37 protein-coding genes, 3 tRNA genes and 1 pseudogene are annotated in these 45,516 nt (G+C 70.4%); 27 read left to right on the top strand and 14 right to left on the bottom strand.

Annotation, left to right across the window (positions count from 1 at the left end; all coding sequences use genetic code 11):
- Positions 1 to 143, top strand: a pseudogene (locus VEC03_RS14295) (adenylate kinase); the annotation flags it as partial.
- Between the two features lie 3 nt (positions 144 to 146).
- On the opposite strand, the gene VEC03_RS14290 reads toward VEC03_RS14295, so the two are convergent.
- A complete protein-coding gene (locus VEC03_RS14290) occupies positions 147 to 1,073 on the bottom strand; it encodes an asparaginase (RefSeq protein WP_324916294.1) in 927 nt (308 codons plus the stop codon).
- Positions 1,074 to 1,150: 77 nt separating this feature from the next.
- Between VEC03_RS14290 and lexA the strand changes: the two genes are divergently transcribed.
- The 9 genes from lexA to VEC03_RS14245 all read left to right on the top strand — a co-directional run bounded on the left by lexA (position 1,151) and on the right by VEC03_RS14245 (position 10,124).
- Complete coding sequence (gene lexA, locus VEC03_RS14285) at positions 1,151 to 1,825, top strand: transcriptional repressor LexA (RefSeq protein ID WP_324916291.1); 675 nt, start codon at positions 1,151 to 1,153, stop codon at positions 1,823 to 1,825.
- Positions 1,826 to 1,899: 74 nt separating this feature from the next.
- On the top strand, positions 1,900 to 2,283 hold the full coding sequence (locus tag VEC03_RS14280) for a hypothetical protein (RefSeq protein WP_324916288.1): 384 nt from the start codon (positions 1,900 to 1,902) through the stop codon (positions 2,281 to 2,283).
- 99 nt (positions 2,284 to 2,382) lie between these two features.
- Positions 2,383 to 3,390: a D-2-hydroxyacid dehydrogenase family protein gene (locus VEC03_RS14275; RefSeq protein ID WP_324916285.1), complete on the top strand. Its 1,008-nt coding sequence runs from the start codon at positions 2,383 to 2,385 to the stop codon at positions 3,388 to 3,390.
- Positions 3,391 to 3,403: 13 nt separating this feature from the next.
- On the top strand, positions 3,404 to 4,594 hold the full coding sequence (locus VEC03_RS14270; RefSeq protein WP_324916282.1) for an MFS transporter: 1,191 nt from the start codon (positions 3,404 to 3,406) through the stop codon (positions 4,592 to 4,594).
- 9 nt (positions 4,595 to 4,603) lie between these two features.
- Positions 4,604 to 6,127 carry a 3-hydroxyacyl-CoA dehydrogenase gene (locus VEC03_RS14265; RefSeq protein ID WP_324916280.1) on the top strand — a complete coding sequence of 508 codons (1,524 nt, stop codon included), beginning with the start codon at positions 4,604 to 4,606 and terminating at the stop codon, positions 6,125 to 6,127.
- 3 nt (positions 6,128 to 6,130) lie between these two features.
- Positions 6,131 to 6,910 (top strand): oxepin-CoA hydrolase, alternative type, encoded by a 780-nt coding sequence (locus tag VEC03_RS14260; RefSeq protein WP_324916277.1) that lies wholly within the window; start codon positions 6,131 to 6,133, stop codon positions 6,908 to 6,910.
- Positions 6,911 to 6,998: 88 nt separating this feature from the next.
- Positions 6,999 to 7,718 (top strand): Crp/Fnr family transcriptional regulator, encoded by a 720-nt coding sequence (locus tag VEC03_RS14255; protein WP_324916274.1) that lies wholly within the window; start codon positions 6,999 to 7,001, stop codon positions 7,716 to 7,718.
- Positions 7,718 to 8,821 carry a phosphotransferase gene (locus VEC03_RS14250; protein ID WP_324916271.1) on the top strand — a complete coding sequence of 368 codons (1,104 nt, stop codon included), beginning with the start codon at positions 7,718 to 7,720 and terminating at the stop codon, positions 8,819 to 8,821. Before VEC03_RS14255 ends, VEC03_RS14250 begins: the two co-directional genes overlap by 1 nt.
- Positions 8,822 to 8,849: 28 nt before the next feature.
- Complete coding sequence (locus VEC03_RS14245; protein ID WP_324916268.1) at positions 8,850 to 10,124, top strand: acyl-CoA dehydrogenase family protein; 1,275 nt, start codon at positions 8,850 to 8,852, stop codon at positions 10,122 to 10,124.
- Positions 10,125 to 10,133: 9 nt separating this feature from the next.
- Here the strand turns inward: VEC03_RS14245 and VEC03_RS14240 are convergent, their stop codons facing one another.
- On the bottom strand, positions 10,134 to 10,817 hold the full coding sequence (locus VEC03_RS14240) for a hypothetical protein (RefSeq protein ID WP_324916265.1): 684 nt from the start codon (positions 10,815 to 10,817) through the stop codon (positions 10,134 to 10,136).
- Positions 10,818 to 10,879: 62 nt separating this feature from the next.
- On the opposite strand from VEC03_RS14240, the gene VEC03_RS14235 reads away from it, so the two are divergent.
- On the top strand, positions 10,880 to 11,572 hold the full coding sequence (locus VEC03_RS14235) for a glutathione S-transferase C-terminal domain-containing protein (RefSeq protein WP_324916262.1): 693 nt from the start codon (positions 10,880 to 10,882) through the stop codon (positions 11,570 to 11,572).
- Between the two features lie 15 nt (positions 11,573 to 11,587).
- Positions 11,588 to 12,097 (top strand): hypothetical protein, encoded by a 510-nt coding sequence (locus VEC03_RS14230; protein WP_324916259.1) that lies wholly within the window; start codon positions 11,588 to 11,590, stop codon positions 12,095 to 12,097.
- A gap of 6 nt (positions 12,098 to 12,103) precedes the next feature.
- Here VEC03_RS14230 and VEC03_RS14225 read toward each other — a convergent pair whose 3' ends face one another.
- From VEC03_RS14225 to VEC03_RS14200, 6 genes are all read right to left on the bottom strand, one after another.
- Positions 12,104 to 12,514, bottom strand: a complete 411-nt coding sequence (locus tag VEC03_RS14225) for a hypothetical protein (protein WP_324916256.1) — start codon at positions 12,512 to 12,514, stop codon at positions 12,104 to 12,106.
- A 339-nt stretch (positions 12,515 to 12,853) separates the two neighbouring features.
- Positions 12,854 to 12,929 (bottom strand) — tRNA-Lys (locus VEC03_RS14220).
- Positions 12,930 to 12,993: 64 nt separating this feature from the next.
- Entirely contained in the window at positions 12,994 to 13,644 is a 651-nt protein-coding gene (locus VEC03_RS14215; protein ID WP_324916255.1) for a phosphoribosyltransferase, read from the bottom strand.
- Positions 13,641 to 14,393: a response regulator transcription factor gene (locus VEC03_RS14210; protein WP_324916252.1), complete on the bottom strand. Its 753-nt coding sequence runs from the start codon at positions 14,391 to 14,393 to the stop codon at positions 13,641 to 13,643. The genes VEC03_RS14215 and VEC03_RS14210 overlap by 4 nt, the downstream gene beginning before the upstream one ends.
- Positions 14,394 to 14,449: 56 nt before the next feature.
- Positions 14,450 to 17,818 (bottom strand): PAS domain S-box protein, encoded by a 3,369-nt coding sequence (locus VEC03_RS14205; protein ID WP_324916250.1) that lies wholly within the window; start codon positions 17,816 to 17,818, stop codon positions 14,450 to 14,452.
- A 142-nt stretch (positions 17,819 to 17,960) separates the two neighbouring features.
- Positions 17,961 to 18,461 carry a hypothetical protein gene (locus VEC03_RS14200; protein ID WP_324916247.1) on the bottom strand — a complete coding sequence of 167 codons (501 nt, stop codon included), beginning with the start codon at positions 18,459 to 18,461 and terminating at the stop codon, positions 17,961 to 17,963.
- A 211-nt stretch (positions 18,462 to 18,672) separates the two neighbouring features.
- Between VEC03_RS14200 and VEC03_RS14195 the strand changes: the two genes are divergently transcribed.
- Complete coding sequence (locus tag VEC03_RS14195) at positions 18,673 to 18,981, top strand: GNAT family N-acetyltransferase (RefSeq protein ID WP_324916244.1); 309 nt, start codon at positions 18,673 to 18,675, stop codon at positions 18,979 to 18,981.
- 41 nt (positions 18,982 to 19,022) lie between these two features.
- On the opposite strand, the gene VEC03_RS14190 is transcribed toward VEC03_RS14195, so the two are convergent.
- Together VEC03_RS14190 and VEC03_RS14185 are read right to left on the bottom strand one after the other, a co-directional pair.
- A tRNA-Arg gene (locus VEC03_RS14190) sits at positions 19,023 to 19,099 on the bottom strand.
- A 21-nt stretch (positions 19,100 to 19,120) separates the two neighbouring features.
- Positions 19,121 to 19,197, bottom strand: a tRNA-Pro gene (locus VEC03_RS14185).
- A 44-nt stretch (positions 19,198 to 19,241) separates the two neighbouring features.
- Between VEC03_RS14185 and VEC03_RS14180 the strand changes: the two genes are divergently transcribed.
- Positions 19,242 to 19,631, top strand: a complete 390-nt coding sequence (locus VEC03_RS14180; protein WP_324916241.1) for a DUF488 domain-containing protein — start codon at positions 19,242 to 19,244, stop codon at positions 19,629 to 19,631.
- Between the two features lie 43 nt (positions 19,632 to 19,674).
- Here the strand turns inward: VEC03_RS14180 and VEC03_RS14175 are convergent, their stop codons facing one another.
- From VEC03_RS14175 to VEC03_RS14160, 4 genes are all read right to left on the bottom strand, one after another.
- Positions 19,675 to 20,241 (bottom strand): hypothetical protein, encoded by a 567-nt coding sequence (locus tag VEC03_RS14175; RefSeq protein ID WP_324916238.1) that lies wholly within the window; start codon positions 20,239 to 20,241, stop codon positions 19,675 to 19,677.
- Positions 20,242 to 20,485: 244 nt separating this feature from the next.
- Positions 20,486 to 21,910 carry a benzoyl-CoA 2,3-epoxidase subunit BoxB gene (gene boxB, locus VEC03_RS14170; protein ID WP_324916236.1) on the bottom strand — a complete coding sequence of 475 codons (1,425 nt, stop codon included), beginning with the start codon at positions 21,908 to 21,910 and terminating at the stop codon, positions 20,486 to 20,488.
- 64 nt (positions 21,911 to 21,974) lie between these two features.
- Entirely contained in the window at positions 21,975 to 23,666 is a 1,692-nt protein-coding gene (gene boxC, locus VEC03_RS14165) for a 2,3-epoxybenzoyl-CoA dihydrolase (protein ID WP_414708500.1), read from the bottom strand.
- The gene (locus tag VEC03_RS14160) at positions 23,663 to 24,637 is read right to left on the bottom strand and encodes a helix-turn-helix transcriptional regulator (RefSeq protein WP_324916233.1); all 975 of its coding nucleotides are present in this window, start codon (positions 24,635 to 24,637) and stop codon (positions 23,663 to 23,665) included. Before VEC03_RS14160 ends, boxC begins: the two co-directional genes overlap by 4 nt.
- 96 nt (positions 24,638 to 24,733) lie before the next feature.
- Between VEC03_RS14160 and VEC03_RS14155 the strand changes: the two genes are divergently transcribed.
- From VEC03_RS14155 to glgA, 13 genes are all read left to right on the top strand, one after another.
- Positions 24,734 to 25,204 (top strand): flavodoxin domain-containing protein, encoded by a 471-nt coding sequence (locus VEC03_RS14155; protein ID WP_324916230.1) that lies wholly within the window; start codon positions 24,734 to 24,736, stop codon positions 25,202 to 25,204.
- 102 nt (positions 25,205 to 25,306) lie between these two features.
- Positions 25,307 to 26,878 carry a benzoate-CoA ligase family protein gene (locus VEC03_RS14150; protein ID WP_324916227.1) on the top strand — a complete coding sequence of 524 codons (1,572 nt, stop codon included), beginning with the start codon at positions 25,307 to 25,309 and terminating at the stop codon, positions 26,876 to 26,878.
- 117 nt (positions 26,879 to 26,995) lie between these two features.
- Positions 26,996 to 28,189, top strand: a complete 1,194-nt coding sequence (locus VEC03_RS14145; protein ID WP_324916224.1) for an ABC transporter substrate-binding protein — start codon at positions 26,996 to 26,998, stop codon at positions 28,187 to 28,189.
- Positions 28,190 to 28,377: 188 nt separating this feature from the next.
- A complete protein-coding gene (locus tag VEC03_RS14140; RefSeq protein WP_324916221.1) occupies positions 28,378 to 29,241 on the top strand; it encodes a branched-chain amino acid ABC transporter permease in 864 nt (287 codons plus the stop codon).
- Positions 29,238 to 30,266 (top strand): branched-chain amino acid ABC transporter permease, encoded by a 1,029-nt coding sequence (locus VEC03_RS14135; protein ID WP_324916218.1) that lies wholly within the window; start codon positions 29,238 to 29,240, stop codon positions 30,264 to 30,266. The genes VEC03_RS14140 and VEC03_RS14135 overlap by 4 nt, the downstream gene beginning before the upstream one ends.
- Positions 30,259 to 31,011 carry an ABC transporter ATP-binding protein gene (locus VEC03_RS14130; RefSeq protein ID WP_324916215.1) on the top strand — a complete coding sequence of 251 codons (753 nt, stop codon included), beginning with the start codon at positions 30,259 to 30,261 and terminating at the stop codon, positions 31,009 to 31,011. The genes VEC03_RS14135 and VEC03_RS14130 overlap by 8 nt, the downstream gene beginning before the upstream one ends.
- An 85-nt stretch (positions 31,012 to 31,096) precedes the next feature.
- Positions 31,097 to 31,810: an ABC transporter ATP-binding protein gene (locus VEC03_RS14125; RefSeq protein ID WP_324916212.1), complete on the top strand. Its 714-nt coding sequence runs from the start codon at positions 31,097 to 31,099 to the stop codon at positions 31,808 to 31,810.
- A 182-nt stretch (positions 31,811 to 31,992) separates the two neighbouring features.
- Positions 31,993 to 33,933 carry a 1,4-alpha-glucan branching protein GlgB gene (glgB, locus tag VEC03_RS14120; protein WP_324916209.1) on the top strand — a complete coding sequence of 647 codons (1,941 nt, stop codon included), beginning with the start codon at positions 31,993 to 31,995 and terminating at the stop codon, positions 33,931 to 33,933.
- Complete coding sequence (locus VEC03_RS14115) at positions 33,930 to 35,213, top strand: glucose-1-phosphate adenylyltransferase (RefSeq protein ID WP_324916206.1); 1,284 nt, start codon at positions 33,930 to 33,932, stop codon at positions 35,211 to 35,213. The genes glgB and VEC03_RS14115 overlap by 4 nt, the downstream gene beginning before the upstream one ends.
- Positions 35,210 to 37,366, top strand: a complete 2,157-nt coding sequence (gene glgX, locus VEC03_RS14110; RefSeq protein WP_324916203.1) for a glycogen debranching protein GlgX — start codon at positions 35,210 to 35,212, stop codon at positions 37,364 to 37,366. The genes VEC03_RS14115 and glgX overlap by 4 nt, the downstream gene beginning before the upstream one ends.
- Positions 37,363 to 39,219, top strand: coding sequence for a malto-oligosyltrehalose trehalohydrolase (gene treZ / locus VEC03_RS14105; RefSeq protein ID WP_324916200.1), 1,857 nt, complete (start codon positions 37,363 to 37,365; stop codon positions 39,217 to 39,219). Before glgX ends, treZ begins: the two co-directional genes overlap by 4 nt.
- Positions 39,216 to 44,255, top strand: a complete 5,040-nt coding sequence (locus VEC03_RS14100; RefSeq protein WP_324916197.1) for a malto-oligosyltrehalose synthase — start codon at positions 39,216 to 39,218, stop codon at positions 44,253 to 44,255. The genes treZ and VEC03_RS14100 overlap by 4 nt, the downstream gene beginning before the upstream one ends.
- A partial coding sequence (gene glgA, locus VEC03_RS14095) for a glycogen synthase GlgA (protein ID WP_324916194.1) occupies positions 44,252 to 45,516 on the top strand: 1,265 nt, incomplete at its 3' end. The genes VEC03_RS14100 and glgA, both read left to right, overlap by 4 nt.

Raw genomic sequence — 45,516 nt, 5'->3', positions numbered from 1 at the left:
CCTCGCAGACGCGGCCGCTGGTCGACTACTACGCCAACTGGGCCAAGGACGACCCGGCCAACGCGCCGCGCTACCGGGCGATCAGCGGGATCGGCACGGTGGAAGAGATCACCGCCCGCGCGCTCGCCGCGCTGGAAAGCTGACCCTCAGGCGAGCAATTCCAGCAACAGGTCGACCCGCGCTTTCACCGGGGCCAGCGGGTGCGCCGGGAGGGCGTCACCGGCCTGCACGATCACTTCGCCATCCAGGCAGCGCGTCGAGCGCACGACTCGCAGGCCCTGCCCCATGGCGCGCAGCAGCGCCTGCTCCATGGCGGCATTGAGGCTGCCGTTGCCGGTGCCGGCCACGACGAGCCCGTGTACGCCGGCCGCCACCAGCGCGTCGACGGTGCGCGCGCCGGCCCCGGCGTGGTTGGTCACGATCTCCACCCAGGGCCACTCGCGGGCCCGCGCCACCGCGTCCGACAGTGCCGGATCGGCCACGCTGCGCGGCCACTCGCGCAGTTGTCGCACCCGGCCCGCTTCGACGTAGCCGATCGGCCCCGCATCGCCTGAACCGAAGGCATCCAGCCGGTAGGTGTGCACCTTGCGAACCTCGGCCGCGCCGTGCACCACGCCGGCGCAGACGGCCAGCACGCCGCGGGCGCCGGGGTGCCGGGCAGCCGTGAACGCATCGACCAGGTTCTGCGGTCCGTCCGGGACGAGCGCCGTTGCCGGCCGCATCGCGCAGGTGATCACCACCGGCTTGGCCGGCGCCAGCACGCGCTGCAGGAACCAGGCGGTTTCCTCCAGCGTGTCGGTGCCGTGGGTGACGACGATGCCGGTGACGTCGGGCTGGGCGAGCCAGTGGGCGCAGCGCGCGGCCAGCGACTGCCAGACATCGAAGCGCATGTCCTTGCTGTCGATCTGCGCGACCTGCTCGCAGGCGACCGGCACCCCGGCCAATTCCGGCACGCCGGACAGCAGGTCCTCGACCCCGATCTGGCCGGCCACGTAGCCCAGGTCGGTTCCCGGTTGGCCACGGCCCGCGATGGTGCCGCCGGTGCCCAGCACCACGATGCGATCTGCACTCACTTGCACTCTTTCACGAAACTGGTTAAAAATACAGGTACTGGATGGGCAGACAGGACCTGCCCCAAGAGGAGCCCCGCATGACCGAGTCGCCCAAGCTCACCGCGCGCCAGCAACAGATTCTGGACCTGATCCAGTCCGCGGTCGCCCGCACGGGGGCGCCGCCCACCCGCGCGGAGATCGCCGCCGAGCTGGGCTTCAAGTCGCCCAATGCCGCCGAGGAGCACCTGCAGGCCCTGGCCCGCAAGGGGGTGATCGAGCTGGTCAGCGGCACCTCGCGCGGCATCCGCCTGCGCGACGAGACGCTGCGCTCCATCAACGAATCGCGCGTCAAGCAGTTCGCGCTGTCGCTGCAGGGCATGGCCCAGATCCCGCTGCCGCTGGTGGGCCGGGTGGCGGCCGGCTCGCCCATCCTGGCGCAGGAGCACATCGACCAGACCTACTACGTCGAGAGCACGCTGTTCCAGCGCCGCCCCGACTACCTGCTCAAGGTGCGCGGCATGTCCATGCGCGACGCCGGCATCATGGACGGCGACCTGCTCGCCGTCATGGCCACCAAGGAAGCCAAGAACGGCCAGATCGTGGTGGCCCGCCTCGGCGACGAGGTCACCGTCAAGCGCTTCCGCCGCAACAAGCAGGTGATCGAGCTGCAGGCCGAGAACCCCGACTACCCCACCATCGTGGTCAACCCCGGCGAGCCGTTCGAGATCGAGGGGCTGGCCGTCGGCCTGATCCGCAACACCATGCTCATGTGAGCGGCCGCCGGGCGGCAGCAGGTGGCGGGCGTATGGCGCGCAAGGCGCCATCACCCTGCGCCTCCCGGCATCTCGTGACCAATCTCGCCTGTGTTTCGAACCTGAAGTTCAAGGACATCGACATGGGACTCACCATCTGTACCTTCGCCGGCGCCTTCCGCGTGGCACGCCATTGGTTCACGCGCCGCGCGGCGCCGGCTGCGCACCCGTCCTCCGCGGCCGGTACGCACCCGCGCTCCCTCGCGGGCGGCCTGCACACGGGCGCCTGCCGAGCGCACGTCTCCTGGCCCCAGCACGGCCGTTCGCCGGCCAGGCAGCGGCCGCTGCGCGTGCTGCGCGTGGTCGATGCCACGCAGGGTCCCAGCACGGCCGGCCGCATGGTGATCTCGGGCCGCATGGCCGACGTCTGCGCCGAACTCGACCGGCTGGTCGCACTCGAGGCCATGGCCGCGGCCTGACCGCTGGCTTGGCGCCGCCACGCGAGCGGGCGCCGCCCTTCCGGCATCGGTAACCGCCTGGTCCAGACCGTGCAGCGGTTCCGATGTGACAATCCCGGCATGAACATCGTGATCCTCGACGATTACCAGGATGCCGTTCGCAAGCTGCACTGCGCGGCCAAGCTCGAGGCCTACCCCGCCAAGGTCTATACCAACACCGTCAAGGGCATCGGCCAGTTGTCGGTGCGCCTGCGCGATGCCGACGTGATCGTGCTGATCCGCGAGCGCACCCACATCTCGCGCCAGCTGCTCGAGAAGCTCCCGCGGCTGAAGCTGATCTCCCAAACCGGCCGCGCCGGCCCGCACATCGACATCGCGGCCTGCACCGAACGCGGCGTGGCGGTCACCGAGGGCGTCAGCTCCCCTGTCGCTCCGGCCGAGCTGACCTGGGCGCTGATCATGGCCGCGATGCGCCGCGTGCCGCAGTACGTCTCCACCCTCAAGCACGGTGCCTGGCAGCAGTCGGGCATGAAGTCCGCCTCCATGCCGACCAACTTCGGCCTGGGCTCGGTGCTGCGCGGCAAGACCCTGGGCATCTGGGGCTACGGCAAGATCGGCCAGCTGGTGGCCGGCTACGGCCGCGCCTTCGGCATGCAGGTCGTGGTGTGGGGCCGCGAGGGCTCGCGCTCGCGCGCCGAGGCCGACGGCCACATCGCCGCGGAGAGCCGCGAACAGCTGTTCACCTACAGCGACGTCCTCAGCCTGCACCTGCGGCTGAACCCGGAGACCGAAGGCATCGTGCGGCTGGAGGATTTCTCGCGCATGAAGCCCACCTCGCTGTTCGTCAACACCTCCCGCGCCGAGCTGATCGAGCCCGATGCACTGATCGCCGCCCTCAACCGCGGCCGGCCGGGCCTGGCGGCGGTGGACGTGTTCGAGAGCGAACCCATCCTGCAGGGCCATGCGCTGCTGCGGCTGGAGAACTGCATCTGCACGCCGCACATCGGCTACGTGGAGCAGGAGAACTACGAGCTGCTGTTCGGCTCGGCGTTCGACAACGTGGTCAATTTCATCCGGGGCGAACCGACCAACGTCGTCAACCCGGACGCCCTGCTGGTGCGCCGCTGAACGGAGCCGCCGCATGAGCGCACCGGGCGCCATCGGCGCTCCCGACGTGCGAAGCCGCGCCGGCTTGCCGCCGGTGCTCTGGTCGCTGCTGTTCGGCAACTTCGTGATCGGCGCCGGCGTGATGGTGGTGGCCGGCACGCTGAACGAGATCAGCGAGTCCCTGCAGGTGTCCGTGGCCACCGCCGGCCAGCTGATCACGGTGGGCGGCGTGGTGATGTGCCTGGGCGCGCCCCTGCTGGCGGCAGTGGTCGCGGGTTGGGACCGCCGGCGGCTGCTGGCCCTGGTGATGGTCTGGTACGCGCTGCTGCACCTGGCCTGCGCCGCGGCGCCGGGCTTTGCCGCCCTGCTGCCGCTGCGAGCGCTGACGCTCGTCTCCCCCGCCATCTTCACGCCGCAGGCCGCCGCCTGCGTGGGCCTGCTGGTGCCGGCCCACGAGCGCGGCCGGGCCATCACCTTCGTGTTCCTCGGCTGGTCGGTGGCCTCCGTGCTGGGCATGCCGATGGGCGCCTGGATCGGCGGCGTGCTCGGCTGGCGCGCGGCCTTCGGCGCGGTAGCCATGCTGGCCCTGGCCAGCGCCGCCTGGGTGTGGCGCGCCATGCCCGACGGCGTACGTCCACCGGCGCTGTCCGGCCGGGCGTGGGGCCGCACGCTGGGCTCGCGCCCGCTGATGCTGTGCATCGCGGTGACGGTGCTCTACGCCGCCGGCCAGTTCGTGCTGTTCTCCTACTTCGCGCCCTACTTCCGCCAGACGCTGGGCACCGGGCCGACGGCGCTGAGCCTGCTGTTCATGTGGTTCGGGCTGTTCGGCTTCATCGGCAACGTGCTGATGTCGCGCCACATCGACCGGATCGGCGCCGATCGCGCGGTGCTGCTCGGGGTCGGGCTGATGGCCGTGAGCCTGGCGGCCTGGCCGCTGGGCACCAGCGTGGTGGCCGCCGCGCTGGTGCTGGTGCCGTGGGCCCTGGGCTGCTTCTCTTCCAACTCGGCCCAGCAGGCGCGACTGGTCGGCATGGCGCCGGAACTGGCGGCGGCCTCGATCGCGCTCAACTCCTCGGCCATGTACGCAGGGCAGGCGATCGGCGCCGCGGGCGGCGGCTGGCTGATGGTGCACAGCGGCTTCGGCCTGCTGCACTGGGCGGGGTTGGCGGCGCTGCTGGCAGCCATGACTTTGAGCATGCTGGCGAGCCGGGTTGCACGCGGATAATCCGCCCCCATGCAATCTCCCCTTTTCACGACGATGGCCGTGGTGGGCGCCGGCGCCATGGGCCGCGGCATCGCCCAGATCGCTGCACAGGCCGGCAGCCAGGTTCGCCTGTTCGACGCGCAGGCCGGCGCGGTCGACAAGGCCGTGCGCGAGATCGGCGCCCAGTGGGACCGCCTGCTGGAGAAAGGCCGCATGGATGCGGCAGCAGTCGAAGCCTGCAAGGGCCGCCTGCTGCCGGCGGCCGACATCGCCGAGCTCGCCGACTGCCAGCTGGTGGTCGAGGCGGTGGTCGAGCGGCTGGACGTGAAGAAGGAGCTGTTCGCGCGCCTCGAATCCATCGTGGGTCCCGAGGCGGTGCTGGCCACCAACACGTCCTCGCTGTCGGTGACGGCGATCGCCGCCGGCCTGCAGCGCCCGAGGCGCCTGGCCGGCTACCACTTCTTCAACCCGGTTCCGCTGATGAAGGTGGTGGAGGTGATCGCGGGGCTGCGCACCGAGCCGTCCGCGTGCGAGCAGCTCGCGACCTACGCGCGCCAGATGGGCCACACGCCGGTTCAGGCGCAGGACACACCCGGCTTCATCGTCAACCACGCCGGCCGCGGCTACGGCACCGAGGCCCTGCGCATCGCGTCCGAAGGCGTTGCCGACGTCGCCACCATCGACCGCATCCTGCGCGACCAGGCCGGCTTCAAGCTCGGCCCGTTCGAGCTGCTGGACCTGACCGCGCTGGACGTCTCGCACCCGGTGATGGAGTCGATCTACCGCCAGTACTACGACGAGCCGCGCTACCGCCCCAGCGTGATCACCGCGCAGCGGCTGGCCGGCGGCCTGCTCGGGCGCAAGTCCGGCGAGGGCTTCTACCGCTACGTGGACGGCAAGGCGCAGGTGGCCGCCGAGCCGCCCGTGCCGCAGGTCGACGAGATGCCCCCGGTCTGGGTCTCCACCCGCGCGGCACGCCGGCAGGAGTTGTTCCAGCTGCTCAAGGACCTGGGCGCGAAGATCGAGACCGGGCAGTCGCCCTCGCTGAACGCCCTGACCCTGGTCGCGCCGCTAGGCTTCGACGTGACCACTGTCGCGGTGGTCGAGCGGCTGGACCCGGCCCGCACGGTCGGCATCGACATGCTGGTGGACGACGCCGCCACCCGGCGCCGCGTGCTGGCCACCAACCCGGCCACGCGCGCCGACATGCGCGACGCCGCGCACGCCCTGTTCGCACGCGACGGCAAGCCGGTCAGCGTGATCCGCGATTCCGGCGGTTTCGTCACCCAGCGCGTGCTGGCCACCATCGTCAACATCGCGTCCGACATCTGCCAGCAGCGCGTCTGCACGCCCAAGGACCTGGAGACCGCCGTCACGCTGGGCCTGGGCTACCCCATGGGCCCGCTCGCCATGGGCGACCGCTGGGGGCCGGCCAACATCCTGGAAGTGCTGTTCAACATGCAGACGGTGTACGGCGATCCGCGTTACCGCCCCAGCCCCTGGCTGCGGCGGCGCGGCGCGATCGGCCTTTCGCTGCTGCAAGAGGAGTCCTGATCCGTGGCGGCCGAACTGCGCAGCACCAGCGAAGGCGCCACCATGGTGCTGACCATCCGCAACCCGGAGCAGCGCAACGCGCTCGGCCCGGAGATCTATGCCGCCGGGGTGGAGGCGCTGAACGTCGCCGAGACGCACCCCGACGTGCGCAGCGTGGTGATCACCGGCGAGGGCGGCACCTTCTGCGCCGGGGGCAACCTGCAGCGGCTACAGGCGAACCGGCAACAGCCGCCCGAGGTGCAGGCGCGCAGCGTCGAAGGGCTGCACGACTGGATCGAGACCATCCGCAGCTTCCCCAAGCCGGTGATCGCGGCGGTCGAGGGTCCGGCCGCGGGCGCCGGCTTCTCGCTGGCACTGGCCTGCGACTTCATCGTGGCGGCCGCCGATGCGGTGTTCGTGATGGCCTACAGCAACGTCGCGCTGTCGCCCGATGGCGGCGCGAGCTGGTCGCTGGCCCGCGCGCTGCCGCGCCAGCTCGCCAGCGAGCTGTTGCTGGGCGGCGAGCGCATAGGCGCCGAGCGGCTGCACGCATTGGGCATCGTCAACCGGGTCGTTGCGCAGGGCGGCGCGCTCGCCGAAGCGCTGGAACTGGCCGGGCGGCTCAACGCCAAGGCGCCCAATGCGCTCGCCAGCATCAAGGAGCTGCTCAACGAAGCGCAAGGCGCCAGCCTGCACGAGCAGCTGGCCGCCGAGCGCGACCACTTCGTGCGCAACCTGCACCACCCCAACGGCGGCATCGGCATCGCGGCCTTCCTCGCACGGGAAAAGCCGCGCTACGGCTGAGCCTCTGCGCAAGCAGGCATCCCCGCATGGGGCCTCGCGGTCCCGCGCGCGACAATGGCCGCGCTGCCAGTCACTGACAAGACAGACCATGGACGAGCCCATTCTTACCATCGAGGAACGCGAGGCCATCAACGCTGGCCGCTGGTTCTCCTCGCTCTCCCCTTCACTCCGCCACGACATCCTCCGATGCACCTACGTCAGACGCTACCGGGACGGCGAGCTGATCGCCGCACGCGGCGATCCGCCGGAGGAGTGGATCGCCTGTGCCAAGGGCGCGGTGCGGGTGAGCTCCACCTCGATCTCGGGCAAGCAGATCACGCTGACCTACGTGGAGCCGGGCATCTGGTTCGGCGACGTGGCGATCTTCGACGGCGACCGGCGCACGCACGATGCCTATGCGCATGGCGACACCACCATCGTGTGCGTCGCCAAGGCCGACCTGCGCAAGATCCTGGCATCGCATGTCGAGCTGTACGAGGCGATGCTGCGGCTGCATGCGCGCCGCATCCGTCAGCTCTTCGGCCTGGTGGAGGACCTCAACACCCTGCCGCTGCGCGCGCGACTGGCCAAGCAGCTGATGCACCTGGTGCGCAGCTACGGCGTGCCGCAGCTGGCGGACGGCAGCGAGATGCGCATCGGACTGCACCTGGCGCAGGAAGAGCTCGCCCAGTTGCTGGGCGCGTCGCGCCAGCGGGTCAACCAGGAACTCAAGGCCATGGAACGCGAGGAAGCGATCCGCATCGAACCGGGCGGCCTGGTCGTGCGCAACCGCGAAGCCCTGATGCGGATCGTCGAGACCGATAAGTGATGAGCGAATTCGACCATTTCATCGGCACCCGCCCCATCTCCGGGCAGCACGCGTTCGACATCGACGCCCTCACCCGCTGGCTGCAGGCCAACCTGCCCGGCTTCGAGGGGCCGTTGTCGGTGGAGCTGTTCAAGGGCGGCCAGTCCAATCCCACCTACAAGCTGGTCACGCCGGCGCGCAGCTACGTGATGCGCGCCAAGCCGGGGCCAGTGGCCAAGCTGCTGCCCTCGGCCCATGCCATCGAACGCGAGTTCGCCGTCATGACCGGGCTGGCCGGCACCGACGTGCCGGTGCCGCATATGCACTGCCTGTGCGAGGACGAGTCCGTGATCGGGCGCGCCTTCTACATCATGGAGTTCATGCAGGGCCGGGTGCTGTGGGACCAGGCGCTGCCCGGCATGGCGCCCGCGGAGCGCGGCGCCATCTACGACGAGATGAACCGCGTGATCGCGGCGCTGCACACGGTCGACTTCGCCGCGCGCGGACTGGCCGGCTACGGCAAGCCCGGCAACTATTTCGAGCGCCAGATCGGCCGCTGGAGCAAGCAGTACAAGGCTTCGGCCGACGGCGCAGGCCCCATGAGCCAGCCCATCCCCGAGATGGAAAGGCTGGTCGAGTGGCTGCCGGCGCACATCCCCGCGGCCGCGCGCGATGAAGGCAAGGTTTCCATCGTCCATGGCGACTTCCGCCTGGACAACCTGATGTTCCACCCGGACGAGCCGCGCGTGATCGCCGTGCTCGACTGGGAGCTGTCCACCCTCGGCCATCCGCTGGCGGACTTCAGCTACCACTGCATGTCCTGGCACATCCCGCACGGGGCGTTCCGCGGCATCGGCGGGCTGGACCTGGCGGCGCTGGGCATCCCGGCCGAGGACGACTACATGCGCCGCTATTGCGAGCGCACCGGCCTGTCCACCGTGGCCGATCTCAAGGCCGACTGGAACTTCTACATGGCCTACAACATGTTCCGCATCGCCGCCATCCTGCAAGGCATCGCCAAGCGGGTCGAGGCCGGCACCGCATCGAGCGCGCAGGCCGTCGCCTCCGGCAAGAGCGCCCGGCCGATGGCCGAGCTGGCCTGGCAATTCGCCCAGCGCGCCTGACACCCACCCCTTCCGCGAAAGGCACTCCATGGACTTCGAGTACTCCCCCAAGACACGCGAACTGCAGGCCCGGCTCCTGAAGTTCATGGACGAACACATCTACCCCAACGAGCGCGCCTGTCACGACGAGCTGCAGGCCAACACCGCCGCCGGCAAGCGCTGGACCCCGCTGAAGACGATCGAGGGCCTCAAGCCCAAGGCGCAGGCGGCCGGCCTGTGGAACCTGTTCCTGCCGCAGGACACGGCCGAGGCCTCCGGCTACCACGGCGCCGGCCTGACCAACCAGGAGTACGCGCCACTGGCCGAGATCATGGGACGCGTGCCCTGGGCCAGCGAGGTGTTCAACTGCTCCGCGCCCGACACCGGCAACATGGAGACCATCGCCCGCTACGGCTCCGAGGAGAACAAGGCGCGCTGGCTCAAGCCCCTGCTGGAAGGCAAGATCCGCTCGGCCTTCGCCATGACCGAGCCGGAGGTCGCCTCCTCCGACGCCACCAACATCTGCACCCGAATCGAGCGCCAGGGCGACGAGTACGTGATCAACGGCCACAAGTGGTGGACGTCCGGCGCGAACGACCCGCGCTGCAAGGTCTTCATCACCATGGGCAAGACCGACCCGGATGCGCCCAGGCACTCGCAGCAGAGCATGATCCTGGTGCCGGCCGACACGGCAGGCATCCGCATCGTGCGGCCGCTCAGCGTGTTCGGCTACGACGACGCGCCGCACGGCCACGCCGAGGTGTTCTTCGAGAACGTGCGCGTGCCCGCTTCCAACATCCTGCTGGGCGAGGGCCGCGGCTTCGAGATCGCCCAGGGCCGCCTGGGCCCGGGCCGCATCCACCACTGCATGCGCCTGGTCGGCCTGGCCGAGCGCGCGCTGGAACTGATGTGCCGCCGCTCGCTCAGCCGGACCGCCTTCGGCAAGACGATCGCGCAGCAGACGGTGACGCAGGAGCGCATCGCCGAAGCGCGCTGCAAGATCGACATGGCGCGCCTGCTAACGCTCAAGGCCGCCTGGATGATGGACGTGGCCGGCAACAAGGTCGCCAAGACCGAGATCGCGATGATCAAGGTGGTGGCGCCCAGCATGGCCTGCCAGGTGATCGACTGGGCAATCCAGGCGCACGGCGGCGGCGGCGTCAGCGACGACTTCCCGCTCGCCGCGGCGTACGCGGGGGCGCGCACCCTGCGCTTCGCCGACGGCCCGGACGAGGTGCACCGCAATGCGATCGCCAAGTGGGAACTGGGCAAGTACGGCAGCTACGGCAAGGACGCCACGCCCGCGGTGACGCGCGGGGCCTGAACGACCGGGTCAGAACGCCCGCAGGGCGTTCTCGCAGGCGCGGGCGAACACCCGGGTGGCGTGCTGCAGGACCGGCAACGCGCCTGCGTCCTGCTGCATGCGCAGGTAGGCCTTGCCGCGCAGCAGCATCAGCATGACCGGTACCTGTGCCGACGGCGCGGGCTCGGGCCAGTCCATCAGCAGGCGCGACAACTCCCCATCCATCCAGGCCTGGGCATGGTTGCGCTCGTCGCCCACGATGGCGTAGCGGGCCCAGAACACGCGCGGCATGCTGTCCCAGCCCACCTCCTCGTGCATGGCCAGCAGGCGCATCTCCTCGGGCAGGTTGGGGTCCACGCTGGTCTGCAGCGAATCGGTGTAGAGCGCGTAGGCCTGCTTCTCCAGCGACTCCTTCAGCGACCGGTTCATCACCACGACCAGCACGTCGGGGTCGATGTCCAGTTCGGCCCGGCCGCGCAGCTCCTCGCCCTGGATGTACTTGCGGCTGGGGCGCCCCAGCTCCACGCGCCAGTCCTTGCCGGCCAGCTCGCCCTCGAAGGCCAGGGGCGTGGCGCCCGAGGACGTGGCGACGGAAAACCCCTGCGCCGTGGCCCACTGGGCCGCCGGCTCCGCCAGCGGCGACACGGCGGCCTGCGGCTGCCCGGATTCGGAAGCCTGCCTGCCGGCGAATGCCTTGCGGATGCGATCGAACATGGCGCGCGCGATTGACCTACAGTCGCCGATTATCGAAGCAATCCCAGCAGGACACCGCACCCATGATCGAAGTCTTCACCTGGCCGACGCCCAACGGCCACAAGGTCCACATCATGCTCGAGGAGTGCGGGCTGCCCTGGCGGGCGACCGCGATCGACATCGGTGCGGGCGACCAGTTCCGGCCCGACTTCCTGGCCATCAGCCCGAACAACAAGATCCCGGCGATCACCGACCCCGACGGCCCGGACGGCAAGCCCATCTCGCTGTTCGAGTCGGGCGCGATCCTGGTCTATCTCGCGGGCAAGACCGGCCGCTTCCTGCCGCGCAGCGAGCGTGGCAAGTACGAAGTGCTGCAGTGGCTGATGTTCCAGATGGGCAGCGTGGGCCCGATGCTCGGCCAGAACCACCACTTCCGGCAGTACGCGCCCGAGAAGATCGCCTACGCCATCGACCGCTACACCAACGAGGCCCGGCGCCTGTACGGCGTAGTCGAGCGCCGGCTGGCGAAAAGCCGCTGGCTGGGTGGCGACGAGTACTCCATCGCCGACATCGCCACCTGGCCCTGGCTGCGCAACTGGAAGAACCAGGGCATCTCGCTGTCGGACTACCCACACCTGGAACTCTGGTTCCATGCGATCGAGCACCGGCCGGCGGTGCAGCGGGGGGTGGCGGTGCTGGCCGAACGCCGCAAGCCGATCACCGACGATCGCGCACGCGAAGTCCTGTTCGGGGGCACCCAGTACCAGCGGCGCTGAACCCGCCTTGCCGCCATGCCGTCCGCACTCCAGCTCGCTGCGGGCAACCCGGCCCTCGAGGAGCGGGTGCGGGCCTGCCGCAAGTTGCTTTCGCGACGGGCCTTGATGGGCGCCGCCGCCAGCGCGGTGCCCGTTCCGGGCCTCGACTGGGTGACTGACGCCGCCCTGCTCACGCGCCTGCTGCCCGAGATCAATTCGGCCTTCGGCCTGACCCCGGACCAGCTCGCCCGCCTGCCCCACCACCAGCGCGATCGGGTGCAGAAGGCCGTGTCCACTGTCGGCTCGGTCGTGATCGGCCGCATGGTCACGCGCGACGTGGTGATCCGGCTGGGTCGCACGGTGGGCATCCGCATGACCAGCAAGCAGGCGGCGAAGTACGTTCCGTTGGCCGGGCAGGCCGTGGCCGCGCTCATGGGTTACGCCGCCCTGCGCTACCTGGGCGAGGAACACATCAAGGATTGCGTGCGGGTGGTCCGCGAGGCGCGGCTGGCGTTGCCCGCGCCCGAGCCCAAGCTCCTGCGCTGACGCGGGTCAGTGGTTGAGCAGCTGCGCCGACAGTTCGCGCAACACCTGCTCCTGGTCCAGCAGGCGCGCCGCCAGGCGGGCCCCGTGGCGCAGCCAGCGCAGGTCGCGCTCGGCCGTGGCCTCGTCGGCGCTGGTGCAGCAGAGCATGCCGTGCACGCTGCCGTCGCGTCGCAGCACGGGCGCCTCGAGCAGCCGGCCGGCCTCGGCCGCAACCCCGGTGGCGATGGCCGCGGCCCGACCATGGTGCAGGGCCTCGACCACGCGGAACCGGCGCGAACCTTCGGTGTAATGCCCGACGAACACGACGTCCATCCCGTGTTCCCTCAGCATGGCCAGGACTTCGCGGATGACGTCCTGCCGGCTCATGATGGCAGGACCCTGGGACTCGTTGGCGGCGGCGCGGCGGGCGGGATGCATGGTGCGGCTGGGGTGAATGGGAATCCTACCCATGCGCCCCAGCAGCTTTGTGGCGCCGCGTAACAGCCCAGCCTCGTCCTGCAACGGCACCGTCGCGTTGATTTCACGAGGCTGGAAAACCCCGCCGAGGCTGCATGCCGCCGCGCCACGGCAGGGCGAGCCGCTGCGAATGGATGAGCTCTGTTACCTTTGCACGGTGCCTTGTGGCAGTTTTCGCACGCGTGGTGGCGCACACGATGGGCGCTGGGCAGCGGAGCACGAGCGCTGGTTTCGACCCATCGCGAAGGCCAAAGCAAAAAAAGGTCTGCAGCCATCTTCATGGCTGCAGACCTGCGTGACTGGTAGGACGTGCAGGATTCGAACCTGCGACCAACGGATTAAAAGTCCGCTGCTCTACCAACTGAGCTAACGTCCCACGGAAAAGCCCGCGATTATAGCCAGAGCCAGGCCCATGGATGAGCCAGCCCTGGCTCTTTCTTTCACGCGGGAGGGCTGCCGTGGGCCAGCAGCTCGCGCACCTCCTTGTCGCTGGTCTGCGGGAAGTCGCGATACCAGAGGCTGACGGCCCGGAACGGAATGGGGATGGCCGGGCAGACCAGTTCGTCGACCAGTTCGCGCAAGGCGTCGCAGCCCTCGCTGGAGCCGACCGGCACGGCGGCGCACAGGCGCGACGGTGCGGCGCTGCGGATGGCGCGCACGGCAGCCTGCATGCTGGCGCCGGTGGCCAGGCCATCGTCGACGACGATCACCGACCGGTCACGCAATTCCATCGGTGGCCGGTTCCCGCGGTACTGGCGCTCGCGCCGCGCGAGTTCGACCTGCTCGGTGGCGACCGCCCGCTCCACCTCGGCCGGACTGGCCGACAGGCCCGGCAGCGGCGTCAGCACCTGCACGCCGCCGGACGCGATGGCGCCCATGGCCAATTCCGGCTGGCCCGGGAAACCCAGCTTGCGCACGACGAAGACGTCCAGCGGCGCATCCAGCGCGCGGGCCACTTCCGCGGCGACCGGCACCCCGCCCCGGGGCAGGCCCAGGACCAGCAGGCCCGGCGCGCCGCGCCAGTGCGCCAGCCCGGCGGCCAGCACCTGGCCGGCCTCGGACCGGTCGTGGAAGGGAAGCCGCACCGTCATTGCGAGCCCGATTCGCCGGAGGGATCGCCCGGCACGAACATGTAGCCGGCATTGCGCACCGTCCGGATGCAGCGCGGCTCGCCGCCCGGCTCGGGCTCCACCTTGCGGCGCAGGCGGCCGATGCGGATGTCGATGGAGCGGTCGAACGGTCCCCACTCGCGGTTGCGCGTCTGCAGCAGCAGCTGGTCGCGCGAGAGCACCCGGTTGGGATTGGCCAGGAAGGTCGTGAGCAGGTCGTACTCCATCGGGGTGATGGTCACCTCGTTGCCGCCCACCTCGAACATGCGGTGCGAGTCCAGGTCGATCTCGCAGCGGCCGAAGCGCTGTCGCCGCGGCGGCCGGGTGGCGATGGGAGCCACGCCGGGCGCCGCCGGCCGCCCCTTCAGCCGGCGCAGCACGCTCTTGAGCCGCGCCAGCAGCTCGCGCATGTCGAAGGGCTTGGCGACGTAGTCGTCGGCGCCGATCTCCAGCCCGACGACGCGGTCCACCACGTCGCCGGACGCGGTGACCATGATCAGGCCCAGGTCGTAGTGTTCCCGCAGGTAGCGCGCCAGTACCAGCCCGTCCTCGCCGGGCATGCGGATGTCCAGCAGCACGGCGTCGGGCAGCTCGCGTTCCAGCACTTCGCGCATCTGCCGGCCGCTGTCCGCCTCGGCCACCTCGAACCCGTGGCCCTGGAGGTACTCGCGCAGCATCTCGCGGATCGACGGATCGTCGTCGACCACGAGCAGACGGGTGCGTGCGTCCATGGCGCGCAAATTCTGACGCAGCACCCCGCCGGCCACGAAGCCGACAGGAGGCGCCGTTACACCGGCTTTACACCCTCCACGGACGGGCCGGTCGCGACGCCGCCGAGCAGGTCGCGCAGCAAGGGCCGCAGGGCCGCCGCGTCGATGGGCTTGCGCAGCAGGCCTGCCACGCCGCAGTCGGCCAGCTCCTCCGGGCTGATGGCGCCGGCGTTCCCGGTGTACAGCAGCACCGGAAGTCCCGGGCGGTGCTGCCGGGCATGGCGCGCGAGGGCCAGCCCGGTCATGCCGGGCATGGTCTGGTCGGTCATCAGCAGGGCGAAGGCCTCTTCGTGCGAGGCGAGCCGTTGCGCAGCCGGCACGGGATCCTGCTCCAGCACCACCTCCAGGCCCCAGCTGCTCATCAGCTCGTGCATGTAGCCGCCGACCGTGGGCTCGTCCTCGACAAGCAGCACGCGACCCTGCAGGGGCGGTGCCGGCACGAGCGCGACGGGCGCCGGCACTGCAGTGGCCTCGTGGACGGCCTGCCGGGCCGCCGGCAACAGCACCCGGAAGGTCGAACCGCAACCGGGTGCGGACTCCACCTGCACGTGGCCGCCATGGTCGTGCACGATGCCGTGCACCATGGCCAGCCCCATGCCCGTGCCGCGGCCGACCTCCTTGGTCGTGAAGAAGGGTTCGAACATGCGGTCGAGCACGTCCGGCGCCATCCCGCGGCCGTCGTCGATCACCTCGAACCAGACCCAGCCACCACCACCGGCCACCGTGCCGCTGCACGAGCTGCAATGCCCTGTCGCAGGCGAGTGCCCGATGCGCAGCCGCAAGCTGCCGTGCTCGCCGATCGCGTCGCGCGCATTCAGGCACAGGTTCAGCAGCACCTGCTCGAACTGCACCGGGTCGGCGACCACCGGGGGCAAGGCCGCCGGATCGCCACCCTGCACCTCGAACGACACGCGGATGGACGTGGGCAGGTTGGGCCGCAGCAGTTGCAGGGCCTGTTCGGCCACCTGGTCGGGCGCCAGCAGCCGCCGCTCGCCGCGGCGTGGCCGCGAGAACGCCAGCAACTGCGCCACGTGGTCACGGGCGCGCTCGGCCGCCAGCCGCGCCTGCTCGAGCTGGCGTGCGAGCACCGAGTCCTGCGCAACCACGGGACGCTCCTGCGCCATGGCCACGTAGCCCAGCACACTGGTCAGGATGTTGTTGAAGTCGTGCGCCAGCCCCCCGGTGAGGTGGCCGATCGCCTCCATCTTCTGCGACTGGCGCAGCTGCCGCTCCAGCTCCGCGCGGCGCTGCTCGGCCGCCCGGCGCTCGGTGATGTCGCGCACCGCGTAGAGCACGTGCGGCTGGCCGCGATAGGTCATCGGCGTGCCGCGCACCTCGGCCTGCCAGGTGGAGCCGTCCTTGCGGGTGCCGACGACCTCGAAGCGCATCTCGCGGCCGGACGCGAGCGCCAGGTCGTGCTCGATCCGGTGCCGCCTGCGCACTTCCGCATCGGCCTGCGTCAGCACGCGATCGGCCGCCATCACCTCCTCGCGCGTGTAGCCGCTGGCGGCCGTGTAGGCGGGATTTACCTCGACGGCACGGTAGGCGGCATCCCGGAGGACCAGCGCGTCGGCCGATGCGTTGAAGATGGCCCGGTACTGCTCCTCGCTGTCGCGCAGGGCCTGCTCGGACCGCCTGGCCTGGGTGATGTCGCGCCCGATGTACAGCACGTGCGGCCTGCCGCGATGCTGGATCGGCACGCCGCGCAGTTCCAGCTCGTAGCGGTGGCCGTCACGGTGCAGCAGCTGCGTCTCCAGCCGGATCATGGCGCCGCCCAGGGCCTTCTCGTGCTGTGCACGGATCGTGGCACTCACCTCCGGCGGATTGGCCAGCACCCGGTCCAGGCCCAGCACCTCGGCCCGGGTGTAGCCGGTCATCGCCTCGTAGGTGGCGTTGACGTCCACGATGCTGAAGTCGGCGGCACGCAGCACCATGGCGTCGATGGAGGCATTGAAGATCGCGCGGTACTGCTCCTCGCTGTCGCGCAGCGCGCGGTCGGCGCGGCGCCGCTCGGTGATGTCGCGCACCACGGTCAGCGCGTGCGGCCGGCCGCGCTGCACGAAGGGCATCACCCGCAGGTCGGCCTCGAAGGTGCTGCCGTCGGGCCGCAGCACGGTGGTTTCGACGTGGGTGGTGCGGCCGGCCAGCGCGCCGCGGACCTGGTCCAGCCGCGCCCGCACGTAGTCCGCCGGCATGCTGCGCGGGTAGGTCCGGCCGATCACGTCCTCGCGTCGCACCCCGTACAGCGCGACCCCGGCCGGATTGACGTCCGCGATGCGGAGCTGCTCGTCCCACACGAACAGGCCGTCGAGCGAGCCTTCGAACACGGCCCGGTACTGCTCCTCGCGCTGGCGCAGGTCTTCCAGCACCTGCTTCTGCGCCTCGGCCGCGCTCAGCCGCTCCACCTCCGCCGCCACGCGCACGGCCAGGATCTTGAGCGTGGCCTGCACCCGCTCGACCTGCCGCAGGGGCCGGCGCGAGGCCACCGACACGATGCCCAGCGGCGAGCCGTCCAGCGCCGCCAGCGGATGGCCGGCGTAGCTGTCCAGGCAGTTCGTGAGGGCGTCGGCGTCGCTCGGGAATCGGGCCTGGACGCCCGTCGGGTAGGCGCGGTAGCGCTGGCCCAGCACGGTCTCGCAGGGCGTGCCGGCCACCGGGTAGCTGATGCCCTGGCTGACCTCGCCGTCGAAGTACATGGCCAGCATGCGCAGCATGCCGGGTTGGGCCGGGTCGTAGCGGGCGATGAAGGCGACCTCGACCTGCAGCAGCGTGGCCAGCAACCGCACCAGCTCGTCGAACACCATCCCGCTCGGCGAAGCCGACACGGCCAACGCCACCGCCCGCAGCGCCTCGTCGGTGCGTCGGCGCTCGATGTCCGGTCCCAGCGTGGCCGCCGCGATCCCGAGCATCGCCTGTACGTGGCCTTCATCGCCGCCGGCCAGGGGCCGGCGGTCCAATGCCGCCAGCAGGCCGAGCGGCTCGCCATCGCTGTCGAACAGCGGCACGGCGGCCAGCGAATCCAGCTTCCTGGCTGCGAACACCGAGCCGTCCGGCAGGCGGGGCAACAGGCCACGGGCGACGTACGCCTGGCCCTGGCTGCGGGTGGCGGCGGCCGGCAATGCGTCAGTGGGGAAGTCGAAGTTCTCGGCCGCGCAGCAGTCGATGCGGACAGCCAGCGTGCGCAGGGTGGCTCGCGTGGCGTCGGTGTAGACGGCCACCAGCACCATGGCGGCGGGCAGGCTGGCGGCCAGTTCGCGCACGAGCTCGGCGAAGTGGTCCGAGCTGCCGGGGTGCGCCACGGCCAGCGCGACACGCCTCAGTCCCTGTACCGGGTCGGCGCCGAGGCGCCTGGACACCGGCGGGTGCGATGCGGCGTGCCTGCTCATGCTGCCAGTCTAGGAGGCCCGGCGTGCCGCCGTGCGTGGAATTGCCCGGCGAATACACGGCCGATACAAGCCGGTTGCAGACAGCCCCCGCGCTGCCGGGGGGCAGGCGGGGCACTGGTGGTCCGGCACGATGCGCTCGGGTTCAGCGCTGGTCCTGGTTGCTCGCGAACAGCGTGGTGCCGGTCTGCCGCGGCATCTGCGCGAAGTAGGACGAGCCGCTGTCCTCCGAGTTCATGGCGCGGACCTGGTCGCGCGACGCGATGTACGCGGCGGTGGCTTGCGCGCGGGTGATGGTGCTCATCCGCTCCTGCGGCGCGTTGGCCTGCAGGGTCCATTCGTTGGCGGCGGAGCTCAGCGCGGCCGGCTGGCTCAGCGTCTCGGCCTGCACCTCGGCGCGGCTGCGCGTCCCGGCGAACGGTTGCGCCTGGCTCTGCAGGCGGTACTCGGACCCGGCAGCGGACAGCTCGCTCCGGTGCGCCATCACCTCGGCCTTCACCTCGGCGCGGGTGCGGGCGCCGGCGTAGGGCGTGGAGTCGAGGGAGGGGCTCTCGGCGATTGCGCTGCCCGCCATGGCCGACATCAGGATGGCGGCGGCGAAGGCGGAGCTGCGGGAGGCGTGGGCGGCGGCGAAACGGCGGTTCATGACGATCTCCTGAGCGAAGCAGATCATGGAGGTGGCAAGGCGGCCTTCGCTCTCTTGTTCCGCATTGCCCCGTGGCATGGGAAGCAGTGTGGAAGGCACCGGTATTCGCCCGATTTCCGCCGGCCACCGTTTTGTATCGCGCGGGTATTCGTGCGTGCGGCTCGGCCGCAGCCCCCCCGGGACTACCATGGCATGGCAAGGACCCCTCGCCATGGACGACATCGAGCTCGCCGACAACCCCACCCGCCATCGTTTCGAACTGCGCCAGGGCGGCGAGGTCGCGGCCTTCTCGGAATACAACGAGTTGAAGGGCGCGCTGCTCTTCACGCACACCGAGGTGCTGCCCGCCCACGAAGGCAAGGGACTGGGAAGTCGTCTGATCGCATTCGCCCTGGACGAAGTCCGCCGGCGAGGCCTGCAGGCCATTCCCGCCTGTCCTTTCGTGGCGGCCTACATCCGCAAGCACCCGGAGTACCTGGACCTGGTGGCCGAACGCAGCCGGCGTGCGTTCCTGAAGTGAGGAGGCGTCCCGGTGCGTGTCCGGTACGACGCTGTGGAGTGTGGCCTGCCCGGAGGGACTCGAACCCCCGACCTGCTGCTTAGAAGGCAGCTGCTCTATCCAGTTGAGCTACGGGCAGGTGAGTGCGTGAGAGAAGAAGTGGTCGGAGCGAAGGGATTCGAACCCCCGACCCTCTGGTCCCAAACCAGATGCGCTACCAGGCTGCGCTACGCTCCGAACCTGGGCATTCTAACGAGGCGACTGCCGCCAGGAGGGAAGCAATGGCGATCCGGATCGTGAGACTGGGGACACCCCGCAAACCCGGCGAGGGGCCGCGCATCGGCACGGTGCGCAGGCCGCCGAGGGGCGTGCCCAAGGAGCGCTTCGCCGCCGACGACTGGTACGACGTGTGGTACCCCAACCTGTCGCCCAGCCCGCCGGTGATGCAGATCGCGCTGCACGCGAAGGACGACAAGTCCTGGGCGGAGTTCACGCGCAAGTTCAAGGCCGAGATGGCGCAGCCCGATGCCAGCCGCTCGCTGGACCTGCTGGCCACGCTGTCGCACACCAGCAATTTCTCCATGGGCTGCTACTGCGAGAACGAGGCACGCTGCCACCGCTCGCTGCTGCGCGCCCTGCTGGAGCAGCGGGGCGCGCAGATCGTCGATTGAGAACTCGGCGGACGGCGCCCCCGGAGCACCGCCCTCCCCGGCTTTACTTCTCGTCCAGTTTCTTGGCCTGTCCCGGCGGCAGGCAGCCGTTATCCTTCTTGGCCAGCCCCGGCGGGCAGTCGCCCCGGTTGCCCATGGCGGACGTTCCGCGGTGGCGCGAGTCGTGCGACGCGGTACTGTCCTTGCGATCGTGCTTGCGGTCGTGCATCCGGTCGCCGGTGCGGTCGTGCGTGCGGTCATGGGCACGGTCGTAGGTGCCGCTGGTCCCGCCCAGGTAGATGTTGTTGGTGTTGCTGTTGGTGGCGCTGGAGCTGGAGCCGGAGCTCGCGTCGCTGCCGCTGGTGGAACCGCTGCTGCTGCCGCTCGCGCCCATGCTGTTGGTGGCCGGCGCCGGATCGCCCGGGCGAATGATGGCGCCACCGCTCGCTCCCAGCGTGCCCTCGGTGGTGGCACCCTGCCCGGTCACCGAGTTCTGCGACGACAGCTTGCCGCTGCTCGTGGCCGCTGCGCCGGACTGGGTGTCGAGCGTCGAATTGGAGGAAGCCGTCTGCGCGTACGCGGCGCCGCCGGCCAGTGTGGAGGCGAGCAGGATGCCCAGAAGTTTGCTCATGCGTGGATCTCCTTGAAGCGAGACCCCGGCGCGACGCAGGCGCCAGGGCATGACGGCAGGATGCCCGCATGGCTGCGCTGCAGTGGTCGGACGCGTGAACGCATCCGGGTGCGAGGGCTCCGACAGGCGGTAGGAGGAGGATGGCCTCCGGAAGCGGCATCGCACCACGCCCTCGCCCAGAGGCGATCGCCCATGAAAAAGCGCCGGCAAGCGGCGCTTTCTATTGCGAGGCGGAGCTTTCAGCTCACAGCTTCACGTACTCGTACTCCACCGGCTGGGCATTGATGCCACGGTCCGGCGGTGCGATCCACGCAGCCATCTTGCCCGGCTCGGTGACGCGCTGCATCAGGCTCTTGACGAAGCGGATGTCCTCCTCGGTCGGAATCCACTCGGCCTTGCGCGCCTCGAATTCGGCGGCGGTGACCGGGTTGCCCTGCGGGTCGGTGTGCATGCCCGCCCAGGCGCCCACGTTGCGGCGGAAGCGCGTGGAGGGAAGCTTGAACTCGAAGGGCACGCCGGCCTTCTTGACCAGCATGTTCCAGCGCGTCACGCCGACGTTGCAGTCCTTGGCGTACTCGAGCCGGGTGATCTCGTTGATGCCGTTGCGCACCGAGATGGTCTCGTCCTTCACGCCGCCCTTGCCGTCCGGCACCTGGATGGTCATGCTGGTGTCGGCCTCGACGTGGTCGGCGAACTTGGCCTCGTCGGGGCGGCCCTTGATGCCGTTGCTGAAGTAGTTGGCCGCGTTGGACGAGGCCTCCGAACCGAACAGGTCCAGCGAGCTGGTGAACCAGAAGTTCATGAACTTCTGGATGGTCGGCAGGTCGATGGCGCCGGCGTTGCGGACCTTCCGCCAGTCGTCGGTGTCCAGCTCCTTCATCACCTCCAGCGTGCGCTTGATGGTCCGGCCGACGCCGGTCTCGCCCACGAACATGTGATGCGCTTCCTCCGTCAGCATGAACTGGCAGGTGCGCGACAGCGGATCGAACGCGCTCTCGGCCAGCGACTTGAGCTGGAACTTGCCGTCGCGATCCGTGAAGTAGGTGAACATGAAGAAGGACAGCCAGTTGTCCATCGGCTCGTTGAAGGTGCCCAGGATGCGCGGCTTGTCCGGGTCGCCCGAGTGGCGCTCCAGCAGTTCCTCGGCTTCCTCGCGGCCGTCGCGGCCGAAGTAGGCGTGCAGCAGGTAGACCATGGCCCACAGGTGGCGGCCTTCCTCCACGTTCACCTGGAACAGGTTGCGCAGGTCATAGAGCGAGGGCGCGGTGTGGCCCAGCAGGCGCTGCTGTTCCACCGACGCCGGCTCGGTGTCACCTTGCGTGACGATCAGGCGGCGGAACGTGGAGCGGAACTCGCCGGGCACGTCCTGCCAGGCGTCCTGGCCCATGAAGTCGCCGAAGCCGATCTTGCGGCCCTCCTGCTTGTCGGCCAGGAAGATGCCCCAGCGGTAGTCGGGCATGGGGGTGTAGCCGTACTGGGCCCAGCCTTGCGCGTCGACGCCGACGGCGGTGCGCAGGTAGACGTCGCTGGCCTTGAAGTCGCTCGGGCCCATCTCGTCCCACCAGCGCAGGAAGGCGGGCTGCCAGTGCTCGAGGGCGCGCTGCAGCTGGCGGTTGTCGCCGAGGCTGATGTTGTTGGGGATCTTGGCCTGCAGGTCGATGGTGCTCATGGTGTGTCCTGTCCTTGTCTCTCGGGATTCGTCGTCCCCGCGAAGGCGGGGATCCAGTGCTTCGTCAGATGCGCTTCCAGTCGAATTTCGCCTTGCGCCCGGTGCCGAACAGCTTCAGCGCGCCGTCCTCGCCGACGGCGTTGGGCCGGATGAAGATCCAGTTCTGCCAGGCGGACAGCCGGCCGAACACGCGCGTCTCCATGGTTTCCTTGCCGGGGAAGCGCAGCGAGGCTTCCATGCCGGTCAGGGCGTCGGGCGACAGGGAGGCGCGCTCTTCCAGCATCAGCCGGATCTCGTCGTCCCAGTCGATGTCGTCGGGGGTCAGCGTCACCAGGCCCAGCCCCAGCGCCTGGTCGGCGCGCAGCGCACTGCCCTGCAGCGCCTGCAGCTGTTCGATGGTGCCGGCGTCCTCGTTGAAGCGGGTCTGCAGGCGGGTCAGGCCGTTGACCTCCGGGTACCAGCCGAAGTTGGCGGCCGACAGGTGCAGCGCGGGCGCCACGTCCGGGGCATCCGGCAGATCCAGCATGTAGATGCGGTCGCAGGCCAGCGCCAGCTCGTAGAAGGTGCCGGCGAAGCAGGAGCCCTGGTCGACCAGCGCGATCAGCGAGCGGCTGGTGACGTCCAGGCGGGCCAGCGTGCGGCGCAACAGGCCCAGCGTCTCGCGCACCAGCCAGTGGCCCTTGTGCTGCTGCAGCACCGCATCGGCCTGCAGCACGCGCTGGGCGTCGCCGCGGGTCTTGATCACCCAGGTGCCGACTTCCAGCTCGTTGGTGCGCAGCTGCAGGATGGCGTCGTCCAGCTCGCGGGCGAACTGGAGCGGCCACCACTGGGCGCCGGCGGCCACGATGGCCTCGGGTGCGGACTCGACGGCGGCGGCCGGCGCGTTCACCGTGAAGGTCGCGATGCGCGCCGCGCGGTCGACCTGCACGTCCAGCGTCTCGTAGTGGTAGCCCTGCTCGTCGATGCGCACCGGCAGCGGCGTGAGCTCGATGCCCTGCTCGGGGCCTTGGCGGGTCGACTGCTTGCGCAGCCCCTCGACCTCGGCCGCCACCAGTTGCGGGAACTGCTGCGGCTTGGCATGGGCGTCGATCAGCTTCCAGTCCTTGGCCCGGTCGGCGCGGACGCCCTCGCTGGTGGTGCAGAAGATGTCGGCCAGGTCGCGACGCACCTTGCGCTTGTCGGTCACGCGCGTCAGGCCGCCGGTGCCGGGCAGCACGCCCAGCAGCGGCACTTCCGGCAGGCTGACCGTGGAGGAGCGATCGTCCACCATCACGATGCGGTCGCAGGCCAGCGCCAGCTCGTAGCCGCCGCCAGCGCAGGCGCCGGTGACCGCCGCCACCGACTTCAGGCCGTCGTGCTGCGAGGAGTCCTCCAGGCCGTTGCGGGTCTCGTTGGTGAACTTGCAGAAGTTCACCTTCCAGGCGTGGGTGGACAGGCCCAGCATGTAGATGTTGGCGCCCGAGCACCAGATCTTGTCCTTGCCCGACTCGAACACCACGACCTTGACGCCCGGATGCTCGAAGCGGATGCGGTTGAGGGCATCGTGCAGTTCGATGTCCACGCCCAGGTCGTAGCTGTTGAGCTTGAGCTTGTAGCCCGGCTTGATGCCGCCGTCCTCGTTGATGTCCAGCTTCAGGCGCGCGACGTCGCCCTCGACGGACAGGCTCCAGTGCTGGTACTTCGCCGGGTGGGTGGCGAAGCTGACCAGTTCGCGGTCGCCCTGCTTGAACAGCAGGGGCTCGGTCATGGCGTTCATTGCGCGGTCTCCTTGGGAATGCGGGTGGGGGCCGTGGGTCGCGCGTCGGCCGGTGCGGCGCCGCGAGCGGTGGATTCGGCGTCGGGGCGGGCGGCCACCGCAGGTACGGCCCGCTCCAGGTCCTTGAACGACTGCTTGACGCTGCGGGCGGCGGTGTCCACCACCGCATCGGCACGCGCGTACAGCGTCTCGCGGCTGGCCAGGATGCGCCGCAGGTCGTCCAGGGCTTCGTTGGTGGCGCCGCGGGTGCTGTCGAAGGGGCGCATGTCGCCCTGCGCCACCACGCGGCTCATGTGTTCTTCCGGGCTGGCTTTGAGCCAGACGCAGTAGAAGCGGCTCTGCAGCAGGTCGAAGGTCTCGCGCTCGCTGACGATGCTGCCGCCGGTGGTCATGACCACGCCGTCCGGATGCTCCTCGGCGATGCGGAACAGGGCGCGGCGCTCGTAGCGGCGGAAGCCCGCCTGGCCGTGCAGCAGCAGGATCTCGTTCATGCCGATCCCGGCCTCGCGCTCGATCTCGCGATCGAGTTCGACGAAGGGAACGCCCCGCTCGGCCGCGAGCTGTGCCCCGAGCGTGGACTTGCCGGCGCCTCGCAGCCCGATCAGGGCGATGCGCTGCTCGCGGCCGTGCTCGTCGTCGAGCCCGAAGGTGCTGGCCAGCAGCGCATGGGCCTGGTCGAGCTGGTGCTCGTCGAGGCGCTCCAGCAGGTCGTGCAGGCGGCCGAGCGCGGGGCGCGGCGCATCCTGGAACAGCTCGAGCACCGTGATGTGCAGGGCGCGGGCGACCGCCTGCAGCGAATGGATGGACACGTTGCCCTTGCCGGTCTCCACGTCGGCCAGGAACCGCTCGGACAGGCCCGAGTCGTGGGCCAGCTGCTTGCGGGTCATGCCGCGACGGGCCCGCCAGGCACGCACGCGCCCACCGAGCTCGGCCATGGTGGCCTGGGTGTCGGAAGCGGAAAGGATGGGCATGGGCGCGTTGTGGTTGATCTAAATCAAGATTGCAGTATACTTCCGACCAGCGACCTGTCAAGCAGTTTGCTTCATGTCAATTCAAGGAAGTCACCTATGAAGCTGAAGATCCTCGTCGGCACCATGACCAGCACCGCCGACTATGTGGCCCAGGCGATCCAGATGGACTGCGCGGACCTGATCGAGGAGATCGAGGTCGTGCTGATGGACGGGCTGGACATCTCCGCCTTCGATGAAGATGCGCTATACCTCATCTGCAGCTCAACCTACGGCTCGGGCGATGTCCCGGACAACGCCCGCGCTCTCTACGAGTCGCTGGACAGCACCCCCAAGTACCTGGGCCACGTACGCTACGGCGTGATCGCCCTGGGCGACCGCACCTACCAGCAGACCTTCTGCTTCGGCGGCAAGAAGTTCGACGAGCGCCTGCAGGGCCTGGGCGCCCAGCGCATCGGCGAGGTCTTTCTCCATGACGCCAGCGCGGGAACCATGCCGGAGGAAGAAGGCACCGCGTGGTGCCGCCAGTGGCTGGCGCAGGCGCTGGCCCCTGAAAAGGCCGCGGCTTGAACTGAATTAATGACGGGGCGCACGCATCGCGCGACCATCGCTATGTAGCAGCCCCCACCGGCCCGACCGGCGAGGGCCTACGAACAACGAGGAGACCAGGCCATGCACATGAGCCACGCCGACCACGGCACCCACCCGCCCCGGGTGGACATCCCGCGCGACTACAACGCCGCGTACGACCTGCTGGCGCGCAATGCGTCGCGCGCCGCGAAGCCCGCGTTCATCGACGCGGCCACCGGGGCCATGCTGACCTACGGCCAGCTCACCGAACAGGCGCACCGCTTCGCCAATGCGCTTCGCGACCGTGGCCTGCGGCCCGAAGACCGCGTGCTGATGGCCATGCTGGACACGCCGGAATGGCCGGTGGTGTTCCTCGGCTGCATGCTGGCCGGCGTGGTGCCCATCGCCGCCAACACCCTGCTGACCGGGCCCGACTTCGAGTTCATGCTGCGCGATTCGCGGGCCCGCGCGCTGTTCGTCTCCAAGCCGCTGGCGGCCACCTTCGACCCCGTCATCGGCAAGGCGCCGGCGCTCAAGATGGTGATCCAGGCCGGCACCGAAGGCCCCGACACGGTCGCCGGCATGGTGGCCGCCGGCTCGCCCGAACCCAAGGTCGAGGCCACCTGTGCCGACGACGCCTGCTTCTGGCTCTACTCCAGCGGGTCCACCGGCACGCCCAAGGGCACGGTCCACCTGCACAGCCACCTGATCCAGACCGCCGAGCTGTATGGCCGCGCCGTGCTCGGCATCCGCGAGGACGACGTGGTCTATTCGGCCGCCAAGCTGTTCTTCGCCTACGGACTGGGCAACGCCCTCACCTTCCCCATGAGCGTGGGCGCCACCACGGTGCTGCTGCCCTCGCGGCCGACGCCGGGCGATGTGTTCGGCGTGCTGAAGAAATACCAGCCGACCATCTTCTACGGCGTGCCGACGCTATACGCCGCGCTGCTGGCGGAGCCGGCGCGTCCGGCGCGCAAGGAACTGAACCTGCGCATGTGCACCAGCGCCGGCGAGGCGCTGCCGGCGGAGATCGGCAAGCGCTGGAACGCCGAGTACGGCTGCGAGATCCTGGACGGCATCGGTTCCACCGAGATGCTGCACATCTTCCTGTCCAACCGCCCCGGCGAGGTCCGCTACGGCACCACCGGCAAGCCGGTGCCGGGGTACGAGGTGCGCATCGTCGGCGACGACGGCCAGGTCTGCGGCGTCGGCGAGATCGGCGAGTTGCAGATCAGCGGCCCGAGCGCGGCCCTGATGTACTGGAACAACCGCAGCAAGACCAAGGCCACCTTCTGCGGCGAGTGGACGCGCAGCGGCGACAAGTACACCTGTGACGCCGACGGCTACTACACCTACGGCGGGCGCAGCGACGACATGCTCAAGGTGGGCGGCATCTACGTCTCGCCGTTCGAGGTCGAGGCTTCGTTGATGACGCACCCGGCGGTGCTCGAGGCCGCGGTGATCGGCGTCGCCGACAGCGACCAGCTGGTCAAGCCCAAGGCCTACGTGGTGCTCAAGGCCGGGCAGCAGGTGGACGCCGCCGCGCTGCAGCAGCACGTGAAGGGCCAGCTCGCCCCCTACAAGTACCCGCGCTGGGTGGAGTTCGTGACCGAGCTGCCCAAGACGGCAACCGGCAAGATCCAGCGGTTCAAGCTGCGCCAGTTGGGCCAGTGACAAAGGACAAGGTCCGCGCCCTGCGCCGGGCCTTTCCCTAGGGGTAAATCTTGGTGCGCCCTCGCCGCGCCCTGCGGTACAAATTGCTTTAGACCTCAACTAAATGGAGACCCACGAATGACCACTCGCCGCCTCGTCCTCACCCGCAGCGCCGCCGTCGTCGGCGCCGCTTCCGTCGGCCTGCTGCTGCCGCAGATCGTGCGCGCGCAGTCCAACCGCGTGCGCGTGGGCTTCATGCTGCCCTACACCGGCACCTACGCACAGCTCGGCGTGAACATCGAGAACGGCGTGCGCATGGCCATCAACGAGAAGGGCGGCAAGCTCGGCGGACGCGAGATCGAGTGGTTCAAGGTCGACGACGAGTCCGAGCCGTCCAAGGGCGTGGAGAACGCGCAGCGCCTGGTGCAGCGTGACAAGGTCGACGTGCTGATCGGCACCGTGCACTCCGGCGTGCAGATGGGCATCCATCGCGTCGCGCGCGAGTCCGGCGTGCTCAGCCTCATCCCCAACGCCGGCGTCCACGCCGCCACCCGCGGCCTGTGCGCGCCCAACGTGTTCCGCACCTCCTTCACCAACAGCCAGCCGACGCTCGCCCTGGGCAAGCCCATGGTCGACAAGGGCCTGAAGAAGGCGGTCTGGATCACCTGGAAGTACGCGGCCGGCGACGATGCCTTCGAGGGCTTCAAGGAGAGCTACACCAAGGCCGGCGGCACCATCGTCAAGGAACTGGGCCTGCCCTTCCCGAACGTGGAGTTCCAGGCGCTGCTGACCGAGATCGCCTCGCTCAACCCGGATGCCGTGGCCTGCTTCTTCGCCGGCGGCGGTGCCGCCAAGTTCATCCGCGACTACGCCGCCGCGGGCCTGAAGGGCAAGATCCCGCTGTGGGGCTCGGGCTTCCTGACCGAAGGCGTGCTCGATGCCGCCGGCCCGGCTGCCGAGGGCATCATGACCACGATGCACTACAGCGACTCGCTGGACACCCCGCGCAACCACCAGTTCCGCAAGGCCTTCGCCACCACCTTCAAGCTGCAGCCGGACGTGTACGCCGTGCAGGGCTACGACACCGGCCTGCTGCTGGCCCAGGGCATGGAAGCCGTCAAGGGCGACATCGGCAACAAGCAGGCGCTGTACAAGGCGCTGGAGACCCAGACCATCGACAGCCCGCGCGGCAAGTGGACCATGAGCAAGGCCCACAACCCGGTCCAGGACATCTACCTGCGCCGCGTCGAGAAGGGCGAGAACAAGGTGGTCGGCATCGCCGCCAAGGCGCTGGCCGACTCGGGCGCCGGCTGCAAGATGGCCAACGCCTGACGCTCGCACTGCGCGCACGTCGCGCGCGAGGGGCTCGGAACCAGGGCCTGGGGTTAGGGAAACTGCCCCCGGCCCTTTTTCTCGCCCCTCGCATGAGCTGATCCTTTCCGCGCGACAATGCGCGCGCTCGAAGGCGCGTGTGCGTCGATGCTGCGCGCCCGGTCCCCCAGCCCCTAGCTTTAGCCCCCTTGGACTTCTCCACCTTCCTGCTCCAGTTGCTCAACAGCGTCCAGTACGGGCTGTTGCTGTTCATGCTGGCCGCCGGCCTGACGCTGATCTTCGGGATCATGGGCGTGGTCAACCTGGCCCACGGCAGCTTCTACATGCTGGGCGCCTACCTCGCCTGGTGGCTGTCCTCCAGCTTCGGCAGCCTGACGCTGGCCATTGCACTCGGCTCGGTGCTGGCGGTGGCGTTCGGGCTGGTGCTGGAGCGCCTGCTGTTCCGCCACTTCTACCACCGCGACCACCTCGACCAGGTGCTGCTCACCTTCGGCCTGATCTACGTATTCGAGGAAGCCCGCTCCATCTTCTGGGGCGACGACGTGCACGGCGTGCCCATCCCGTCGGCGCTGGCCGCCTCGATCCCGCTGACCGACAACCTGTCCTACCCGGTGTACCGCCTGTTCATGTCCGGCCTGTGCATCGTGCTGGCGCTCGGGCTGTACTTCCTGATCTCCAGGACCCGGCTGGGCATGAAGATCCGGGCCGGCGCCTTCAACCACGACATGACCGAGGCGCTGGGCATCAACATCAAGCGCATCCACGCCATCGTGTTCGCGCTCGGCGTGGGCCTGGCCACCATCGCCGGCATGATCGCCGCGCCGATCTCCAGCGTGTACCCGAACATGGGCTCGCAGGTGCTGATCATGTGCTTCGTGGTGGTGGTGATCGGCGGCATCGGCTCGGTGCGCGGCGCGCTGATCGCCGCGCTGATGGTCGGCGCCGTCGACACCTTCGGCAAGGTGCTGCTGCCCCAGGTGGCCGGCATGCTGGTCTACATCCTGATGGCAGCCGTGCTGCTGTGGAAGCCGGAAGGCCTGTTCAAGCAATGAGCGCCGCTCAATCCCACCTCGAAGTCCTTCCCCGCAGCCTGCAGGTGCTGCTGGCGCTCGGCTTCATCGCGCTGGCCGCGTTCCCCTTCGTCGGCAGCGACTTCTACGCCTCCATGGTGGCCCGGATGATGATCCTGGCGATCTTCGCCATGAGCCTGGACCTGCTGCAGGGCGTCACCGGGCTGGTCTCGCTGGGCCATGCCGCCTTCTTCGGGGTCGGCGGCTACATGCTGTCCATGGTGTCCTCCGACAGCGCCGCCGTGAGCCTGTGGTGGACGCTGCCGGTGGCGCTGCTCGCCTCCGGCCTGTTCGCGCTGGTGATCGGCTTCTTCGTGGTTCGCACCCGGGGCATCTACTTCATCATGGTGACGATGGCGTTCGCCCAGATGCTGTTCTACCTGGTGTTCGACAACAAGGACCTGGAGGTCCTGGGCACCTCGCTGCGCCTGGGCGGCTCCGACGGCATGTACATCAACTTCAAGCCCGACGCCGGCCTGTTCGACCTGGAGGACAGGAAGGTCTTCTACTTCTTCACGCTCGCTTGCCTGGTGCTCGTCTATGCCTTCCTGCGCCGGCTGCTCTGGAGCCCCTTCGGCCGCGTGCTGGCCGGCATCCGCGTGAACGAGCACCGCATGCGCGCGCTCGGCTACGGCACCTTCGGCTACAAGCTGGCGGCCTTCACGCTGGCCGGCGCGCTGGCCGGCCTGGCGGGCTACCTGTGGGGCGCGCAGACCGGTTTCGTGAACCCCGAGCTGATGGGTTTCCACATGAGCGCGCACGCCATCATGATGGTGATCCTGGGCGGCATGGGCAATTTCGCCGGCGCCATCATCGGCGCCTTCGCCTTCGAGTACCTGCTGCACCTGTTCAAGGACCTGCCCGACATCGGCGACTTCCGGGTCGGCAAGCACTGGCAGCTGTGGATGGGCCTGTTCATCGTGCTCGTGGTGGCGTTCGCGCCGCGCGGCCTGCTCGGCGCGGTCGAACGCATCCTGCGCCGCAAGCCAGGAGCCGGCGATGCCTGAAGTCCTGCTCTCGGCGAGGAACCTGACCAAGCGCTTCGGCGGGCTGGCGGCGGTGCACGACGTGTCGCTCGACCTGTGGCGCGGCGCCATCCATGCGGTGATCGGCCCCAACGGCGCCGGCAAGTCCACCCTGACCAACCTGCTCTCGGGCGACCTGCCGCCCACCACCGGCAGCATCCACCTGCGCGAGGCCGAGGTCACGGGGCGCAGCCCCGAGCGCATCTCGCGGGCCGGGCTGGGACGCAGCTACCAGAAGACCAACATCTTCCTGCCCTTCACCGTGTGGGAGAACGTGCGCCTGGCCGCGCAGTCGCGCGCGCAGCACCCGCTGCGCTGGCTGCGCCGCGCCACCTCCTTCAAGGCCACCAACGAGCAGGCCGAGCGGGCCATCGAACTGGCTGGCCTGGCGGAGCGCCGCAACGCGGTTGCCGGCACCATCAGCCACGGCGAGCAGCGCCAGCTGGAAATTGCCATGACCCTGGCCACCGCACCGCAGGTGCTGCTGCTCGACGAGCCGCTGGCCGGCATGGGGACCTCCGAGGCCGAGCGCATGGTGGAGCTGCTGCAGCGCCTCAAGCAGGCCCACGCCATCATGCTGGTGGAGCACGACATGGACGCCGTCTTCGCGCTGGCCGAGCAGCTCACCGTCATGGTCAACGGCCAGGTGATCGCCAGCGGCACCCCCGAGCAGGTCCGCGGCGACGCGGGCGTGCAGGCCGCCTACCTGGGCGAGGAGGAACTGTGAGCCCCCACGCTTGGCACTTCGTGCACTGCGCTGCCCCCCGAGGGGGCGGAAGCCTCCATGGGGCGGCCCTGCGGAGGCTTGACTGATGGCCGAACTCCTCATCGACGCCCGCGGCCTGCACACCTACTACGGCCAGAGCCACATCCTGCGCGGCGTGGACTTCCAGGTCGCGCGCGGCGAGACCATCGGGCTGATGGGCCGCAACGGCATGGGCAAGAGCACGCTGCTCAAGACCCTGATGGGCCTGGTCAAACCGCGCCAGGGCACCGTCCGGGTCGCCGGCCGCGACATGACCGGTTGCGCACCCTACGAGATCGCGCAGCTGGGCGTGGCCTACGTGCCCGAGGGCCGCGGCATCTTCGGCAACCTGAGCGTCGTCGAGAACCTGAAGATGGCGGCGCGCCCCGGCACCCGCGGCCAGCGCGACTGGACCTACGAGCGCGTGCTGGAGACCTTCCCGCGCCTGGCCGAGCGGCTCTCGCACGGCGGGCAGCAGCTGTCGGGCGGCGAGCAGCAGATGCTGACCATAGGCCGGGCGCTGATGACCAACCCCGACGTGCTCATCCTCGACGAAGCCACCGAAGGTCTGGCGCCGCTGATCGCGCGCGAGATCTGGCGCATCTGCGGGCTGATCCGCGAGACCGGCATCTCCACCGTGATCGTGGACAAGAACTGGAAGCACGTCACCCAGCTCACCAACCGCAACCTCATCCTCGTCAAAGGCGCCGTCGTGTTCAGCGGCAGCTCCGATGAGTTGCGCGCCCAGCCCGACCTGCTGACGCAGCACCTGGGCGTGTAAGCCCACCCGCCGCCGCAGCGCGGCGATTCTTCCATTGCCCGTGTGGGCCAGCGTGCACCTGCCGGTGTCGGCGCCCGTCGCCGCGGGACTGTAGGTGCGCACCTACGGCATTTCGCCCGCGCTTCCTTCATGCTTGCCTTGTCGCGTGCAGCAGAATTTTTTGCACACGCAAGTTACGGAACATGACGAGCCGCTCCACCCCATCCGGCGCAGTCGCCTCCCCCGTTCCGGACGTCCAGCGGGGCCCCATCCGCCCCAGCCACCACCACCGCCAGTTCGAGGTCATGGGTGCCCATCCGGACGGCACCGGCACGCGCTTCACCGTCTGGGCGCCGAACGCACGCAGCGTCGGCGTGGCCGGATCGTTCAACGGCTGGCACGCGGAGCCGTTGCAGAAGCTGGAGGACGGCAGCGGCCTGTGGCACGGGCGCATCGAAGGCGTCCGCCCTGGCGCCTGCTACAAGTACCGCATCCAGGGCGCCTACGGCGAGTGGATGGACAAGGCCGATCCCTATGCCTTCCGCTGCGAACACCCGCCCGGCACGGCCTCCCAGGTCTGGGACCTGTCGCACGAGTGGGGCGACCGCGAGTGGATGGCGCAGCGCGGACAGCGCCAGTCGCACCGGCAGCCGATCTCGATCTACGAGGTGCACCTGGGCTCCTGGCAGCGCGAGGAGGACGGACGGGTCCTGAACTACCGCGACCTCGCCGTGCGCCTGGCCTCCCACTGCCGCACCATGGGCTTCACCCACGTGGAGCTGATGCCCATTGCGGAGCACCCGTTCTATGGCTCCTGGGGCTACCAGACCACCGGCTACTTCGCGCCCACCGCGCGCTACGGCACGCCGCAGGACCTGATGGTGATGGTGGACACGCTGCACCAGCAGGGCATAGGCGTGATCCTGGACTGGGTCGGTTCCCACTTCCCCTCGGACTGGCATGCGCTGGCCCGCTTCGACGGCACCGAGCTGTACGAGCACGCCGATCCGCGCATGGGCTACCACCCGCAGTGGAACAGCCTGATCTTCAACTACGGCCGCTACGAGGTCCGCGACTTCCTCATCAGCAACGCCCTGTTCTGGCTGGAGAAATACCACTTCGACGGCCTGCGCGTCGACGCGGTCGCGTCCATGCTGTACCTGGATTTCGCGCGCGAACCGGGCCAGTGGATTCCCAACCCGCAGGGCGGCAACCAGAACCTGGAGGCGGTGCGCTTCCTGCAGGACCTCAACAGCACCGTCTATGCCGCCTTCCCGGACGTGCACATGATTGCCGAGGAGTCCACCGCCTGGCCGGGCGTGTCGCGCCCGGTGCACCACGGCGGACTGGGCTTCGGCATGAAGTGGAACATGGGCTGGATGAACGACACGCTGCGCTACCTGCAGCGGCCGCATTTCTTCCGGCGCTGGCACGGCGACGACATCCGCTTCTCCTCGATCTACGCCTTCAACGAGAACTTCGTGCTGCCGCTGTCGCACGACGAGGTGGTCTACGGCAAGGGCAGCCTGCTCGGGCGCCAGCCCGGCGACGAGTGGCAGCGCTTCGCCGGCCTGCGCGTGCTGTACGGCCTGATGTGGACGCACCCCGGCAAGAAGCTGCTCTTCATGGGCGGCGAGTTCGGCCAGCTGCAGGAATGGCACCACGAGCGCACGCTCGACTGGCACCTGTGGGCGCGGCCGCTGCACGCCGGCGTGGCCCGCTGGGTGGGCGACCTGAACCAGGCCTACCGGCGCCTGCCCGCGCTGCACGTGAACGACTTCCATCCGGAAGGCTTCGACTGGCTGCCGGTGGACACGCCGGAACCGCAGACCGTGCTGGCCTTCGTGCGCCGGGGCGGCGCCGGCGACCCGCCGGTGGTCGCCCTGTGCAACCTGACACCCGAGCCGCGCCACGGGGTGCGGCTGGGACTACCCCATGCCGGCCCCTGGCGCGAGCTGCTCAACAGCGACGCGGCCTGGTACGGCGGAAGCGGCATGGGCAACCTCGGACGCATCGCCGCGGCCGACGAACCACTGGCGGGCCTGCCCGCCAGTGCCACCCTCACCCTCCCACCCCTGGCCACCCTGGTGCTCGTCGGCGACGCGCCGCCGCCGGGCGCCATCCCTCCTGGAGACAAGCGATGACCGCCCACCGCAACGTGCTGGCCTTCGTCATGGCCGGCGGCGAAGGCTCGCGCCTGCACCCGCTGACGGCCAACCGATGCAAGCCGGCCGTGCCCTTCAACGGCAAGCACCGGCTCGTCGACTTCGTGCTGTCCAACCTGGTCAACTCGGAGATCTGGTCGACCTACCTGCTGGTGCAGTACAAGTCGCAGTCGCTGATCGAGCACGTCCGCCAGACCTGGGCCATGGCGCGCTTCATGCCGCAGCACTTCATCACCTGCGTGCCGCCGCAGATGCGCAACGGCCCCGAGTGGTTCCAGGGCACGGCCGACGCCGTGTACCAGAACATCCACCTGATCGAGAGCATGAAGCCCGACCTGGTGGCCGTGTTCGGGGCCGACCACGTCTACCGCATGGATGTGCGGCAGATGATCGACTTCCACGTCCAGACCGGGGCGCACGCCAGCGTGGCCACCGTGCCGGTGCCGCTGACCCAGTGCAGCCAGTTCGGCATCGTCGGCATCGACGACTCCAACCGCATCACGGCCTTCATCGAGAAGCCCGCCACCACCGACCCCATGCCGGGCAGCCGCACCCACGCGCTGGCCTCCATGGGCAACTACATCTTCGACACCGACGTGCTGCTGCGCCAGCTGCGCCGCATGCACGAGAACGGGACCAGCGACTTCGGCAAGCACATCCTGCCGGCCATGGTCGGCAGCCACAAGCTGGTAGCCTACGACTTCGACACCAACCACATCCCCGGCATCGAACCCTACGAGGAGCACGCGTACTGGCGCGACGTGGGCACCATAGACGCCTACTACGACGCCCACTTCGACACCCTGGGCGCGGCGCCACGCTTCCGCATGAGCAATGCGCGCTGGCCGATCTACGCCAGCCCCGACGAGGCGGAATCGGCACAGATCGAGAACGGCGTGATCCACCGCTCCATCGTCGGCTCCGGCAGCATCGTGGACGGCGCCACGCTGGACCACGCCATGCTGCGGCGCTCGGTGCTGGTCGACCGCGACGCGCACCTGGAGCACTGCATCGTGATGGAGGGTTCGCGCATCGGGCGAGGGGCCCAGGTCCGGCGCGCCATCATCGACCAGGACAACGACGTGCCGCCCGGCGAGCGCATCGGCGTGGACCTGGAGCAGGACCAGCGCCGCTTCCCCGTCAGCGAGAACGGGATCGTCGTGGTCCCGGCCGGCTACTTCCGCGCCGGCATGCGGCGCGCGAGCGCGCAGCGCGGCACCGCCATCGCCGGCAAGCGCCGCCTGGAGGTGGTTGCATGAGGGTGGCGGCCGCCGCCGCCCCCACCACCCCGACCGAAGCGCAGCTGCCGGACCGCTGCGAGCCGGGCCGGCCCTGGCCGCTCGGCGCCACCCTGGACGCCCAGGGCGTCAATTTCGCCGTCCACTCCAGCGTGGCCGACAAGGTCGAGGTCTGCCTGTTCGACCGCACCGGCACGCGCGAGCTGCGCCACGTCGCCCTGCCCTGCCGCACCGGCGACATCTGGCACGGCCTGGTGCCGCGGCTGCCCGCCGGCAGCCGCTACGGGCTGCGGGTGCACGGCCCCTACCAGCCGCAGCAGGGGCTGCGTTGCAACCCGAACAAGCTGCTGCTGGATCCCTATGCCAAGGCGCTGGACCGCCCGTTGCGGGGCGGCGCCTGGCAGTACGCCTACACCCTGGGCGGCCCGGCGCGCGACCTCGCCATGGACACTGTCGACAACGCCGCCGGCGCCGCCAAGTGCGTGGTGCTGGACCCCGCCTTCGACTGGGGCGAGGACCGGCGCCCAGGCACCGCCATGGCCGACACCGTGTTCTACGAGGTGCACGTGCGCGGCTTCACCCAGCTGATGGACGAGGTGCCGCCGGGCCTGCGCGGCACCTTCGCCGGGCTGGCCAGCGAACCGGCCATCGCCCACTTCAAGCGCCTGGGGGTGACCGCCATCGAGCTGCTCCCGGTGCACGCCTTCAACGACGAGCGACGGCTGATCGACCTGGGGCTGGCCAACTACTGGGGCTACAACACCGTCGCCTTCTTCGCGCCCGAGCCGCGCTACTGCGCCGGCGGCGACCCGGACGACTTCAAGCGCATGGTCAAGGCACTGCACGCCGCCGGGCTGGAGGTGATCCTGGACGTGGTCTACAACCACAGCTGCGAGGGCAACCACCTCGGGCCCACGCTGTTCCTCAAGGGCATCGACAACCCGGCCTACTACCGGCTGGCCGAGGACCGTCGCTACTACGACGACGTCACCGGCACCGGCAACACGCTGGACGCCAGCCACCCGGCCACGCTGCGGCTGCTGATGGACAGCCTGCGCTACTGGTACCAGGAGATGCACGTCGACGGCTTCCGCTTCGACCTCGCGCCGGCGATCGCGCGCAACGGCGCCTATGACTTCGACCACCGCTCGCCCTTCCTGGCGGCCGTGGCGCAGGATCCGGTGCTGCGGCAGGCCAAGCTGGTCGCCGAGCCCTGGGACATCGGCGACAACGGCTTCCAGGTCGGCGGTTTCCCGGCCGGCTGGTCGGAGTGGAACGGGCGCTACCGGGATGCCGTGCGCGACTTCTGGCGCGGGACCGACGGCGCGGTGCAGGAGTTCGCAGCCCGGCTGGCGGGCTCCGCGGACATCTACGCGCCTTCGCACCGCCTGCCGGACGCCAGCATCAACCTGGTGACCGTGCACGACGGCTTCACGCTGGCCGACCTCGTGGCCTACAACGAGAAGCACAACGAGGCCAACGCCGAGGACAACCGCGACGGCGAGAGCCACAACCGCTCCTGGAACTCCGGCGTGGAGGGCGAGACCGACGACGAGGAGGTTCTGGCCCTGCGCGAGCGGCGCAAGCGCAATTTCCTCGCCACCCTGTTCTGTTCGCGCGGCGTGCCGCTGCTGCTCGGTGGCGACGAGATGAGCCGCACCCAGGGCGGCAACAACAACGCCTACTGCCAGGACAACCCGGTGAGCTGGTTCGACTGGAGCGAGGCCCGCCGCCAGGATCCGCTGATCGATTTCACGCGGGGGCTGGTGGCGTTGCGGCGCGAACTGCCGGTGCTGCGCGAGAACCGCTTCCCGAGCGGCGAACCCGACGAGATGGACCGACGCGAGCTCGCCTGGTACAGCGTCTGGGGCCTGCCCATGACCGAGGAGGAATGGACCAACCCGGCGGTGCGCTGCATCGCGGCCTTGTTCGACGGGCGCTTCTCGCCGGTGGACGGCCGCGCCAGCCCCAGCGTGCTGCTGCTGTTCAACGCCTCGTACGAAGCGGTGGTCTTCACGCTGCCCGAGATCGCGGGTTTGGCGGAGTGGCGGGTGCGCGTGGACACCGGCCAGGGCCACTTCTCGCCGGACGAGGCCGAGCGCGTCGAGCCACTGGCCCGCGTCGAACTGGAGCCCCATGCGATGGCCGTGCTGGTCGAGGGGCCGCCGCGATGAGGAGCCTGCATGCGATGCGCTTCGGCGCCAGCCTGCTCGAGTCCGGCGGCGCCGACTTCCTCCTGTGGGCGCCGGCAGCGCAGCAGGCGCGATTGGCCTTGTACGAGGGCATCGGCACCGAACCCCGGCTGCTGCCCGCCCGCCGCGATGCCGAGGGCTGGTGGGCCTGCCGCGTGCCGGGGGCCACGGCGGGAACCCTGTACCACTGGTGCATCGACGACGGCCTGCTGGTCCCCGACCCGGCCTCGCGCCACAACCCGCACGGCGTGCACCAGCCCAGCGCCGTCGTGGACCCGCTGGCCTTCGAGTGGGACGAGGACTGGCGGGGACGGCCCTGGCACGAGACCGTGTTGTACGAACTCCACGTGGGTGCCTTCACGCCCGAAGGCACCTTCGCGGCCGCCCAGGCCCGCCTGCCGGAGCTGGCCGCGCTGGGCATCACCGCGATCGAACTGATGCCGCTGGCGGCCTTTCCGGGCCGCTTCGGATGGGGCTACGACGGCGTGCTGCCGTTCGCGCCGCATGCCCCCTACGGCACGCCGGAGGACCTCAAGCGCTTCATCCAGCAGGCGCACCGGCTGGGCCTGTCGGTGCTGCTGGACGTGGTCTACAACCATTTCGGCCCGGACGGCAACTACCTGCCCCGCTACGCGCCCGGCTTCTTCTCCAGCACCCGCAGCAGCCCGTGGGGGGCGGCCATCAATTTCGACGGACCGCACAGCCGGCCGGTGCGGCAGTTCTTCGTCGAGAACGCCCTCTTCTGGCTGGTCGAATACCGCTTCGACGGGCTGCGACTGGACGCCGTGCATGCGATCCGCGACGACGGCGCGCCGCACATCCTGCAGGAGCTGTCGGCCCGGGTGCGCGCCGCCACGCCCGGGCGGCACGTGCACCTGGTGCTGGAGAACGAGGACAACCACCACCAGCGCCTCTCGGCCCGGCCCCGGGCCGGCTGCTACGACGGGCAGTGGAACGACGATTTCCATCACGCGCTGCACGTGGTGCTGACCGGCGAGAGCGGCGGCTACTACCGCGACTACGCGGCGGCTGCGGGCGAGGCGCCGCTCGACCTGCTGGGTCGCGCGCTCACCCACGGCCTGCTGTTCGAGGACAGCCCGCGCAAGCCGGGCGGCGCCCGCGAGAACCCGCGGCCGGCGCCGCCGCAGCCGCTGTCGACGATGGTCAACTTCGCGCACAACCACGACCAGGCCGGCAACCGGGCGTTCGGCGAGCGGCTGGCGGCGCTGGCCGGACCCGAGGCCGCGCCGCTGGCCACCCTGCTGGCGCTGTTGACCCCGGCGGTGCCGCTGCTGTTCCTGGGCGAGGAGTCGGGCAGCACGCGGCCCTGGCTGTACTTCGCCGACTGGGACGGGGAGCTGAGGAAGGCCGTGCAGGAAGGCCGCCGGCGCGAGTTCGGCCATGTCGCACGCATCGAGGACGGCCGCCGGGTGCCGCTGCCGGACCCCTGCAGCGAGGCCACCTTCGAGGCCAGCCGACCCACGCCCGAGGAGCTGGACAGCGCAGCCGCCCGGCGCTGGCGTGCGATGGTGCGCGACGCGCTGGCGGCGCGCCGCCAGTGGATCGTCCCGCGGCAAGGCCAGCTGCTCACGGGGCAGCACACCGCCCAGCGCGTCGGGGCCACCGGCCTGTCGGTGCAGTGGCGCTACGAGGACGGGCAGGTGCTGGCGCTCGACATCAACCTCGGCCCGGCGTCCTTGCAAGTGCCCGCGACCCGGCCGGGCCCGGTCGAGGCGCAGGACGTGTTCCGGCACGGCTGGCCCGCGGACACGCCCGCCGGCACCTGGCCGGCCTGGTCCGCGTGCTGGCGGTTGGGACCCGAGATCACCCAATGACGCCTGCTCCCGACGCGGACCTCGCCCGTAGGGCCGAGCAGTTCGGCATCGCGCTGCGCTACACCAGCTTCTGGGGCGAGGAGCAATCCGTGCCCGACGAGGTGCTGGCCCAGGCCCTGGCCGGCATGGGCGCGGACGGATCGGAACCGGCCGAGGCCGCCGGCTTGCCGCCGGTGCATGTGGCACTGGAAGGCGAGCCGATCCGCATCGAGTGGACGGGCCCGCACCTCGCCGCTCGCTGGCAGCTCTCGCCCCAGGATCCCTCCTCCGGCGCCGGGCGCAGCGGCGAGGTCTCGAGCGAAGGCGGCCGGCACCTCGTCGCCCTGCCTCCCGACCTGCCGGCCGGCTACTGGGACCTCACCCTCGCCGGCGAGCGTTGCCTGCTGGTGGTCGCCCCGCACCGCTGCTGGGCGCCGGCCGCCCTGCTCGAGGGCGAGCGCTGGTGGGGCTGCACGGTGCAGCTCTACGCGCTGCGCTCCGGCCGCAACTGGGGCATAGGGGACTTCGGCGACCTGCGCCGGCTGGTGGAGACGGCCGCGCGCCACGGCGCGTCCTTCGTCGGCCTTTCGCCGCTGCACGCGCTGTTCCCGCAACGGCCGGAAGCGGCCAGCCCGTACAGCCCCTCCAGCCGCAGCGCACTCAACCCGATCTACCTGGACGTGACGGCCCTGACCGAGGCCTCCGGCTGCGAGGAGGCGCTGCGCAAGCTGCACGACGAAGCCTTCCAGGACCGGCTGCGGCGCCTGCGGGCGACCGAGCTGGTCGACTACGCGGGCGTGGCCGCGGCGAAGGAGGAGATGCTCGCCCTGCTGTGGCGCCACTTCGAGCAGCACGAGCTGGCATCGGGGCCGCGCGGGCAGGCCTTCTCGCGCTTCATGCAGGAGCGTGAACACACCCTGGGGCAGCACGCGCTGTTCGAGGCGCTGCAGGCCCACCTGCAGGCCGGCGACCCGGCCGCCTGGGGCTGGCCCGCCTGGCCCGATCGCTTCCGGGATCCGCAGGGCGAGGCGGTGCGCGAATTCCGCCGCACCCACGCGTCGGCCATCCGGTACCGCTTCTGGCTGCAGTGGTTGGCCGAGCTGCAGCTCGAATCCGTGCAGCGGCATGCGCGTGCCCGCGGCATGGGCCTGGGGCTGTATTGCGACCTCGCCGTCGGCGCCAATCCGGGCGGCGCGGAGACCTGGGCACGGCCCACGCTGTACGCAGGGGGCATGGAGGTGGGCGCGCCGCCGGACCCGCTGAACACCCAGGGCCAGAACTGGGGGCTGCCGCCCATGAGCCCGGTGCAATTGCGTGACGCTTGCTACGCGCCCTTCATCGAAGTCCTGCGCGCCAACATGCGGCACAGCGGCGCGCTGCGGCTGGACCACGTGATGGCCCTGATGCGCCTGTTCTGGATCGGCGGCGCGGGCGGCACCTACGTGCGCTACCCGCTGCAGGACCTGCTGGGCATCCTCGCACTGGAGAGCCACCGCCACCGCTGCCTGGTGATCGGCGAGGACCTGGGCAACGTCGCGCCCGAGATGCGCGAGGCGATGCGCGAGCGCGGCCTGCTGTCGTACCGGCCGCTGCTGTTTGAGCGCACGCCCGAGGGCGGCTTCCGCCCGCCGGCCGACTGGCCGCGGCAGGCGCTGGCCGTGGCCAGCACGCACGACCTGCCGACCCTGCGCGGCTTCTGGCTGGGCGAGGACCTGGAGCTGCTGGCCCAGCTCGGGCTCTATGCCGACGACGCGATGCGCGAGCGCGCCGTCCTCGACCGCGCGCAGGACCGCGCCCGGCTGCTGCTGGCGCTGGAACACGAACGGCTGCTGCCCGCCGATGCCAGCGTGCAGCCGACCTCGATCCCGGACACCACGCCGGAGTTCGTCGCCGCCGTCCACGGCTGGCTGGCGCGCACGCCCTGCTGGCTGGCCGGCGTCCAGCTCGACGACGTCGCCGGCCAACGGCTGCAGGTCAACGTCCCCGGCACCACCGAGGAGCGCTGCCCCAACTGGCGACGCAAGCTCGACCTCGCCGTCGACGACCTGGCCAGCGACGAGCGCTTCGCCGCCGTCGCTGCCGCCATGCGGGCCGAGCGCAGCGGGCCGCAGCCCGAAACGGGCACGAACGAGCTGCCGGCACTGGAGACCGCGTGCATCCCCGAAGCCACCTACCGGGTGCAGTTCCACGAAGGCTGCCGCTTCGCCGACGTGGCCGAGGCCGTCCCCTACCTGCACGCGCTCGGGATCAGCCACCTGTACAGCTCGCCCTTCCTGCGCGCGCGGCCGGGCAGCACCCACGGCTACGACATCGTCGACCACCGCGCGCTCAACCCGGAGGTGGGCGACGAGGCCGATTTCGAGCGCCTGTGCCACGCCCTGCGCCGGCACGGCATGGGGCAGATGCTGGACCTGGTGCCCAACCACATGGGCGTGCTGGCGGCCGACAACGCGTGGTGGCTGGAGGTGCTGGAGCACGGCCAGGCCTCGGCCCATGCGCAGACCTTCGACATCGAATGGGCGCCGGCGGCCCCGGAGATGCACGGCCGCGTGCTGCTGCCGGTGCTGGACGACCATTACGGCCGGGTGCTGGAGGCCGGCGAGCTGCGGCTGCACTTCGCGGCCCCCACCGGCACCTTCGAGCTGCGCTACTGGGAGCACCGCTTCCCGATCGATCCCGGTACCTACCCGGACATCTTCGCCGTGCTGCCCCCGCCACCGGCGCAGGACGAGGCCGAGAGCGACAGCCACGCGGTGGTCGCGTCCCTGCTCGCCTCCTTCGAGCGCCTGCCGCCGCGCGACAGCACGGACGACGACCAGCGGCGCGCGCGCGTTCGCGATGCCGCCATCTACCAGCGCAACCTGGCCCGGCTGGTCGCCCGCAACGACTGGCTGGCGCAGTGGATCGCCGCCTGCGTGCAGCGCTTCAACGGCACACCGGGCGACGCCGCCAGCTTCGACCTGCTCGACCGCCTGGCCGCCCGGCAGGCCTGGCGGCTGGCCGACTGGCACGTGGCGAGCGACGACGTCAACTACCGCCGCTTCTTCGACGTCAACACCCTGGCGGCGCTGCGCATGGAACGCCCCGAGGTGTTCGAGGCCACCCATGCGCGGGTGCTGCAATGGCTGCAGGACGGCCACCTGGACGCGCTGCGCATCGACCATCCGGACGGGCTGTCGGACCCGCAGCAGTACTTCGAGCGGCTGCAGGCGCGCCATGCCCGGCAGGCGGAAGTGGCCGGGCGCGAGCCGCGGGCGCTCTACCTGGTGATCGAGAAGATCCTGGCCGGGCACGAGCCGCTGTCGCACCACTGGCCGGTGCACGGCGACACCGGCTACCGCTTCGCCGCGCTGGCCAACGGCCTGTTCGTGGACGCCGGCCGCATCGAGGCGCTGGACCAGGGTTACCGGGCCTTCACCGGCGTGCGCGAGGATTTCGCCGAGATCGCCTACCAGTGCAAGCGGCTGATCATCGGCAGCGCCCTGTTCTCGGAACTGAACTGGCTGGTGGAGGCGGTCTACCGGATCACGCGGGCGAACCGCCGCCGCTGCGACTTCACGCGCAACCGGCTGCGGCTGGCGCTGGCCGAGATCGCGGCCGGCTTCCCGGTCTACCGGACCTACCTGCGGGTGGGCGAGCCGCCCAGCGCCGCCGACCGGCGCCACCTCGACTGGGCCGTCGCCGCCGCGCGGCGGCGCCTGGGCGGCTCCGAGGCCGCGGTGCTGGACCACGTGCGCGAAGTGCTGCTGGGCGAAGGCGAAGCCGCCGGCGTGCCGGACGAACAGCGCGCGCGCCTGCTGGCCCGCTGGCAGCAGTTCACCGCGCCGGTGATGGCCAAGGCGGTGGAGGACACCGCCTTCTACCGCTACCTGCGGCTGGTCTCGCTCAACGAGGTGGGCGGCGATCCGGCCGGCTACGGCGTGTCCGTCGCCGCCTTCCACGCGGCCAACCAGGCGCGCGTCCGCTACCGGCCGCACTGCCTGCTCGCCACCTCCACCCACGACAGCAAGCGCGGCGAGGACCTGCGCGCGCGCATCGCCGTGCTGTCCGAGCAGCCGCACACCTGGCTCGAGGCCGTCAACCGCTGGGCCGCCTGGGCCGAACGCTTCGCCAGCGACACGGACGCTGGGCCGGCGCCCGCCCGCAACGACATCTGGCTGCTGTTCCAGACCCTGGTCGGCCTGTGGCCGGCGCGGGAGCCGCACGCGCAGGAGCGCGAGGCCTTGCGCGAGCGCGTGCAGGCCTACCTGCGCAAGGCGGTGCGCGAGGCCAAACAGCACACCAGCTGGCTGGCGCCGGACGCGCCCTACGAGGACGCGCTGGCGCGCTACGTGGACGCCGTGCTGCGCCCGGGGCCCCACCCCTTCGCCGAGGACCTGCAGCGCTTCACCGCCCGCATCGCGCCCTGGGGCTTTCGCAACAGCCTGGCGCAGCTCGCGCTCAAGCTCACCGCACCGGGCGTGCCGGACATCTACCAGGGCTGCGAGCAATGGAACTTCAGCCTGGTGGACCCGGACAACCGGCGGCCGGTGGACTTCGGCGCGCTGGCCCGCTCGCTGGCGCAGCTGCAGGCGCAGTGCCCGGGCGGCATCCCGTCGGCGTCGCTGTGGGCCGAACTGCAGGCGGACATGGCCGATGGCCGGATCAAGCAGCTGGTCACCTGGCGGCTGCTGCAGCTGCGCCGGCAACGCCCGGCCCTGTTCCGCGACGGGGCCTACGTGCCGCTGACGGCCGACGGTCCCGCCGGCGAGCACGTGGTCGCCTTCGCGCGGACGCACCAGGGCGAGGTCGTGCTGGTGGTCGCGGCGCGGCTCGCGTGCAGCCTGTGCGGCAACGACGCCTCGCGCTGGACGCCGGCACTGTGGCGCGGCACCGACCTGCGCGCGCCCGAACCCGCTACGCTGGCGGCCACGACCCGATGGCGCGACGCGCTGACGGGGACCGAGGTCGAGGGCAGCGGCGACGGCGGCCTGCCGCCGCTGGAAGCAGTCTTCGCCGGCGCGGCCGGCCTGCCCTTTGCCGTGCTGGTGGCCCGGGCCGGAAAGGACTCCGCATGAACGTGCTCTTTGCCACGCCCGAATGCGCGCCCTACGTCAAGACCGGCGGCCTGGGCGACGTGAGCGGCGCATTGCCGGCGGCACTGGCCGCGCTCGGCCACGACGTGCGGGTGCTGCTGCCGGCCTACCGTGGCATGAAGGTCAGCGGCGAACTCGGCGACGGCATCGACCTGCCGGCCAGCGGCCACTGGCCGGCCGCGCAACTGCTGCCCGTGCGGGCGGACAACGGCGTCACGCTGCTGCTGCTGGCCTGCCCGTCGCTTTACCAGCGGGCCGGCGGGCCCTACGTCGACTCGGGCGGCCACGACTATCCCGACAACGTGCTGCGCTTCGGCTTCCTCAGCCGGGTGGCCGCGATGCTCGGTACCAGCGCCAGCCCGATCGAGGGCTGGCAGGCCGACGTGGTGCACGCCAACGACTGGCCCTGTGCCCTCGCCCCGCTGTACCTGGCGCAGGCGCGCGAGCTGAACGCGCATGTGCCGGTGGCGGCTGCCGTCGTCACCATCCACAACATCGCCTTCCAGGGCGTGTTCCCCATGGCGCAGGCGGACCTGCTGGGCATTCCGGCGCACTGGCGCGACATCGACGGGGTCGAGTTCTGGGGCCAGCTGTCGATGCTCAAGGCCGGCCTGCAGTTCGCCGAGGCGATCACCACCGTGAGCCCGAGCTATGCCAGCGAGATCCGGACGCCCGCCTTCGGCGCCGGCCTGGATGGCGTGCTGCGCAGCCGCGCCGACCGCCTCACCGGCATCCTGAACGGCATCGACACCGGCGTGTGGAACCCGGCCCGCGATGCGCTGCTGCCCTACCGCTACAGCGCCGAGGACCTGTCGGGCAAGGCGCGCAACAAGGCCACGCTGCAGGCGCAGTGCGGGCTGTCGCCCGATCCGAACGCCATGCTGTTCGGCCTGGTGAGCCGGCTCACGGCCCAGAAGGGCATCGACCTGGTGCTGGGCGGCCTGCAAGCGCTGCTGCAGGCGGGCGGCCAACTGGTGGTGCTGGGCAGCGGCGACGCGGCCCTGCAGCAGCAACTGGTGGAAGTGGCGGCCCGGGCGCCGCGGGCCATGAGCGTCACGCTGGGCTTCGACGAACCGCTGGCCCACCTGATCGAGGCCGGAGCCGACTGCTTCCTGATGCCCTCGCGATTCGAGCCCTGCGGGCTGAACCAGATGTACAGCCAGGCCTACGGCACGCCGCCGCTGGTGAACGGCACCGGCGGACTGGTGGATTCGGTGCTGGACGCGACGCTGGACCCCGCCGA

The organism is Ramlibacter sp. (assembly GCF_035627355.1).
GTDB lineage: Bacteria > Pseudomonadota > Gammaproteobacteria > Burkholderiales > Burkholderiaceae_C > Ramlibacter.
The sequence above is the reverse complement of the archived record's forward strand: the minus strand, read 5'-3'. Positions and strand labels throughout refer to the sequence as shown.

Bases quoted from the DNA above. Each gene is read 5' to 3' on its own strand.
- VEC03_RS14155 (WP_324916230.1), top strand. From the start codon at position 24,734: ATGAAGCTGAAGATCCTCGTCGGCACCATGACCAGCACCGCCGACTAT.
- boxC (WP_414708500.1), bottom strand. From the start codon at position 23,666: ATGAACGCCATGACCGAGCCCCTGCTGTTCAAGCAGGGCGACCGCGAA.
- glgB (WP_324916209.1), top strand. From the start codon at position 31,993: ATGACGAGCCGCTCCACCCCATCCGGCGCAGTCGCCTCCCCCGTTCCG.
- treZ (WP_324916200.1), top strand. From the start codon at position 37,363: ATGAGGAGCCTGCATGCGATGCGCTTCGGCGCCAGCCTGCTCGAGTCC.
- VEC03_RS14270 (WP_324916282.1), top strand. From the start codon at position 3,404: ATGAGCGCACCGGGCGCCATCGGCGCTCCCGACGTGCGAAGCCGCGCC.
- VEC03_RS14250 (WP_324916271.1), top strand. From the start codon at position 7,718: ATGAGCGAATTCGACCATTTCATCGGCACCCGCCCCATCTCCGGGCAG.
- VEC03_RS14245 (WP_324916268.1), top strand. From the start codon at position 8,850: ATGGACTTCGAGTACTCCCCCAAGACACGCGAACTGCAGGCCCGGCTC.
- VEC03_RS14235 (WP_324916262.1), top strand. From the start codon at position 10,880: ATGATCGAAGTCTTCACCTGGCCGACGCCCAACGGCCACAAGGTCCAC.
- VEC03_RS14135 (WP_324916218.1), top strand. From the start codon at position 29,238: ATGAGCGCCGCTCAATCCCACCTCGAAGTCCTTCCCCGCAGCCTGCAG.
- lexA (WP_324916291.1), top strand. From the start codon at position 1,151: ATGACCGAGTCGCCCAAGCTCACCGCGCGCCAGCAACAGATTCTGGAC.
- boxB (WP_324916236.1), bottom strand. From the start codon at position 21,910: ATGAGCACCATCGACCTGCAGGCCAAGATCCCCAACAACATCAGCCTC.
- glgX (WP_324916203.1), top strand. From the start codon at position 35,210: ATGAGGGTGGCGGCCGCCGCCGCCCCCACCACCCCGACCGAAGCGCAG.
- VEC03_RS14265 (WP_324916280.1), top strand. From the start codon at position 4,604: ATGCAATCTCCCCTTTTCACGACGATGGCCGTGGTGGGCGCCGGCGCC.
- VEC03_RS14230 (WP_324916259.1), top strand. From the start codon at position 11,588: ATGCCGTCCGCACTCCAGCTCGCTGCGGGCAACCCGGCCCTCGAGGAG.
- VEC03_RS14275 (WP_324916285.1), top strand. From the start codon at position 2,383: ATGAACATCGTGATCCTCGACGATTACCAGGATGCCGTTCGCAAGCTG.
- VEC03_RS14255 (WP_324916274.1), top strand. From the start codon at position 6,999: ATGGACGAGCCCATTCTTACCATCGAGGAACGCGAGGCCATCAACGCT.
- VEC03_RS14125 (WP_324916212.1), top strand. From the start codon at position 31,097: ATGGCCGAACTCCTCATCGACGCCCGCGGCCTGCACACCTACTACGGC.
- VEC03_RS14145 (WP_324916224.1), top strand. From the start codon at position 26,996: ATGACCACTCGCCGCCTCGTCCTCACCCGCAGCGCCGCCGTCGTCGGC.
- VEC03_RS14175 (WP_324916238.1), bottom strand. From the start codon at position 20,241: ATGAGCAAACTTCTGGGCATCCTGCTCGCCTCCACACTGGCCGGCGGC.
- VEC03_RS14160 (WP_324916233.1), bottom strand. From the start codon at position 24,637: ATGCCCATCCTTTCCGCTTCCGACACCCAGGCCACCATGGCCGAGCTC.
- VEC03_RS14200 (WP_324916247.1), bottom strand. From the start codon at position 18,461: ATGAACCGCCGTTTCGCCGCCGCCCACGCCTCCCGCAGCTCCGCCTTC.
- VEC03_RS14215 (WP_324916255.1), bottom strand. From the start codon at position 13,644: ATGACGGTGCGGCTTCCCTTCCACGACCGGTCCGAGGCCGGCCAGGTG.
- VEC03_RS14240 (WP_324916265.1), bottom strand. From the start codon at position 10,817: ATGTTCGATCGCATCCGCAAGGCATTCGCCGGCAGGCAGGCTTCCGAA.
- VEC03_RS14225 (WP_324916256.1), bottom strand. From the start codon at position 12,514: ATGCATCCCGCCCGCCGCGCCGCCGCCAACGAGTCCCAGGGTCCTGCC.
- VEC03_RS14205 (WP_324916250.1), bottom strand. From the start codon at position 17,818: ATGAGCAGGCACGCCGCATCGCACCCGCCGGTGTCCAGGCGCCTCGGC.
- VEC03_RS14180 (WP_324916241.1), top strand. From the start codon at position 19,242: ATGGCGATCCGGATCGTGAGACTGGGGACACCCCGCAAACCCGGCGAG.
- VEC03_RS14195 (WP_324916244.1), top strand. From the start codon at position 18,673: ATGGACGACATCGAGCTCGCCGACAACCCCACCCGCCATCGTTTCGAA.
- VEC03_RS14150 (WP_324916227.1), top strand. From the start codon at position 25,307: ATGCACATGAGCCACGCCGACCACGGCACCCACCCGCCCCGGGTGGAC.
- VEC03_RS14115 (WP_324916206.1), top strand. From the start codon at position 33,930: ATGACCGCCCACCGCAACGTGCTGGCCTTCGTCATGGCCGGCGGCGAA.
- VEC03_RS14210 (WP_324916252.1), bottom strand. From the start codon at position 14,393: ATGGACGCACGCACCCGTCTGCTCGTGGTCGACGACGATCCGTCGATC.
- VEC03_RS14100 (WP_324916197.1), top strand. From the start codon at position 39,216: ATGACGCCTGCTCCCGACGCGGACCTCGCCCGTAGGGCCGAGCAGTTC.
- VEC03_RS14130 (WP_324916215.1), top strand. From the start codon at position 30,259: ATGCCTGAAGTCCTGCTCTCGGCGAGGAACCTGACCAAGCGCTTCGGC.